At 64.2% G+C, this 57,671-nt stretch carries 48 protein-coding genes and 1 tRNA gene (2 of these 49 only partly in view); 17 read left to right on the top strand and 32 right to left on the bottom strand.

Annotated elements, in window-relative coordinates; translation table 11 throughout:
* The 7 genes from addA to ahcY all read right to left on the bottom strand — a co-directional run.
* On the bottom strand, window positions 1-873 hold the beginning of the coding sequence (gene addA / locus GGQ88_RS11830; protein WP_183613466.1) for a double-strand break repair helicase AddA. Its footprint begins 2,598 nt before the window's first position; the window shows 873 of its 3,471 coding nt (coding positions 1-873); its start codon is at window positions 871-873; its stop codon lies beyond the left edge, outside the window.
* The gene (addB, locus tag GGQ88_RS11825) at window positions 870-3,857 is read right to left on the bottom strand and encodes a double-strand break repair protein AddB (RefSeq protein WP_183613464.1); all 2,988 of its coding nucleotides are present in this window, start codon (window positions 3,855-3,857) and stop codon (window positions 870-872) included. Before addB ends, addA begins: the two co-directional genes overlap by 4 nt.
* 1 nt (window position 3,858) lies before the next feature.
* Window positions 3,859-4,581: a nucleotidyltransferase family protein gene (locus tag GGQ88_RS11820; RefSeq protein WP_183613462.1), complete on the bottom strand. Its 723-nt coding sequence runs from the start codon at window positions 4,579-4,581 to the stop codon at window positions 3,859-3,861.
* Window positions 4,578-5,561, bottom strand: a complete 984-nt coding sequence (locus GGQ88_RS11815; protein ID WP_183613460.1) for an aminoglycoside phosphotransferase family protein — start codon at window positions 5,559-5,561, stop codon at window positions 4,578-4,580. The genes GGQ88_RS11820 and GGQ88_RS11815 overlap by 4 nt, the downstream gene beginning before the upstream one ends.
* On the bottom strand, window positions 5,552-6,001 hold the full coding sequence (gene tsaE, locus GGQ88_RS11810) for a tRNA (adenosine(37)-N6)-threonylcarbamoyltransferase complex ATPase subunit type 1 TsaE (RefSeq protein WP_425490442.1): 450 nt from the start codon (window positions 5,999-6,001) through the stop codon (window positions 5,552-5,554). Before tsaE ends, GGQ88_RS11815 begins: the two co-directional genes overlap by 10 nt.
* Entirely contained in the window at window positions 5,998-8,346 is a 2,349-nt protein-coding gene (locus GGQ88_RS11805) for a sensor histidine kinase (RefSeq protein ID WP_183613456.1), read from the bottom strand. The genes tsaE and GGQ88_RS11805 overlap by 4 nt, the downstream gene beginning before the upstream one ends.
* Window positions 8,347-8,559: 213 nt before the next feature.
* Entirely contained in the window at window positions 8,560-9,969 is a 1,410-nt protein-coding gene (gene ahcY, locus GGQ88_RS11800; RefSeq protein WP_183613454.1) for an adenosylhomocysteinase, read from the bottom strand.
* A 220-nt stretch (window positions 9,970-10,189) separates the two neighbouring features.
* Between ahcY and GGQ88_RS11795 the strand changes: the two genes are divergently transcribed.
* Window positions 10,190-10,669: a peroxiredoxin gene (locus GGQ88_RS11795; RefSeq protein ID WP_183613452.1), complete on the top strand. Its 480-nt coding sequence runs from the start codon at window positions 10,190-10,192 to the stop codon at window positions 10,667-10,669.
* 95 nt (window positions 10,670-10,764) lie between these two features.
* Here the strand turns inward: GGQ88_RS11795 and GGQ88_RS11790 are convergent, their stop codons facing one another.
* The 3 genes from GGQ88_RS11790 to GGQ88_RS21655 form a co-directional block, all read right to left on the bottom strand.
* On the bottom strand, window positions 10,765-11,505 hold the full coding sequence (locus tag GGQ88_RS11790) for a TorF family putative porin (protein WP_183613450.1): 741 nt from the start codon (window positions 11,503-11,505) through the stop codon (window positions 10,765-10,767).
* 77 nt (window positions 11,506-11,582) lie between these two features.
* Window positions 11,583-12,197, bottom strand: coding sequence for a GTP cyclohydrolase I FolE (gene folE, locus GGQ88_RS11785; RefSeq protein ID WP_183613448.1), 615 nt, complete (start codon window positions 12,195-12,197; stop codon window positions 11,583-11,585).
* A 9-nt stretch (window positions 12,198-12,206) separates the two neighbouring features.
* On the bottom strand, window positions 12,207-13,721 hold the full coding sequence (locus GGQ88_RS21655; protein WP_183613446.1) for a phospholipase D-like domain-containing protein: 1,515 nt from the start codon (window positions 13,719-13,721) through the stop codon (window positions 12,207-12,209).
* A 265-nt stretch (window positions 13,722-13,986) separates the two neighbouring features.
* Here GGQ88_RS21655 and GGQ88_RS21560 point away from each other — a divergent pair, with 265 nt between their 5' ends.
* On the top strand, window positions 13,987-14,118 hold the full coding sequence (locus GGQ88_RS21560) for a hypothetical protein (protein WP_281372471.1): 132 nt from the start codon (window positions 13,987-13,989) through the stop codon (window positions 14,116-14,118).
* Window positions 14,119-14,236: 118 nt separating this feature from the next.
* Here the strand turns inward: GGQ88_RS21560 and GGQ88_RS11775 are convergent, their stop codons facing one another.
* The 5 genes from GGQ88_RS11775 to grxC all read right to left on the bottom strand — a co-directional run bounded on the left by GGQ88_RS11775 (window position 14,237) and on the right by grxC (window position 16,492).
* Window positions 14,237-14,548: an FtsB family cell division protein gene (locus GGQ88_RS11775; RefSeq protein ID WP_183613445.1), complete on the bottom strand. Its 312-nt coding sequence runs from the start codon at window positions 14,546-14,548 to the stop codon at window positions 14,237-14,239.
* Window positions 14,549-14,750: 202 nt separating this feature from the next.
* Window positions 14,751-14,827: transfer RNA gene (locus GGQ88_RS11770), tRNA-Arg, on the bottom strand.
* A gap of 53 nt (window positions 14,828-14,880) precedes the next feature.
* Window positions 14,881-15,387, bottom strand: coding sequence for a DUF1178 family protein (locus GGQ88_RS11765; protein WP_183613443.1), 507 nt, complete (start codon window positions 15,385-15,387; stop codon window positions 14,881-14,883).
* Window positions 15,384-16,181 carry a carbon-nitrogen hydrolase family protein gene (locus tag GGQ88_RS11760; protein ID WP_221214651.1) on the bottom strand — a complete coding sequence of 266 codons (798 nt, stop codon included), beginning with the start codon at window positions 16,179-16,181 and terminating at the stop codon, window positions 15,384-15,386. The genes GGQ88_RS11765 and GGQ88_RS11760 overlap by 4 nt, the downstream gene beginning before the upstream one ends.
* A gap of 44 nt (window positions 16,182-16,225) precedes the next feature.
* Window positions 16,226-16,492 carry a glutaredoxin 3 gene (gene grxC / locus GGQ88_RS11755; protein WP_183613439.1) on the bottom strand — a complete coding sequence of 89 codons (267 nt, stop codon included), beginning with the start codon at window positions 16,490-16,492 and terminating at the stop codon, window positions 16,226-16,228.
* Between the two features lie 171 nt (window positions 16,493-16,663).
* Between grxC and GGQ88_RS11750 the strand changes: the two genes are divergently transcribed.
* Window positions 16,664-17,125 carry an Hsp20 family protein gene (locus tag GGQ88_RS11750; protein WP_183613437.1) on the top strand — a complete coding sequence of 154 codons (462 nt, stop codon included), beginning with the start codon at window positions 16,664-16,666 and terminating at the stop codon, window positions 17,123-17,125.
* A gap of 243 nt (window positions 17,126-17,368) precedes the next feature.
* A complete protein-coding gene (locus GGQ88_RS11745; protein ID WP_183613743.1) occupies window positions 17,369-18,988 on the top strand; it encodes an ABC-F family ATP-binding cassette domain-containing protein in 1,620 nt (539 codons plus the stop codon).
* On the opposite strand, the gene GGQ88_RS11740 is transcribed toward GGQ88_RS11745, so the two are convergent.
* The 4 genes from GGQ88_RS11740 to tpiA all read right to left on the bottom strand — a co-directional run bounded on the left by GGQ88_RS11740 (window position 18,939) and on the right by tpiA (window position 22,749).
* Window positions 18,939-19,628 (bottom strand): Crp/Fnr family transcriptional regulator, encoded by a 690-nt coding sequence (locus GGQ88_RS11740; protein ID WP_183613435.1) that lies wholly within the window; start codon window positions 19,626-19,628, stop codon window positions 18,939-18,941. The genes GGQ88_RS11745 and GGQ88_RS11740 overlap by 50 nt on opposite strands.
* Window positions 19,629-19,720: 92 nt before the next feature.
* Entirely contained in the window at window positions 19,721-21,349 is a 1,629-nt protein-coding gene (gene pyrG / locus GGQ88_RS11735) for a CTP synthase (RefSeq protein WP_183613433.1), read from the bottom strand.
* 153 nt (window positions 21,350-21,502) lie between these two features.
* On the bottom strand, window positions 21,503-21,898 hold the full coding sequence (gene secG / locus GGQ88_RS11730; RefSeq protein WP_183613431.1) for a preprotein translocase subunit SecG: 396 nt from the start codon (window positions 21,896-21,898) through the stop codon (window positions 21,503-21,505).
* 80 nt (window positions 21,899-21,978) lie between these two features.
* Window positions 21,979-22,749: a triose-phosphate isomerase gene (tpiA, locus tag GGQ88_RS11725; protein ID WP_183613429.1), complete on the bottom strand. Its 771-nt coding sequence runs from the start codon at window positions 22,747-22,749 to the stop codon at window positions 21,979-21,981.
* A 271-nt stretch (window positions 22,750-23,020) separates the two neighbouring features.
* Here tpiA and GGQ88_RS11720 point away from each other — a divergent pair, with 271 nt between their 5' ends.
* The 5 genes from GGQ88_RS11720 (at window position 23,021) to trpC (ending at window position 29,414) form a co-directional block, all read left to right on the top strand.
* Entirely contained in the window at window positions 23,021-24,970 is a 1,950-nt protein-coding gene (locus GGQ88_RS11720) for a peptidylprolyl isomerase (RefSeq protein ID WP_183613427.1), read from the top strand.
* A 4-nt stretch (window positions 24,971-24,974) separates the two neighbouring features.
* Window positions 24,975-26,513 (top strand): anthranilate synthase component I family protein, encoded by a 1,539-nt coding sequence (locus GGQ88_RS11715; protein WP_246385880.1) that lies wholly within the window; start codon window positions 24,975-24,977, stop codon window positions 26,511-26,513.
* Window positions 26,510-27,097: an anthranilate synthase component II gene (locus GGQ88_RS11710; RefSeq protein WP_183613425.1), complete on the top strand. Its 588-nt coding sequence runs from the start codon at window positions 26,510-26,512 to the stop codon at window positions 27,095-27,097. The genes GGQ88_RS11715 and GGQ88_RS11710 overlap by 4 nt, the downstream gene beginning before the upstream one ends.
* Window positions 27,094-28,086, top strand: coding sequence for an anthranilate phosphoribosyltransferase (gene trpD / locus GGQ88_RS11705; RefSeq protein WP_183613423.1), 993 nt, complete (start codon window positions 27,094-27,096; stop codon window positions 28,084-28,086). Before GGQ88_RS11710 ends, trpD begins: the two co-directional genes overlap by 4 nt.
* 527 nt (window positions 28,087-28,613) lie before the next feature.
* Window positions 28,614-29,414: an indole-3-glycerol phosphate synthase TrpC gene (gene trpC / locus GGQ88_RS11700; RefSeq protein ID WP_183613421.1), complete on the top strand. Its 801-nt coding sequence runs from the start codon at window positions 28,614-28,616 to the stop codon at window positions 29,412-29,414.
* Between the two features lie 30 nt (window positions 29,415-29,444).
* Here trpC and GGQ88_RS11695 read toward each other — a convergent pair whose 3' ends face one another.
* Both GGQ88_RS11695 and GGQ88_RS11690 read right to left on the bottom strand, forming a co-directional pair.
* Window positions 29,445-30,848, bottom strand: coding sequence for a GmrSD restriction endonuclease domain-containing protein (locus GGQ88_RS11695; RefSeq protein ID WP_183613419.1), 1,404 nt, complete (start codon window positions 30,846-30,848; stop codon window positions 29,445-29,447).
* 296 nt (window positions 30,849-31,144) lie between these two features.
* Window positions 31,145-31,870, bottom strand: coding sequence for an NYN domain-containing protein (locus tag GGQ88_RS11690; protein ID WP_183613417.1), 726 nt, complete (start codon window positions 31,868-31,870; stop codon window positions 31,145-31,147).
* A gap of 366 nt (window positions 31,871-32,236) precedes the next feature.
* Here GGQ88_RS11690 and moaC point away from each other — a divergent pair, with 366 nt between their 5' ends.
* From moaC to lexA, 3 genes are read left to right on the top strand one after another with little or no spacing between them, the layout of a single operon-like run.
* The gene (moaC, locus tag GGQ88_RS11685) at window positions 32,237-32,713 is read left to right on the top strand and encodes a cyclic pyranopterin monophosphate synthase MoaC (RefSeq protein WP_183613415.1); all 477 of its coding nucleotides are present in this window, start codon (window positions 32,237-32,239) and stop codon (window positions 32,711-32,713) included.
* Window positions 32,710-33,915 (top strand): molybdopterin-binding protein, encoded by a 1,206-nt coding sequence (locus GGQ88_RS11680; RefSeq protein WP_183613413.1) that lies wholly within the window; start codon window positions 32,710-32,712, stop codon window positions 33,913-33,915. The genes moaC and GGQ88_RS11680 overlap by 4 nt, the downstream gene beginning before the upstream one ends.
* Before the next feature lie 58 nt (window positions 33,916-33,973).
* Window positions 33,974-34,672: a transcriptional repressor LexA gene (gene lexA, locus GGQ88_RS11675; protein WP_183613411.1), complete on the top strand. Its 699-nt coding sequence runs from the start codon at window positions 33,974-33,976 to the stop codon at window positions 34,670-34,672.
* Here the strand turns inward: lexA and GGQ88_RS11670 are convergent.
* Complete coding sequence (locus GGQ88_RS11670; RefSeq protein ID WP_183613410.1) at window positions 34,666-36,993, bottom strand: ComEC/Rec2 family competence protein; 2,328 nt, start codon at window positions 36,991-36,993, stop codon at window positions 34,666-34,668. The two genes, lexA and GGQ88_RS11670, sit on opposite strands and share 7 nt — an antisense overlap.
* Before the next feature lie 29 nt (window positions 36,994-37,022).
* Here GGQ88_RS11670 and gltX point away from each other — a divergent pair, with 29 nt between their 5' ends.
* Window positions 37,023-38,492, top strand: a complete 1,470-nt coding sequence (gene gltX, locus GGQ88_RS11665) for a glutamate--tRNA ligase (protein ID WP_183613409.1) — start codon at window positions 37,023-37,025, stop codon at window positions 38,490-38,492.
* A gap of 53 nt (window positions 38,493-38,545) precedes the next feature.
* On the top strand, window positions 38,546-39,832 hold the full coding sequence (locus GGQ88_RS11660) for a citrate synthase (protein WP_183613408.1): 1,287 nt from the start codon (window positions 38,546-38,548) through the stop codon (window positions 39,830-39,832).
* Between the two features lie 54 nt (window positions 39,833-39,886).
* Here the strand turns inward: GGQ88_RS11660 and GGQ88_RS11655 are convergent, their stop codons facing one another.
* The 4 genes from GGQ88_RS11655 to GGQ88_RS11640 form a co-directional block, all read right to left on the bottom strand.
* Entirely contained in the window at window positions 39,887-41,230 is a 1,344-nt protein-coding gene (locus GGQ88_RS11655; RefSeq protein ID WP_183613407.1) for a sensor histidine kinase, read from the bottom strand.
* Window positions 41,231-41,263: 33 nt separating this feature from the next.
* On the bottom strand, window positions 41,264-42,232 hold the full coding sequence (locus GGQ88_RS11650; protein ID WP_183613406.1) for a hypothetical protein: 969 nt from the start codon (window positions 42,230-42,232) through the stop codon (window positions 41,264-41,266).
* 9 nt (window positions 42,233-42,241) lie between these two features.
* Window positions 42,242-43,516, bottom strand: coding sequence for a glycosyltransferase family protein (locus GGQ88_RS11645; RefSeq protein ID WP_183613405.1), 1,275 nt, complete (start codon window positions 43,514-43,516; stop codon window positions 42,242-42,244).
* A gap of 67 nt (window positions 43,517-43,583) precedes the next feature.
* On the bottom strand, window positions 43,584-43,889 hold the full coding sequence (locus GGQ88_RS11640; protein ID WP_183613403.1) for an Hpt domain-containing protein: 306 nt from the start codon (window positions 43,887-43,889) through the stop codon (window positions 43,584-43,586).
* 102 nt (window positions 43,890-43,991) lie between these two features.
* On the opposite strand from GGQ88_RS11640, the gene GGQ88_RS11635 reads away from it, so the two are divergent.
* The gene (locus GGQ88_RS11635) at window positions 43,992-46,520 is read left to right on the top strand and encodes a coiled-coil domain-containing protein (RefSeq protein WP_183613401.1); all 2,529 of its coding nucleotides are present in this window, start codon (window positions 43,992-43,994) and stop codon (window positions 46,518-46,520) included.
* Here the strand turns inward: GGQ88_RS11635 and GGQ88_RS11630 are convergent.
* The 3 genes from GGQ88_RS11630 to GGQ88_RS11620 are packed head-to-tail and all read right to left on the bottom strand — an operon-like array spanning window position 46,517 to window position 52,636.
* Window positions 46,517-49,930 carry an error-prone DNA polymerase gene (locus tag GGQ88_RS11630; RefSeq protein WP_183613399.1) on the bottom strand — a complete coding sequence of 1,138 codons (3,414 nt, stop codon included), beginning with the start codon at window positions 49,928-49,930 and terminating at the stop codon, window positions 46,517-46,519. The two genes, GGQ88_RS11635 and GGQ88_RS11630, sit on opposite strands and share 4 nt — an antisense overlap.
* Before the next feature lie 10 nt (window positions 49,931-49,940).
* Window positions 49,941-51,374 (bottom strand): UdgX family uracil-DNA binding protein, encoded by a 1,434-nt coding sequence (locus GGQ88_RS11625; RefSeq protein WP_183613397.1) that lies wholly within the window; start codon window positions 51,372-51,374, stop codon window positions 49,941-49,943.
* Window positions 51,371-52,636: a putative DNA modification/repair radical SAM protein gene (locus GGQ88_RS11620; RefSeq protein ID WP_221214639.1), complete on the bottom strand. Its 1,266-nt coding sequence runs from the start codon at window positions 52,634-52,636 to the stop codon at window positions 51,371-51,373. Before GGQ88_RS11620 ends, GGQ88_RS11625 begins: the two co-directional genes overlap by 4 nt.
* Before the next feature lie 118 nt (window positions 52,637-52,754).
* On the opposite strand from GGQ88_RS11620, the gene GGQ88_RS11615 reads away from it, so the two are divergent.
* Entirely contained in the window at window positions 52,755-53,651 is an 897-nt protein-coding gene (locus GGQ88_RS11615) for an alpha/beta fold hydrolase (protein ID WP_183613395.1), read from the top strand.
* Here the strand turns inward: GGQ88_RS11615 and GGQ88_RS11610 are convergent, their stop codons facing one another.
* A complete protein-coding gene (locus tag GGQ88_RS11610; RefSeq protein ID WP_246385878.1) occupies window positions 53,652-55,229 on the bottom strand; it encodes a DNA polymerase Y family protein in 1,578 nt (525 codons plus the stop codon). It lies immediately after the preceding gene.
* A complete protein-coding gene (locus GGQ88_RS11605; protein WP_246385876.1) occupies window positions 55,138-55,902 on the bottom strand; it encodes a hypothetical protein in 765 nt (254 codons plus the stop codon). Before GGQ88_RS11605 ends, GGQ88_RS11610 begins: the two co-directional genes overlap by 92 nt.
* A 173-nt stretch (window positions 55,903-56,075) precedes the next feature.
* On the opposite strand from GGQ88_RS11605, the gene GGQ88_RS11600 reads away from it, so the two are divergent.
* Window positions 56,076-56,558 (top strand): pyridoxamine 5'-phosphate oxidase family protein, encoded by a 483-nt coding sequence (locus tag GGQ88_RS11600; protein WP_183613391.1) that lies wholly within the window; start codon window positions 56,076-56,078, stop codon window positions 56,556-56,558.
* A gap of 74 nt (window positions 56,559-56,632) precedes the next feature.
* On the opposite strand, the gene GGQ88_RS11595 is transcribed toward GGQ88_RS11600, so the two are convergent.
* On the bottom strand, window positions 56,633-57,671 hold the 3' portion of the coding sequence (locus GGQ88_RS11595; protein WP_183613389.1) for an amino acid permease. It continues 485 nt past the right edge of the window; 1,039 of the gene's 1,524 nt are visible here — the last part of the coding sequence; the start codon falls outside the window, past its right edge; its stop codon occupies window positions 56,633-56,635.

Genomic DNA, 57,671 nt, shown 5'->3' with positions numbered 1-57,671 from the left:
CTTGGCCAGCAATTCGATGTCGCGCGCACGGTCCGCAGGCGAGGCGTCGAGCCACTGCGCCACCGGCCCCGCCATCTTCGCGCCGTTGGCCGTGCCCCAATCCAGCTGCACCTCAAGGCACGACCGCAGCGCCGCAGCGTCAAAAACGCCATCGTCACAGATCGCCGCCAGACCCGCCGCGCAGTCATCGTCGCCCAGTCCAAGCACCCGCGCGATGCGCGGCATCAGCGGCGGGGTCCAAGCTCCCGTCCCCCACCACAGCTCACGCGCCCCGGCGCTGCGCAGCAAGAATGCCTCGACCTGATCCTCGCTCATCCGCAACGACAACGCGGCCAAGGCCTCCAGCAGCGCCTCATCACAGTGCTGCTCGGCCTCGACCAGCATATCGGCCAGCACCTGCCGCACCAGCAGCGCGCGGTCGCGATCCTCCATCGCCCGCGTACCCGGACGAAGCCCCGCCTCCACCGGGAACGACGCCAGCAACCACTGGCAGAACGCATGGATCGTCTCGATCCGCAAGCCACCGCCCGCACAATCGAGCACCGCGGCAAACCGGCTGCGCGCGCGCGCCACCGTCGGCGGATCGAACGGCGCGCCGATCGCCATCAGATCACGCGCAAGCCGCGCGTCGTCCATCCGCACCCAGCTTGCCAGCACTTCGTTGACGCGCGTCGCCATTTCGGCCGCGCCTGCCTTGGTAAACGTCAGGCACAGCAACTGCTCGGGCTCGACCCCGTCCTGCAGCAACAGTCGCAAGACCCGCGCCGATAGCACTTGCGTCTTGCCCGTGCCCGCCGACGCCGAAAGCCACACCGTGCGCAGCGGATCGACCGCGTGCGCCTGATTGTCCTTGAGCGGATAGACCTTGCTCACGCCATGTCCCCGTCGCCCGATCCGGCGCGGTCACGCCCCTGCCACTCATCCAGACGCATCAACTGGTCATAGTCCGAATAGCCCGGCAAGTCGGGGTTGAGCCTTGCGGTGAACGGCTCGCTCCCCAGCAACCATTGCGCAATCGCCTCGCGCAGGAACTGCTCGGTCGCGGGCAGGAACTCTTCGGGCAACAAAGCCGCCCGGTTCGACTTGTCCTTCACTGGAGACTTCAGATAACCGAACCCGCGATCCTTGTTCCGCCCCAGCGACCAGTACTCGAAACGCGCAGGCTCCCCCGCCACCCCCGCGATCCCGCCGCGCTTCGCCAGCAGCCCGATCAGTCCGAGCTGCAACGCGAAACCCTGCTCGACCATCTTGGCCGAGGGCGGCATCCCGGTCTTGTAGTCGACGATCGCCAGCGTACCGTCCGCCAGCTTGTCGATCCGGTCGGCGCGCCCGTGAATGCGGATGCCATCCACCACGATCTCGCCCTTCTGCTCGACCGACAGCACCGTGCGACCTTCACCTGCAAGCCGGTCGGTCTCTGCCTCGATCCACAGCAGCGCGTCGATCAGGCGCGGTCGCCACATCGTCCGCATGAACGGATGCGCGCTCATCTCGTCGAACATCCGCTCGGCAATCGGCACGAGTTCGCCCGGAGCCCCGCCCGCCTCGTGCCAGGCCTTCAGCACATCGTGCACCGCCGTCCCGCGCCACGCGGGCGTCGGGTTGGCATCGATCGGATCGAGCGTTCGCAACCGCAGGATCGCCGAGGCATAGAACTGGTACGGATCGCCGCGCAGCCGGTCGAGCGCCGTCACCGCAATCGGCACCTTGCGCTGTTCGGCCGAAGGCATCGGCTTGGGCTGCGGATAGGGCTCGGCAGGCGCAGCATCGGCAATCGCCTGCGCCAGCTCCACCGCGCGTTCCTCGGTGCGCAACTGCTCGGCCAGCATCGCCTGAATGCGCAGGATAAACCGCGACGGGATCGCCGGACCACTCGCATCGCGCCGCGCGTGGCTCAGCACCACCTCGGGCGCGCCCAGCGCTGCGGCCAGATCGTGTGCTGCAAGGCCAATGCGGAAGTCCGCCCCCGGAATGCCCAGCGCGCGCAGGATCGGCGGCGCGAGCAATGGGTCGGGCGCGGGATTTCCGGGCCACGTTCCTTCGGTCAACCCACCACAGATCACCAGATCCGCGCGGCTCATCCGCGCTTCGAGCAGACCGTAGATCGCCAGACGCGGATGCCCGCCCCACGGCGGACGCACCGCGATTTCCTCCATCGCGTCACGCAACAATGCTGGCAGCTCGGCGCAATCGACCATCGACGGAGCCCCACCCGCAGCCTCGCGCCACCGCTCGACGAACTGCGCCAGACTGCGCCCGTCCGCCTGCGCCCACAGCCCGGTCCCGCACAGCGCCTCGCCAGCCTCGGCCAGCGCGACCAGCGCCATGTCGAGCGGCACCGCGCCTTCCAGCGACACCAGCGGGAACATCAGATCCTCGACGCTCGACCACCACTCGGTCAGCCCCGGAAACGCCTTCTCGCGCTTCTCCACCGCCTGCCGGATCGCGGGCAAGCCCGGCCCCGGCCTCGGCCCGCGCAGCACGAGGTCAAGCTGGCGCACCCGCTCCAGCCAAGCCGGACGCTCCTCGCCAGCGCGCACCAGCGGATGCCCCAGCAGCGCAAGCAGCGGCACCGGCGCAATCCGGTCGGCCACCGCCTCGGCCAGTTGCAGCAAAACCCGCCCCGCCGCCGTCTGCGGCAACGGACGCCCCGCCGTATCATCGGCCACGATGTTCCAGCGCCCCAGATGCGCCACAACCCGCGCGGCTAGGCTGCGGTCGGGCGTTATCACCGCCACGCGCCGCTCGGGCACTTCGATCGCCTCGCGCACCAGCACCGCGATGGCTTGCGCCTCTTCCTCCGGGTTCGCTGACTCCATCACCCGCACGCCTGAAAGCCGCCGGTCCTTCGCCTCGAGCGAAACCCACACCGCGCTCGCTTCGGGCGGCAGGAACAGGTTCGAGATCGCACGACTGCGCTCGGGCGGCGCGGGCGACAGGCCCGAACGGTGCCAAGGCTCCACTTCCCCGCGCGCGATCCCCATGCGGTTGAGCAGCAGCTTCAGATGATACTGCGGATGCGTCACCACATCACCGCGCTCGAACACGCCGCCCTCGGCGCTTCCGGCGCTGCCCAGCGCGTCCCACACATCGTCGCCGAGCGCCAGATCGAGATCGGGCAGGATCACCCCGCCATCGGGAAGCTCCGAAACCACGCGCAGCAACCGCGCGATCGCAGGCGAGGCAGACGTCACCCCCGCCGCAATCACCGGATGCGCAGGTGGCCGCTCGCGCCAGCCCTGCGCCGCATGCGCGAGCAACCGGTTCCGCCGCTCAGGCGCGTCCAACCGGCCCAGTTCGGCCAGTTCCGCCTGCCACCGCGCAAACACCCGCGCAAACAGCGCGGTGTTCGCCCGCCAATGCTCCGAAAGCTCGACCGCGACCCCGACCACCGCCTCGTCGAGCATGTCCTCGACCGCAACACCCTCGACCAGCAGCCGGTCGATCCCCTGCGCAATCCCGCGCGCCTGCCGCAACAGCGATGCCTCGCCCGGCGCCTCAACCCCCAGCTCATCGCGCAGCAATTGCGCCAACCGCAGCAAGCGCCACACCGGATCAACTGCCTCCGGGATATCCACCCCCGCGCCGATCGGATCGAGCAGCGGACCCAGCGTCTCGTCCAGATCGAGATCGCCGATCACCACCATGCGCGGCAACAGCAGACCCGCGCCGCTCGCGCGGACGAAAGCCTCGGTCACGATCCGCACCGCACGCTGGCTCGGCAGCAACAGCGTCAGCTTGGCCAGTCCAAAGCGTTCGTCGCGGTATCGCGGGATCAGCCCCGCCGCCAGCGCGTCGGCAAACCCGCGGTGGGCGGCGATCGACCATACGCGCGGGCGGGATGATGCCTCGCCCATGTCAGTCCTGCCGCAGCGCGGCCTCGGTCGGTGCGATCATCCCCGGTTCGCCCACCTCGTACCACAGGCCAAGGTGCGAAATCCCATACAACCGCCCCTCGGCGATGGCGCGGTCCCACAGCACGGTGGTCGAGAACGGCCCCTCGGGCGCATCCCTCAGCAGCCGGTGCGATACGATCTGGATGCCGCTGTAGATGAACGGCGCGATCCGCCCCGTCCGCCGCCGCGAAATGCGCCCCAGCGGGTCCATGTGGAAATCGCCCTTACCGCGAAAGTTGAACGCGCGCGCGTGCGGCACCAGCAGCAGCAGCGCGTCCATTCGCTCGGCATCCCACGCGTCCGATAGATGCTCGAACACGTTGCGCGGCCCGTCGAGCCACACGTTGTCGCTGTTCAGCGCAAAGAACGGATCGCTCCCGATCAGCGGCAAGGCCTTGACCATCCCGCCCCCGGTCTCGAGCAACTGCCCGCGCTCGTCCGAGATCAGCACCTGCGGCACCACGCGGCGCTCGACATACGCTTCCATCGCATCGGCCAGGTAATGCACGTTGACCACCGCCCGCGCGATGCCCGCTTCTTGCAGTTTGTCGAGGCAGTGGTCGATCAGCGGCTTGCCGCCCACGCGCACCAGCGGCTTGGGACGCGTCGCGGTCAGCGGCCGCATCCGCTTGCCCAGCCCTGCCGAGAGGATCATCGCCACGTCGCTCGCCAGCGGTTTGCTCATGCCTCGAATTTGCCGCCAAGGCTTGCACGAACGTCAGCCGGAATGTTCACGGCAAACCATTCCGCCACCGGCGCCAACGCGGGATGTGCCAGATCCCGCTCCATCAGCGCCCACACCCGGGGTATGTAATCGAGATAGCGCGGCTTGCCGTCGCGCTTCCACAGCCGCACAAAAATGCCCACGATCTTGGCGTTGCGCTGCGCCCCCAACCGCGCATAGTCCGCGCGGAAATCCTCACCCTCGCCCGACCGCTCGATATAATGATCGAGCATCTTGGCTTCCAGTTCGGGCGATACATCGCGCCGCGCATCCTGCAGCAGGGAAACCAGATCGTAGGCCGCATGCCCCACCAGCGCGTCCTGAAAATCGAGCAACCCCTGCTTGTCCAGCCCACCCACCAGCATCACGTTTTCGGCATGATAGTCGCGCAACACGGTCACCCCGGGCCGCTGCCGCGACAGCAAGGGCGCAAGCGCCTGATCCCACGCCGTCGTCCACGCCCGCCCATCGACGTAGAGTCCGCGCGCCGGCACGAACCAGTCGACGAACAGCTTGGCCTCGCGCTGGTATTCGGCGAGGGTATAGCTTGTGAACGGCCCCGGCGGCAGACGCCTCAACTGCAACAGCGCGTCGATGGCGTTACGGTAGATCTCTTCCTCGTCCTGCGGCCAGGCATCCAGATACTCGCGCATCCGCACGTCACCGAAGTCTTCGAGCAGCACGAACCCGTCTTCGGCCTGTTCTGCCAGGATGATCGGCGCGCGCAGCCCATTCGATTCGAGCCACTTGGCCGAACGGATAAACGGCTGCGGGTCCTCGTTCGGCGGCGGCGCATGCATCAGCATTGCCGTGCCGTTGGATCGACGAATACGGAAGTAGCGCCGGAACGAGGCGTCGCCGGGCAAAGGCTCGATCGTCGCGCCAACCCAGCCAGCCTGGTTGAGAAACGCTTCTGCGCCCGAAGGGATGGTCAGGTCCATGAGCCTCGCTCTAGCCAAGCAGACCCTGCCGATACAATGGCCCGCCGCCCGTTTTCGGTGGATTCAAGACTGATCGACAGACATCCGGGCTCATGCGCGAACCCGCCCGCGTTCTCGGGCCACTCCGCCAGCAGCGCCGCGCCGTCGCGATAGTCGTCGAGCCCGATCTCGTCGGCCTCGGCCGGATCGTTCAAACGATAGAAATCGGCGTGGACCAGCGGCAGCCGCACCAGCGGCGGATCGTAGACCTCGATGATCGCAAAGCTCGGGCTCGGCACTTCGCCCTCATGCCCCAGGCCTGCGATGATCGCGCGCGCCAGCGTCGTCTTGCCCGCGCCCAACCCGCCTGACAGCGCGACGACATCGCCAGCGCGCAAGTCCGCCGCAATCCGTCCCGCCAGAGCCCGCGACGCGTCCATATCCGGCAGTTCGACAATCACGGCAGCACGACGATCGCACTCGTGCCCAGCCCCGGCTCGGACATCAGTTCCAGCGTCCCGCCATGCGCCTCGATCACTTGCCGCACCAATGGCAGCCCCAGCCCCTGCCGCCGCTCGACCGACTTGCCATCTGCGCTGACCTTCAGTCCCTCCAGCGCGCGAACCAGTATCGCCGGTTCCATCCCGCGCCCGTTGTCAGACACCACGACCTGCAGCTTCGCACCCCGCTTGCGACTGGCTTCAACCAGAATGCGCCCGCCCTCGGGCGTCGCCGCAATCGCATTGTCCACCAGTTGCCCGAATGCGCGCTGCAGCCTGCGCGCGTCACCGATTACTGAACCTGCCGATCTGTCGCCGCGCAAGTCCAGCGTCAGCCTCGCCGCCGACAACCGTTCCGCCCGCTCCTGCACGACCTGCGTCAGCAGCGGGAACACCTCGACCTTTTCCTGCTTCAGAGGCAGCGTCCCCGCTTCGCTCTGTGAAAGATCCAGCACGTTCTCGATCTGCTCGCCCAAGCGCTCGACCGATGACAGGATCGCGGCGACATAATCGTTCTGCTGCTCGGTCAAGGCACCCGCCAGACCGCTCTGCAACAGCTCTGCAAACCCGCCGATCGATGTCAGCGGCGTCCTGAATTCATAGCTCATGTTGGCAATGAACCGCGTCTTCACTGCGTCCGCTTCGACCAGTGCGGCGTTGCGCTCGCGCAGGGCCTGCTCGGCTTTCTGCGAATCCGTGATGTCGAGCACGGTCAGCATCCCGTTGCCATCGGGCAGCGGCACGCCCGCCAGCGCGAGATGCCGACCGTCGGCGAGCATCAGCCGCCCGCTACGCTGCTTGCGCTCCAGCGTCGCGCCCTGAATGACCTGCGCGATCGTGCCCACTTGCGCGGGCCGCTTCAACTGCGGCGCGATCTGGTTCAACAGCACATCGGCGCGCGGATGCGTGGCAAGGAATTCCTCATCCAGCCCCCAATCGGCTGCAAACCGCCGGTTCCACAGCTGCAACTTCGCATCGGGCGCAAACACCGCGAGCGATTCGAACAGGTTGTCGAACGTCGCCGTCCGCGTGCGCAACAGCGTGTCGCGCGTTGCCGAAAGCTGGAGTTGCTCGGTGCGATCCTCGAAGATCATCAGCAGCCCGCCATCGGGCATCGGCTGGCCGACCACACGCAAGTGCGTGCCATCCGAAAGGTGCCACGATTCCTCTTTGGGCTCGCGCGCCAGGAACCAGCTCTGCCGCTCGCGCCGCCATTCGGGAAAATCGCGCACTTCCGGCAGACGCCCCGCATCGCGCAACCGGTCGATCACCCGGTCGAACGGCGGCGTGTCCACCACCCAGGCCTGCGGGACAGAGAATATCCGCAGGAACGGCTGGTTGGCGAAGACCAGGTTGCGCTTGTCATCGAACTGCGCGATCCCTGCTGAGAGCGTGTCGAGCATCTCGCGCTGCGCTTCGCGGAACCGGCGGAACTGGCGGATCAGCTCCTCCATTTCCTCGATATCGACCGCATATCCGGCAACGCCCTCGTCGCCCAATGGCAGGTCGGTCACCCGCAACGCTCGCCGCTGCCCCTTGATCGTGGCGAGCAGCGACCGCTCGATCGGCACCATCCGCGAAGCCGCCTGCCGCGCGACTTGCGCCGCCGACAAGCGGTCGACCGGCTCGATCAGCTCGATCCCTTCGGCGATCACCACATCGGCACTGGCCGCGCCGACCGCCTTGACATAGGCACTGTTGACCAGCCGCAGCTTGAAATCCGGTCCGCGGAACCACATCGGCAGCGGTGCGGCCTCGATCAGACCCGAAAGCCCGGCGAAATCGGCCTTGGCGGCGCTCGTCTCGGTGCGCAGCTTGACCAGTTCGGCCTCGCTTTCGGAAAAGTCGAAGAACCACACCAGCGCCGCGCCACCGGGCGATACCTGGGGGTCTGCCAGATGCCCGTGCGCCGCGATACTGCGCGTGCCCCCGCGCGGCATCAGTGCCAAACGGAACGGTGCCCCGGTTTTCTGCGCCCGTCGCACCGCATCCATCAGCCGCGAAAGCTCGACCTCATCGAGCCCATGCTCACCGGCATCCAGTTCGGACAGGTAGCCCGGCATCGCGTCCAGACCGAGCCATCCCGCCAGCCGCGATGGCCCCTCGATCCGCCCGTCGGCGCGTACCAGCAAAGGCAGCGCCGGCGCTTCGTCGATCATCCGCGCCAGTCGCCGCGCCTGCCGCTGAACCGCCTCGCCTCGCCGCGCCCGACGCCGCGCCTCAAGCACGAACCACCCCGCGCCTACCGTCCACACGGCAAGCAGCAGGCCGATCGACACCAACACGGTCTGGTTGAGCAACGGCATTGCCTCATCGCTACGGTTTGCCCGGACGAATTACAATGCCGCGCATTAGTTACCCCGCCCAAACAACGAAGCCCCCGCAAATTGCGAGGGCTTCGTGTATTCAAAGTCATCTACCCGCTCCCCCGCGAAGGCGGGGGCCTCAGGCCGAATAAAACTGCTGTCGAGCAATGCGGCCCGAGGTCCCCGCCTTCGCAGGGACTCGGATCACACCGCTCAATAGCGGTAGTGATCCGGCTTGAACGGGCCTTGCTCGGGCACACCGATATAGTCGGCCTGCTTCTTCGAAAGCGTCGTCAGCTTCACACCCAGCTTCTCGAGATGCAGCGCGGCGACCTTTTCATCGAGGTGCTTGGGCAGTACATAGACGTCGTTCTTGTACTGGCCCGGGTTGGTGAACAGTTCGATCTGCGCCAGCGTCTGATTGGTGAAGCTCGCCGACATCACGAAGCTCGGGTGACCCGTCGCGCAGCCCAGGTTGACCAGGCGGCCCTTGGCAAGAATGATGATCTGCTTGCCGTCGGGGAACTCGACCAGATCGGTGCCCGGCTTCACTTCGGTCCAGTTGTAGTTGTCGAGAGCGGAAATCTGGATCTCGCTGTCGAAGTGACCGATGTTGCTGACGATCGCCATCGGCTTCATCGCCTTCATGTGCTCGGCGGTGATCACGTCTTCGTTGCCGGTCGCGGTCACGAAGATGTCGCAGCGCGTGACGGCCTCTTCCATCGTGACGACTTCATAGCCTTCCATCGCCGCCTGCAGCGCGCAGATCGGATCGACTTCGGTCACCATGACGCGTGCGCCACCCTGACGAAGCGAGGCAGCCGAACCCTTGCCGACGTCGCCGAACCCGGCAACGCAGGCAACCTTGCCCGCCAGCATCACGTCGGTGGCGCGACGGATCGCGTCGACCAGCGATTCCTTGCAACCGTAGAGGTTGTCGAACTTCGACTTGGTCACGCTGTCGTTCACGTTGATCGCGGGGAAAGGCAGCTTGCCCTCCTTGGCGATCTGGTAAAGGCGGTGAACGCCCGTGGTGGTCTCTTCCGAAACGCCCTTGATCGCCTTGACCGACGCGGTCAGGTAACCCGGCTTCTTCTTGAGGAACGCGTTCAGCGCGCGAACGAATTCGATTTCTTCGGCGTTCGAAGGCTCGAACAGCTTTTCGCCCGCTTCGACGCGCGCGCCCCACAGCGCGAACATCGTGGCATCGCCGCCATCGTCGAGGATCATGTTGGCGGTGATGTCGTCACCCCAGTCGAAGATCGAACCGACATAATCCCAGTAATCGGCCAGGCTCTCGCCCTTGATCGCGAATACCGGGATACCGGCAGCAGCGATTGCGGCGGCGGCATGGTCCTGCGTCGAAAAGATGTTGCAGGTTGCCCAACGCACGTCTGCGCCAAGCGCGGTCAGCGTCTCGATCAACACGGCGGTCTGGATCGTCATGTGCAGCGATCCGGTGATCCGCGCGCCCTTGAGCGGCTGCGATGCGCCGAATTCGCTGCGCAGCGCCATCAGACCCGGCATTTCGGTTTCAGCGATGCGGATTTCGGCGCGGCCGAATTCGGCAAGGCCGATATCGGCGATCACATAGTCGTTCTTGGCGTCAAGCACGCTGGCCACAAGGCTTCTCCTGATAAATCTCGTGCGCACCGCAGCGCGCTATCGCCGCCCCATAGCGTGACCCGTTCACTCGTGCAAACATAATATAAAGACTTCTTTATATCGCACCTACGCATCGTCACGTCTGATGCCCCGTTGCGTCGTGGCACAGGCCTCCTATATCCCGTGAGCAAGCCGGTTCCGGCAGTCCGGACCGGATACTCACGAAAGGATTTTGGGGATGACAATCGCTGTTGGTGATACACTGCCCGACGTAAAGATCGTCAAGGCCACGGCCGAAGGCAACGAAGCGGTTCAATCGACCGACTTCTTCAAGGGCAAGAAAGTCGCCCTGTTCTCGGTCCCCGGTGCCTTCACGCCGACCTGCTCGGCCAAGCACCTTCCGGGCTATGTCGAAAAGGCCGCCGACCTCAAGGCCAAGGGCATCGACGAAATCGCCTGCACCGCGGTCAACGATCCGTTCGTGATGAAGGCCTGGGGCGCTGCCACCGGCTCGCCCGACGTCACCATGCTCGCAGACGGCAACGGCGACCTCGCCGAAGCGCTCGGCCTGACCATGGACGGTTCGGGCTTTGGCCTGGGCAAGCGCGGCCAGCGCTTCTCGATGGTCGTCAACGATGGCGTTGTCGAGCAGCTGTTCGTCGAAGCCCCGGGCGACTTCAAGGTCTCCTCGGCCGAGCACATGCTCGAGAATATCTGATTGTTAGCCGGTTACTGGCGCCCCCGCGAAAGCGGGGGCCTCAGGCCGGATAGCTCCCGATACCCTCGCCGTCGCGGGGGATCAGCGCAAATATCCTAAAAAGACAGCCGGACCCGCCCCAGCACCCGGTCGCCCGCGTGCTTCAGATCGGCGAACCGCGAAGTCGCCACTTGCGACGTGTCCACATCGGTCCCCGCATAATCGACCCCGATCGTGAAGGGGAACTGGTTGTATTCCAACCCCACCCGCCAGTCGGCATAGTCGCCCGCAGGCCGCAACCGCGCCGACCGCGCATCCTTGGTATCGCCGGTAGTATACCCGACAGAAGCCGCGACGGTCACCGGAAACGCCGGAATTCCAAAGTTCGCCGATCCGCGCAAATACAGGTTATCTCCGCCGATCGAAGCCTGGCTCGGCGCATAGAACGCATCCGCCTTCACCTGCAGCGGTCCGATCGAATAGCGCGCGCCCAGCCCCAGCTCGCCGTAATTCATGTTCCGGTCAGCGCCACCGAACACGTGCCCGATGGCTTCGCTCCGCACGGTAAACCCGCTGAGGTCCCAGTCCTTGCCCAGCGCGATGTCACCCACGACATCGGCGTCGGCATGACGATCCGACTTGCGCAACATCGCCACCCGCGCCGCCACGTCGAACCCGCCAAACCCGGCCGAGGCGTCAACCGACGCAGACACCTCGCCATCGCTCCAGCTCAACCCGCGCCGAACCTCGTCGGTCGTCGCCTCGACGCCGAAATCCACCGACTGCGCGTGCACCGCCGAACACGCCAGCGACGTCACCAGCCCGGCAACGCCGATGCGCAAAACTCTGCAGCTCATTTCAAGTCCCCGACCACTATACGCTGCACGCCTAGCCGCATCGCCCGATAGCGCGACCGCTTTGCGACAGCCGGTGCTCAATAGCCCATCAGGCTGAGCACTTCCTTGCGGCTGCGCTCGTCGTCGAGGAACGTGCCGATCATCCGGCTCGTCACCATGCCTACGCCCGGCGTGCGAACGCCTCGGGCGGTCATGCAGGCATGGCTCGCCTCGATCACCACCGCCACGCCGTGTGGCCGCAGATTGTCCCAGATGCACTTTGCGACTTCCGCCGTAAGCCGCTCCTGGATCTGCAACCGCCGCGCAAATCCATGCAGCACGCGCGCCAGCTTGGATATCCCCACCACCTTGTCGCGCGGCAGATAGGCGATCGCCGCCTTGCCGATGATCGGTGCCATGTGATGCTCGCAGTGCGACTGGAACGGGATGTCCTTGAGCAGCACGATTTCGTCGTATCCGCCCACTTCCTCGAACTGCCGCTCGAGGTGGCTTGCCGGGTCTTCGCCATAGCCCAGGCAATATTCCTTCCACGCCCGCGCCACGCGCTTGGGCGTATCGAGCAGGCCTTCGCGCGCCGGATCGTCGCCAGCCCAGCGGATCAACGTACGGATCGCCTCCTGCACGTCCTGCGGCACCGGAACCTTGCCGCGTGCCACATCGTCGTCTTCGTCAGGCCCAACTACGCTCATCACTTACCCTTACTATCCCATCGGCCGTCGCAGGATGCGGCTGGTGAACAGCCCCTTGCGATAGAATGACAGCATTTCCTCCGGACGCTCTGGATCAAGAACCTCGTTATCAGCAATCGCTTTTTCCGCATCGCTCAATTCGTGCATCTCGATGGGCTTCAACCGCTTGCCCTGCTGCGGGGCCGCCGCGATCATCGCCGCCATCCCGCCATGTTCGTCGAGCAGTTCGGTCACGCGGTCAATAGAGATGCCGCAATGCTCGGCCAGCAGCGATATGCGCAACCGACGGATGGCATCGCCACAGTGATCATTTCCCTCTCGCGCGCAGTCGATGAATACGTCGCATTCGCTGTCCAGCCCCATCGATCGATTGTTGAGATTGGCCGACCCGATGCGCAGGATCTCGTCATCGACGATGGTCAGCTTGGAATGCACGTAAATCGGCGTCCCGCCCTTGGTATAGGGGTGCCACACCGAAAACCGCTGTTTGTGATCGACTTCGCGGATCGCATTGACCAGCCTGATCCGCGCGCCGTCCATCGCGGCCTGCTCCAGCCATCCGTCCGAACTGCATGGATTGATCAGCACCACCTCGGGCGGATCGGCTTCTTCCATCCGCGCCGCGATCGCCTCGGCGATCTTGCGCGAGGCGAAGTACTGGTTCTCGAAATAGATGAATGTCTTCGCCCGTGCGATATGTTCGATGAACAGCGCCTCGATCTCCCGGATCTCGCAGGCATCGCCATATTGCGACCGCGTCCGCGCAATACCGATCTCGACATCGTGGAACTCCGCCTCGATCCTCGCAGGCCACGGGGCACTGTCCTGCGGCGTGCATGGTTCCATTGGCGTGCCCCCGGCCTGAACCCAGCGCGCGCGGCCATAGTCGCCCAGCACGCGCGCGGCTTCACCCTCCATCAGCATGGTGCAGTCATGCCAGGGTCCGTACGTCTTCCCGCTCGGTCGCCGCCGCCGCTTGTCATCGTCGAGGTGCTCGCGCGTGTCCCAGCGGTCGCCTGCCATGTCGATTCCGCCGCACACCGCCAGGCAATCGTCGATTACCGCGATCTTCTGGTGATGGCTGCACCCCAGCGGGTGAGCGCTATCCAGCTTGAACACGATCCGCGGGTGCCTCCACCAGCGCACCAGGTCGAGCATCATCGACCCCCGGAACACCGCCTTGAGCGCGCCGAAGTTCCACTTCAGCACTCGCACCTCGAGCGTCTTGCGCCGGTTCGCCAGCCATACCACGAAGGCACCCAGCCTCGCCGGAGACACCCGCTTGCGCGGCAGGTTCCACCACCGCCGCCCGCCGCCCAGCGCGATGCGCGTGTCGAAGTCCCACCCGATCAGCATGATCCGCTGGTGCGCCCGCATCATCGCTTCACGCATCAGCGAGAAGTAGTCGGCGACATCGATCACCGCATGCGCACGCGATGCCTTCACATAGCGCCATACCGACGGAGATTCGCTGTCCTCGATCGAACAGTCGTCAGCAACTTGGCTCTGCGGACCGCCCTGCTTCACCGGAATAGTACTTTACCCATAGACCCGCTCCCCTCGAACGATACAATGCATGCAGTCATTGGTTTTCTTTTTAACTCAGAAAGTTATATCCCAGCGCTATTCACTTTACCGGCCCCGCAAAGCCTTGCATCCCGCAATCGGCATGCAGCTGCTCGACACTCTCGTATCATCGCTACGCTCCGGATTGCGGGCGGTTCCCCCGGTGCGCTCGGCAATACAATCGTTGCGTATTATGGCGAGCCCCGAACGCCGTGCGGTCCGCAGCATGCTCCGCCGCCACGCGGGCCAGGTTCTGCAACCCTACCCGATGACTTCGGTCGATCGCTATCCCGGTGGAGGGCTGTCGATCTGCAACGGACATTACAGATTCGCCGGTACTGCCTCGGCAGGCGACTAAGAGGCCCGCTCGCTCACCTTCACGCGCGACGATCCGCTGACCCTGCTCTACGGTGCGGACGATCAGCGGTTAACCGGAACTACCAACGCCGATGTGATCTTTCGCAAAATCGCGTAGATCAGTGCGCGATCTGAATGACCAGTTCGTCGGGGTGCGTCACATTCAGATTGCTGCGCAACAGCTCGCCCACCAGATCCGGATCGGCGTGACGGGGATCGAGCAGCGCCACGCGGTTCTTCAGCTGGTTGCGCTCGGCCGATAGCATCGCGATCTCATGCTCGCGCTGCTCCAGCAGACGCGCATTCTCGCCCCAGGCCAGCAGACCGCTCGGTCCGGCCACGCCGATAGCCCCCAGCAGCAGCAAGACGACAAGCGCCAGCGACTGGGTCAGACTGTCTTTCGGAAGCAGGGCAACACGGCGGTTCGGCATAACGTCACTGAATCATAATTTACCTGCCGATTCAAGCGACAATCGGAAACAGCCTCAGGTTTGTGGAATTGGTGCACCCGTTCGAACCAATTGTCAGACTCACGGTGCGCCGGTTCGAACGAAGTGAGAATGGTGCACCCGTTCGAACAAAGTTCGAACCAATCGTCGGACTCAGGGTGCGCCAGTTCGAACGAAGTGAGAATGGTGCACCCGACGGGATTCGAACCCATGGCCCCCAGATTAGGAATCTGGTGCTCTATCCTGCTGAGCTACGGGTGCCCGTGCTCCCTTTAGGCAGCGGCGCCGCCGGTGGCAACGCGGTTTAGCAAGCGTCAGTGGGTTTCCTCTGGCGGCACCACCGGGCACAGCACCGGCGCAACCTGGATGCCTTCCTCGATCAGGTCGCGCGCCTCTTTGAGACTCGCCCGACCGTGGATCGCCGCATTGTCCTTCTCGCCATAGTGCATCGCCCGCACATCGTCGGCGAACTTGTCTCCGACCCATGTCGAGGTCTTGATCGCTTCGGCCTGCACCGCCGCGACCGCCTTGAACATCTCCACCACTTCGGGCGGCATGCGGTTGGCAACGGCCTGCGGTGCCGCTGCCTGCGGTGCTGCGGCTTTGGGAACCACTTCCCCACCCGTCGCAGCCGGAGCCACGATCTGGTTACCCTTGCGGCCGATATTGGGTGCCATTACCGCCTTGGCGACCTCGGCCGATCCGCAAGTCGGACACGCCATCAGCCCGCGCTCGCGTTGGTCCTCGAAGTCCTGCGACGACCCGAACCACCCCTCGAAACGATGCCCAAGCGGCTCGCATTGCAGGTCAAACACGATCATGCCGCCGACTTAGGGATTTCGCGCTTGTTGGCAAGACTGGGCAGTTGCGCCCGCACATCGCGCGTGCGGGCAGGATCGATCATCGCGAACCCGACACCTGCCGCCTCAGCCATGTCGAGCACTACATCACCCCAAGGGTCGATCACCAGCGAATGCCCATAGGTTTCGCGCCCGTCCTCGTGCCGTCCGGTCTGAGCCGCCGCGATCACCCACGCGCTCGCCTCGACCGCCCGCGCGCGTTGCATCAGATGCCAGTGCGCCTTGCCGGTGGGCACGGTGAACGCGGCGGGAACGCGGATTACGTCGCTGCGCCGCCGCCCGAGTTCCTCGAACAGCGCCGGAAACCGGATGTCATAGCAGATCGCCAGCCCGAGCAGCCCGAGCGGCGTATCGACGGTCACCACTTGCTCTCCCGGCGCGTACGCCGCCGATTCACGCCAACTCTCGCCGCTCGCCAGATCGACGTCGAACATGTGGATCTTGTCGTAGCGCGCCGCGATGGCACCGTCGGCGTCGATCACGAAACCGCGATTTGCCCAGCGCCCGTCCTCGCGCAGGATCGCCAGTGAGCCCAGATCGATCCACAGCTTCAGGTCCCGCGCCGCCGCACGCGCGGCAGCCAGCACAGGATTGTCCGCCTCGCTTACGATATTGGGCGTAGCCCGGTTGCGGTTGCGATCGAGCAATCCGCACATCTCGGGCGTGAACAGCATCGCCGCACCACCGTCCACCGCTTCTCGCGCCGCCGCGACGATCGCGTCGGCGTTGGCATGCGGGTCGATCCCGCTGGTCATCTGGAACAGCGCAACCTTCACCGGCTCGCGTGCACCGTCAGCGCTCACAGGCCGAGCATCGGATCCAGCTTGCCCTGCGAATTCAGCGCTGCAAGGTCATCCGATCCGCCAACCGCCACGCCGCCGATGAAAATCTGCGGCACGGTTGCCGCTCCGGGCGCGCGCTCGACCATCTCGGCACGCTTGGGTCCGCCCATCGTGATGTCATACTCTTCGAACGAGACGCCTTTGCTCTCCAGCAGCTGCTTCGCGCGCGAGCAGTAGGGGCAGCCCCACTTGGTATAGATTTCGACCTTGGGCGTATTCGACATGGAGAACCTCGTTCCGGGGGTCTTGAAATGCAGTTTTCGCTAACACACATGGGTCTGCGTGTCATGCGCCGCAACTGCGGGTGTGCCACGAATTAACCGCTGGACGAAGCGCCGGGTTCCCGGGCTTCACGAAGGCAAAGTGCAGATTGCTCAAGCATTGAGGATATTGCCATGAACCGTCTTGATTTTACGCCCTATCGCCGCACCACCGTGGGTTTCGATCGCCTGTTCGACCTGCTCGAACGCCAGGCCCGCGCCAATGGTGGCGACAATTACCCCCCCTTCAACATCGAACGCCGTGGCCAGGATGCCTACCGCATCACGCTTGCCGTAGCCGGCTTCAAGCCCGATGAGATCGACATCACCGCGCAGCAGAACCTGCTGACGGTCAAGGGCAGCCGCCCTGATGCCGACGAGCGCGAGTTCCTCCACGTCGGGATCGCCAACCGCGGCTTCGAACGCCGCTTCGAACTGGCCGACTATGTCCGCGTCGAAGCCGCAGATCTCGCCGATGGCCTGCTGACCATCGACCTCGTGCGCGAAGTGCCCGAAGCGATGAAGCCCAAGAAGGTGCTCATCGGCGCCCAGAACCCGCTCAAGGTCATCGAAGGCGACAACACCGCCGCCGCCTGATCCGGGTTCGGGATTGATTACAAAGGGCGGGCCGCAAGGCTCGCCCTTTTTTGATGGAACGCGCCCACCCCCGACCCCTCCCGCCAGCGGGAGGGGTCAGGGGTGGGCCTGCAACTTAGCAGCCACTTGCCATCACACGATCGGAACCATAAACTAAGACGGTAAAAACGAGGACAACCAACGTCATGGACCACGCACCGATTGCAAAGCCGCTCCGCCTTGCCGTCACGAAAGCTGCGTCCCATGCCTGCCTCGATAACAGTTTCCCATCTTGCCTGGTCCACGCCTGACGGGCGTCCCGTCCTTAGCGGACTAGACCTTTCCTTCATCCCTGAACGCATCGGCATCGTCGGCCGCAACGGTACCGGCAAAACGACGCTGCTGCGGCTGATCGCGGGTGAAATCTTACCGCGGTCGGGCAAGATCACCCGCAACGCCACGCTCGCCACCCTGCGCCAGATAGCCGCGCGGAATCCCGGCGAGACCCTGGGCGAAGCGCTCGACCTTGCTGAGCCGCTCGCGATCCTGCGCCGCGCCGACGCCGGTACGGCCAGCGACGAAGATCTCGCGAAGGCCGACTGGACGCTCGAAGCACGCCTTGAAGCTGCGCTCGCTTCTGCAGGGCTTGAGGCAACCGCAAACACGCCGGTCGCTACGCTGTCAGGCGGCCAGCAGACCCGCGCAGGCCTTGCCGCAGCGATCCTCGCCGACCCCGATTTCCTGTTGCTCGATGAACCGACCAACAACCTCGACGCCGCTGGCCGCGCAGCCCTCCATGCTTTTCTTGCCACCTGGCGCAAAGGCGCGCTCGTCGTCAGCCATGACCGCGCTCTGCTCGAGACGATGGACGCCATCGTCGAACTCTCGACGCTGGGCGCAACCCGCTACGGCGGCCCCTATAGCCACTACCGCGAGGTGAAAGCGCGCGAACTCGCCGCCGCGGAACACCAGCGCGACCACGCCGAACAGGCACTGGACAATGTCCGTGACGCCGCGCAACTGAGCCGCGAACGCAAAGCTCGCCGGGATGGTGCAGGCACGCGCAGGGCGGCCAAAGGCGACATGCCGCGCATTCTCATCGGCGCAAGGAAGCAGCGCGCAGAGAACACCTCAGGCCACAACGCGCGCCTCGCCAACCGGCTGCAGACAGAAGCAGAAGCAGAACTCACACAGGCCCGTGCCCGCCTCGAAGTCATCGAACCGCTCAAGGTCGAACTGGCTCCCACTGGCCTGACCCCGTCACGCACCGTGCTGGAACTGGTGGACCTGACCGCCGGGCACGCCCCCTCCGGCCCCATAATCCGCAACTTTGACCTAACTCTCATCGGTCCGGAGCGCATCGCGATCACCGGCCCCAACGGCGCCGGCAAATCAACCTTGCTCCACACGATCACGGGCACGCTCAAGCCGATATCCGGCATTGTCCGGGCGCATGTCCCGCTTGCCCTGCTCGATCAGCACGCCAGCTTGCTCGACCCCACGCGGACAATCGCTGAAAACCTGCGCAAGCTGAAACCGGAACTCGATGAAAACGCCGCGCGCGCCGCTCTGGCCCGCTTCCGTTTCCGTGGCGTTGCCGCCGATCAACCGGTTGGAACACTCAGCGGCGGCCAGCTTATCCGCGCCGCGCTCGCCTGCGTGCTCGCGGGCACACCGCCTCCACTGCTATTGCTCGACGAGCCAACCAACCACCTCGATATCGAAGCCATTGAGGCGATCGAAGCAGGCCTTTCCGCCTACGACGGCGCGCTGCTCGTCATCAGCCACGACAGCGCGTTCCTGGAGGCACTCGGCGTGACCCGCACCGTCAAACTCACCACGCCTCGGCCACGTCCACCAGCGCCTGCCGGTCGAGAATCGTAACCCGCCCGCTGTTCAGCGCGACGATGCCGTTATCGACCCACGCCGAGAGCTGGCGGTTGATCTGCTCACGCGACATGCCCGCGAAATTGCCCAGCTCGCTCTGGCTCAGCGCGATCTTGAGCTGGTTGCCCGCATTGGTCCCACCGCCCATCATCAGCCGCAGCAGGAACCGCGCGAGCCGTGGACCTGACGTATAGGCGCGATCCGCCTCGATCACCGCGTTGTTCTGGCGCAACCTGCGCGCCATCGCCTTGAGCAGGCGCAACGACAGGCCCTTGTGCTTCTCGATGATGTCGGCAAACGCCGCGCGCGTCAGGACCAGAGCCTCGACCGGCTCGATCGCCTCGACCGACGCGGTCCGGTCCCCGCCATCGAGAAACGCGATCTCGCCCAGCACGTGGCCGGGTTCGGCATAGTCGAGGATGATCTCGCGCCCGTTGGCTGCCACCATGCTGACCCGCGCCAGGCCCTTGAGCACGATGAACAGGGTGTTCCCCTCCTCACCCTGCGCCATGAGTTCCTGGCCCGGCTTGAACGCACGGCTCTGCCCGCGCGCGATGATGTCCGAAAGCTCGGCCTGCTCGCAATCCGCAAACAGGCTCTGCGCCGTCAGTGCTTCAGCCAGCTTGGCCGCGTCCATCGTGTCCCCCGAAACCCCTTCCGCGCACAAGCCAGTACGCGGCGCCCAAGTAATCAGGGAAACGGGCGGATGACCAGCCCCTTTAACGCGAATTAAACCAGTCGCGCCTGGCTGACCGCTGCAGCAATAAAGCCCTTGAACAATGGATGCGGTTCAAACGGACGGCTTTTGAGTTCAGGATGAAACTGCACCCCGATGAACCACGGGTGGTCCGGCCGCTCGACTATTTCGGGCAACAGCCCATCGGGCGACATACCCGAGAACACCAGCCCGCCCTTTTCCAGCCGCTCCTTATACGCCACGTTCACTTCGTACCGGTGCCGGTGCCGCTCGCTGATCTGCGTCGCGCCATAGACGTTGGCCACATGGCTGTTCCCCGCCAGCTTGGCCTCATAGGCGCCAAGCCGCATCGTCCCGCCCAGATCGCCGCCTTCGGAGCGCTGCTGGAGACCCTCGGCGGTCATCCACTCGGTGATGATGCCAACCACCGGCTCGTCGGTCGGCCCGAACTCGGTCGAGGACGCGCCTTCGATCCCGGCAGTATTTCGTGCCGCTTCGACGCAGGCCATCTGCATGCCGAGGCATATCCCGAAGAACGGCACATTGCGCTCGCGCGCGAATCGGACCGATGCGATTTTGCCTTCGGTCCCGCGCTCACCGAAGCCGCCCGGCACCAGAATGCCGTGCATCGGCTCAAGCTGCGCTGCAATCTCGGCATCGTCCTGCTCGAACAGTTCGGCGTCGAGCCACTTGATCCGCACCTTGACGCGGTTGGCCATGCCGCCATGCGCCAGCGCCTCGTTCAACGACTTGTACGCGTCCTGCAGCCCGACATACTTGCCGACCACGCCGATCGTCACTTCACCTTCAGGGTTCTGGAAGCGGTCGACGATATCGTCCCACACGGCCAGGTCCGGCTCGGGCGCGGTCAGACCGAAGTGGCGCAGCACCTCGTTGTCCAGCCCCTCGGCATGATACTGCAGCGGCACCGCATAGATGCTCGTCGCGTCCAGCGCCGGGATCACCGCCGATTTGCGCACGTTGCAGAACTGCGCGATCTTGGCGCGTTCGGTCTCGGGCAGCGGCTTTTCGCAGCGGCACAGCAGAATGTCGGGCTGGATACCAAGGCCCGTCAACTCGCGCACCGAATGCTGCGTCGGCTTGGTCTTCAACTCACCCGCCGCCGCGATGTAGGGCACCAGCGTCACATGGACGAAGCAGGTGTCGTCGCGCATCTCGTTGTGCAACTGGCGTAGCGCCTCGATGAACGGCAGGCCTTCGATGTCGCCCACCGTCCCGCCGATCTCGCACAGCACGAAGTCGAGGTCCTCGGTCTCGGCCTGCGCAAATTCCTTGATCGCGTCGGTTACGTGCGGGATCACCTGCACGGTCGCACCAAGGTAATCGCCACGGCGCTCCTTGATGATGATGTCGCGATAGATCCGGCCCGATGTGATGTTGTCGGCCTGCCGCGCCGAAACCCCGGTAAACCGCTCGTAATGCCCCAGATCGAGGTCGGTCTCGGCCCCGTCGTCGGTCACATAGACTTCGCCATGCTGGTACGGGCTCATCGTGCCCGGATCGACGTTGAGATAGGGATCGAACTTGCGGATCCGCACGCGATATCCGCGTGCCTGCAGCAGCGCCGCAAGGCTCGCCGCCATCAGACCCTTGCCCAGCGAGGAGACCACGCCGCCGGTGATAAAAATGTACCGCGCCATGGGAGTCGGGCCTTACCGTCAGAAGTTGGACAAGCGCAAGCGGTTGCGGATGGTATCTATCCCGCAATCCACAGGCATGGATCGAAAACAACACGAAAGCCCCCTCGCGACCCTTGAAGGAAGCGAGGCGGCATCACCGCATTGCGTATGGTATTACTGGCCGGTCGAGCCGCCCAGCGGATCGTTGGCGGGCGCAGGCTGCGCTGCCGGAGCCGCCGCCGGAGCAGCAGGCGCACCTTGCGCCGGAGCCAACGGATCGACTGCAGGCGGATTGACCGGCGCTGCCCGCTCAAGCGAAGTGTCGATCGTCCGGCTAGAAGTCGCACCCACGGCCAACGCCGCCAGCGCGATGCTCAGCACCACGAACAACGTTGCCAGAACCGTCGTCGCGCGCGTCATGAAATCTGCCGCGCCACGTGCCGACATGAACCCGGCCGGGCTACCGCCCACGCCCAGGCCGCCGCCTTCGGACTTCTGCATCAGGATCGTGATCACCAGCAGGCTGGCAACGATCGCCTGGACGACGGTCAGGAAAATGAAGAACGACATGAGTTTCTACCCTTGGCGCAAAGCAGGCGCTGGAATTTCCGGCCATGTAGTCACGACCGGCAATTCGCGCAAGCGCAAGCTCAGGCTTCCCCAGTGCCTGCAGCCGCGATGATCGGCAGGAAAGCGTCCGATGTCAGGCTAGCCCCGCCCACCAGCGCGCCGCTCACGCCCGGTGCAGCCAGCAACTCGCTGGCGTTGCCCGCGTTCACCGAACCGCCATAGAGAATGCGCACCTTGTCGGCCGCATCGCCATAAATGCCCGTCAGGCGCTCGCTGATCGCCGCATGCATCGCGACGACATCCTCGACCGCCGCCACGCGGCCCGTGCCGATCGCCCAGACCGGCTCGTAAGCCACCGCGATCTTGCCCGCTGCCGCCGCTTCATTGGCAACCTCGCCCACCGGCAGCGAACCGTCGATCTGCGAGGAAACGATCGCCACGGCATCGCCAGCGTCACGCTGGTCGAGCGTTTCGCCGACACAGACGATAATGGTCAGCCCAGCGGCCAGCGCGGCCTCGGCCTTGCTGCGCACCAGTTCATCGCTCTCGCCATGATCCTTGCGGCGTTCGCTGTGCCCCAGAATGACGAAGTCCGCCCCGGCGTCGATCAGCATCGCACCCGAAACATCGCCGGTGTGCGCACCCTTGGCCTGCGCATGACAATCCTGCCCGCCCACGCCCATCGCCGTGATCGCCTCGCGCAGCGCGCCGATCAGCGTGAACGGCGGAGCCAGTGCAACCTGCACGTCGGGATACCGACCGGCAGCCCGGTCGATCGCGCGAGCCTCTGCCAACATGGCACGGCTCCCGTTCATCTTCCAGTTGCCAACGATGTAAGGACGATGCGGCATATCGAGCCAATTCCCCTGAAAATTTCTTGGCCGAACGCTGCTCTAGGCGGCGCTCGGTGCTTGAGTCGCCCGGCGGCTATCAAACCTGCGCTGATTCTGCAAAACACCTGATCGCATAACGGGTAGAAACGATCGGTGACCGGGCGCACGCCGGGTGCCGCACCTGCGCGGAACCTTCCCATTGCGAGAAGGCCCAATGCCTCCTAAGGCGTCTGCGAATGTCCAACCAGGCTCGCGCGCGAACCCACTTGTACGAGACGAACACCCGCAAATGCTCGGTTTCTTCCGCTCCGCTCTCAAGTCCCGCGTCGGCATCGCCATCGCGCTTCTCTTCCTCGGACTGATCGCACTGGCCTTTGCCAGCGCCGACATTACCGGCAGCGGCTTCGGCGGTGTTGCCGGGGGTGATCGCGCAGCCAAAGTCGGCTCGGCCCGCATCGGTACGGCCGAACTCGCCAAGTCCCTGACCAGCGCGTTCGAACAGCAGCGCCAGAAATCGCCCGGCCTCACGATGAAGCAATTCCTCGACGGCGGCGGCATGGACGGCGTGCTCAATGACATGATCGACCGGCTTGCCATTGCCGAATGGGGCAAGAAGCACGGCCTCGCCGTCAGCGATCGACTCGTCGACAGCGAGATCGTCAAGATCCCGGCATTCCAGGGCCCCGACGGCAAGTTCAGCCAGTCCGCCTACGAACAGCTGCTCGCCCAGCGCGGGTTGACCGACAAGGAAGTGCGGCAGGATCTGGCGCAGGGGCTGATGGCCCGCCAGTTGCTCCTGCCCGCCGCCTTCGGCTCGCAGATGGCACCAGAAGCCGTCGTCCGCTACGCCGCGCTGCTCACCGAACAGCGCACCGGCACGATCCTCTCGGTACCCTCGCTCGCCTTCGCGCCAGCATCCGCGCCCGATGCCGCCATGCTCACCGCGTTCTATAACGCGCACAAGTTGCGTTACATGCAGCCCGAACGGCGCACGATCCGCTATGCGCTGGTCAATGAAGCCAGCCTCAAGAACATCCCCGCGCCGACCGACACCGAAATCGCCAACCGCTACAAGCTCAACTCCGCGGTATACGCCGCCAGCGAACAGCGCACCGTCACGCAGGTCATCTTGCCGACCCAGGCCGCAGCCAATGCGCTCGCCGCCGAAGCCGGCAAGACCGGCGCGCTCGACACCGCCGCCCGCGCCAAGGGCCTCGTCCCCAGCACGCTGGCCGATCAGACCGCCAGCACCCTTTCAGGCCAAACCTCGAAGGCCGTCGCTGACGCCGCCTTTGCCGCAGCCTCGGGCACGCTTGCAGCTCCGGCCAAATCCGGCCTCGGCTGGCACGTCATCAAGGTCGACGCGGTCAAGCGCAACCCCGGCAAGACACTCGATCAGGCCAAGCCCGAGATCGTCGCCGCGCTGACTCTCGAAAAGCGCCGCGCCGCGTTGTCCGATCTTGCCGCCAAGGTCGAGGAGCAGGTCGATAACGGCACCGGCCTTGCCGACATCGCAAAGTCGCTCGGCCTGACCGTCGCCAGTACCCCGCCGCTCCTCGCCAACGGCACCGTCTTCGGCAAGGCCGACGAGAAAGTGCTCGATACCGTGGGGCCACTCGTCCAGGCCGCGTTCGCGATGGAACGCGAAGGCGAACCCCAGCTTGCCGAACTCAAAGCGGGCGAGGTCTTCGCCATCTACGACGTCGGCCAGCTCACCGCCGCCACCCCCGCCCCGCTCGATCGGATCAAGGACGGCGTCACCCGCGACTGGGCGCTCGATCAAGGCTCGGTTCGCGCCAAGGCTGCCGCCGACAAGATCCTCGCCGCGCTTGCCAAGGGCACGCCGGTTGCCGAAGCGATCAAGCTTGCGGGCGTCGCCCTCCCCGCCCCACAGCCGATCGCGATGAACCGCCAGCAACTCTCGGCCATGCAGCAGCAGCAGGGCCAGGTGCCGCCGCCGCTCGCGCTGCTGTTCGCCATGGCCGAAGGCACCAACAAGCGCCTCGAAGGCCCCGACAAGGCAGGCTGGTACGTCGTCTCGCTCAAGGACATCGTTCCCGGAGACGTCAAGCGCGCCGATCCGATCTTCGCCCAGGCCTCGCGCGAATTCGGCACCGTCGTCGGTGGCGAATATGCCGAAAGCCTGCGCCGCGCGATCCGCGACGAAGTCGGCGTCGAACGCAACGCAGCCGGGATCAAGGCCGTCCGCAACCAGCTGACCGGCGTCAGCGCCCAGTAAACCGATGGCCACGCTCGTTGAGACCGCCTCCACCGCGCTGCCCGAAAACCACGGCCCCGCGCTCGCCCAGCTCACCGCCGGACAACCGGCGCTGATCTGGCGCAAGCTGATCGTCGACACCGAAACCCCGGTCGGTGCCGCGCTCAAGCTGATGGAATCCGGACGCGGCGATTTCCTGCTCGAATCCGTGCAGGGCGGCGAAGTGCGCGGGCGCTACAGCCTGCTCGGCCTCGATCCCGACCTCGTGTTCCGCGCCACCGGCACCACGGCCGAAATCAACCGCATCTGGCGGCACGACAAGGCCGCCTTCGCGCCGCTCCCTTCCGACGCGCTGACCGAACTGCGCAGCCTCGTCGCCGCTTGCCGGATCGACGTGCCCGCAGCCCTGCCGCCCGCGCTCGCCTGCCTCGTCGGCTATTTCGGCTACGAGACCATCGGCTTGGTCGAAAAGCTCCCCCGCGCTCCGCAAAGCGACCTCGTCCTGCCCGACATGCTGTTCACCCGCCCGACCGTGGTGCTGGTGTTCGACCGCCTGTCCGACGAACTTTTCGCTATCGCCCCGGTCTGGGCCGAAGGTGGCGCGCCCGCCCACCTGCTCGAAGCCGCCGCCGAACGCATCGACACCGCGCTGCGCAAGCTGTCCGACGCGGTCCCTGCCGAGGCGCGCCTCTCACAGGCCGTGGACGTCACCCCGCAGCCAGTCATGCCCGCTGAAAACTACGCCGGCATGGTCAACGCCGCCAAGGACTATATCGAGGCGGGCGACATCTTCCAGGTCGTCCTCGCCCAACGCTTCACCGCGCCCTTCCCGCTCCCACCGATCGCGCTCTACCGCTCGCTGCGCCGCATCAACCCCTCGCCGTTCCTCTATTTCCTCGACCTCCCCGGCTTCGCACTGATCGGCTCGAGCCCGGAAATCCTCGTCCGCATCCGCGATGGCGAAGTCACCATCCGCCCGATCGCAGGCACCCGCCCACGCGGCAAAAGCCCTGAGGAAGACCGCGCCAACGAACTCAGCCTGCTCGATGATCCCAAGGAGCGCGCCGAACACCTGATGCTGCTCGACCTCGGCCGCAACGACGTCGGCCGCGTCGCGCAGGCAGGCACGGTCAAGGTCACCGAGAGCTACACTGTCGAACGCTACAGCCACGTCATGCACATCGTCTCGAACGTCGTCGGCCAGCTCGACACCACCCGCGCCGACAACGTAGACGCCCTGTTCGCAGGCTTCCCCGCAGGCACCGTCAGCGGCGCGCCAAAGGTGCGCGCCTGCGAGATCATCGCCGAACTCGAACCCGAAACCCGCGGCGCCTACGCCGGCGGCGTCGGCTACTTCGCCCCCGACGGCTCGGTCGACAGCTGCATCGTCCTGCGCACCGGCATCCTCAAGGACGGCACCCTCCACGTCCAGGCAGGCGCAGGCATCGTCGCCGATTCCAACCCCGAATACGAACACCGCGAATGCCAGGCCAAATCGGGCGCGCTGTTCGCCGCCGCGCGCGAGGCCGTCCGCGTCGCCACCGAACCGAAGTTTGGCCAATGATCCTCGTCATCGACAACTACGACAGCTTCACCTGGAACCTCGTCCACTACCTGATGGAGATGGGCGCCGAGGTCGAGGTCGTGCGCAACGATGCGCTCACCGCCGCGCAGGCCATCGCAACCGGCGCGCAAGGCTTCCTGCTCTCGCCCGGCCCCTGCACGCCGAACGAGGCTGGCATCAGCCTCGATCTCGTCGGAGCCGCCGCCGACGCGCAACTCCCGCTCCTCGGCGTCTGCCTTGGCCACCAGTCGATCGGCCAGTACTTCGGCGGCAAAGTCGTGCGCGGCGGGCTGATGCACGGCAAGACCAGCCCGGTCACGCATGACGGTACCGGCGTCTTCGCAGGCCTGCCCAGCCCGTTCATCGCCACGCGCTATCACTCGCTGATCGTGACCGACATCCCCGCCTGCCTCGAAGTCAACGCGCAGTCCGATGACACGCACGTCATGGGCTTCCGCCACACCTCGCTGCCCATCCACGGCGTCCAGTTCCACCCGGAGAGCATCGCCACCGAGCACGGCCACGCGATGATCGGCAACTTCCTGACGCTCTGCGGCATCAAGACGAACCCCATCCCCGCATGAGCAGCCTGCCCGACGTCACCCACCCGCTCGAAGAAGCCGAAGCCGAACAGGCCTTCGCCGCCATCCTCGATGCCAACGTCCCCGATGACGCCATCGCCCGGTTCCTCATCGCGCTGTCCGACCGGGGCGAAACCGCCTCCGAAATCGCCGGAGCCGCGCGCGCCATGCGCGCCCGCATGATCCCGATCAGCGCGCCTGCCAACGCCATCGACGTCTGCGGCACCGGCGGCGACGGCCACCACACGCTCAACGTCTCCACCGCCGTCAGCCTCGTCGTCGCGGCTTGCGGCGTTCCCGTGGCCAAGCACGGCAACCGCGCCGCCAGCTCCAAGGCGGGCGCTGCCGACACATTGGAAGCCCTCGGCCTCAACCTTGATCGCGCTCCGCAAACCGCCGAGGAAACCCTTGCCGACCTCGGCATCTGCTTCCTCTTCGCCGCGCGCCACCACCCCGCGATGGGCCACATCATGCCCATCCGCAAAGCCGTCGGCCGCCGCACCATCTTCAACCTGATGGGACCATTGGCCAACCCCGCAGGCGTCCGCCGCCAACTCGTCGGTATAGCCCGCCCCGCCTACGTGCCGATCTACGCCCAGGCCCTGCAGAGCCTGGGCACCGACCATAGCATCGTCATCTCGGGCGACGAAGGCCTCGACGAACTGAGCCTGGCCGGCGGCAACGAACTCGCCGAAGTCAAGGGCGACCAACTGCTCATGCGCCGCGCGCACCCCGCCGACGCAGGCCTGCCCACTGCCCCGATCGACGCCATCCGCGGCGGTGACCCCGCCCACAACGCCGCCGCCTTGCGCGCGCTGCTCCAGGGCGAACCCGGCCCCTACCGCAACGCCGTCCTGTTCAACGCCGCCGCCGCCCTGATCGTCGCCGGCGAAGCGCAGGACTGGCACGAAGGCGTCGAAGAAGCCGCCGAAGCCCTCGACAAAGGCCTCGCCAACACGCTCCTCGACTGCTGGATCGCCGCGCTGAAATAGCCGGGCCTGCCCACCCCCAAACCCTCCCGCAGGCGGGAGGGGATAACGAATGCTGCGTAACCAAAAGCCCTCCCGCCTGCGGGAGGGCCGCGAGACTTGCGCTTCTGAAAGAAGCGCTAGCCGCAGCGGGGTGGGCCTCAACGCCAGACCAACTCGATCACCCACCCAAATCAATCCCACACAACAATCCCGCTCATCCTGAGCCTGTCGAAGGACACGCGCCAGCCCACCCCGCACCTCGTCGCCCCGGACCTGATCCGGGGTCCCGCTTCTGGTCATCGCGCACAGACGCGGAAAAGAAGCCGATTTCGCGCAGAGTCCGCAGAGATCGCCGAGGAAAGAAAGGAAGCTGGTTCGCACAAAGCCGCAAAGCGAAGCAAGGCGCCAGGAATTCGCGCCTTCCCCGCCCCCTTCACTCAAGCCTTCTCTGCGATCTCTGCGATCTCTGCGCGAACAATCCCCTTGTTCCCCCCGCCCCAAAACCCCACTCGACTAAATTGGTCACAGCGGGCAAAAGCCGCCCCACAATGACCGACATGCTCACCAAGATCTGCGACACCAAGCGCACCGAAGTCGCCGCCCGCAAGGCCGCCACCTCCACCGCAGACCTCGCCGCCCGCGCGAGCGAACAAACACCCCCGCGCGGCTTCGAAGCCGCCCTGCGCGCCAAGGCCGCAACCTCCTTCGCGCTCATCGCCGAGATCAAGAAGGCCAGCCCCTCCAAAGGCCTGATCCGCCCCGATTTCGCGCCCGCCGCCCACGCCGCCGCCTATCAGGCTGGAGGTGCCGCGTGCCTCTCGGTGCTCACCGACGCGCCCTACTTCCAGGGCCATGAGGATTACCTGATCGAAGCCCGCGCCGCCTGCACCCTGCCGGTCATCCGCAAAGACTTCATGATCGACCCGTGGCAGTGCCTCGAAGCCCGCGCGATCGGCGCCGACGCCATCCTGATCATCGCCGCGTGCCTCTCGGACCAACAAATGGCCGAAATCGAAGCCGCCGCCCACGAACACGGCATGGACGCCCTCGTCGAAGTCCACAACGAAGACGAAATGGAGCGCGCCGCCCGCCTCAAATCCCGCCTGATCGGCATAAACAACCGCGACCTCAAACGCTTCGCCACCGACCTCGCCACGACAGAACGCCTAGCCCCGCTAGCCCCCGAAGGCACCTTGCTGGTGGCGGAGAGCGGCATCAATGGCCATGCGGACTTGGTGCGGTTGTCGAAGTGCGGCGCGCGGACGTTCCTGGTGGGCGAGGCGCTGATGCGTCAGGCGGACGTCGAGGCGGCTACGCGAGGGTTGCTGGTGGGTGGCGCGTTGCCGTGAACAGATATTTTTATTCGATTTCTGCAATACTCAGTTGTCGGACTTTGCGCGATTGCAATAACGGTGCGCGATCTGTGCATTGGAATTAGAGGTCGATCCGCCTTTCGAATAGGGATGCTTATGATCTACAGCAGCGTCGTCGATTGACTCGATCCGTTGGGAACAAATTGCGCACGTATTGGATTTATCAAATAATTCTTGTTTTTCGGCGTACGAGAAAAGCCTTTTTTCAGAAAACGGCACGTCAATTATTCGATTTAGTTCATTTCCCCAAATTTCGAATCTCGAGCGCACTCGACCAATGTCCCCTGTACCCAAGGTAATGGCATCAATAAATATCGGATCCTCGACGCATAATTTAATCATCGCATCTCGGATTGCATCTTTGCTTTCAATGACCTGCCGCTTTTCAAGCCTTGCGAACCAAAACATAACGCAGTCGTAAAGCGCTTTGTTAACTGTTCGCTCCCAACCGCCATTGGGGTTCCGAACTGTTCCCCCAGAAAAACGTCTGAATGCGTTTTCGCCAAAAACAGTAAACGCTAACTCGCTCGCGTTCGTAAAGTTTGACTTGAAAGATAATGCTCTTTCTTCAGATAGAAATCTGTTATCTCTCATGTGCGCGTTTAAGAATGCTTTCATTTTATGATTATAATTCAAATGTGTTTTATCATTAAATGCAAGAAAACGCAGCACCAGCTCAACATCCTGCATGCGCTTTGCTTCCGCGCTCAAGCCCAACGCTTTTCGAAATACATCAAGATTTGAAAGGGAGTTAATTAAATCATTATAAGGACCGCGATATATGCAGTTTCTAATTTCTTGATCAGCCAAAGCAACGGACCCAGTGTTTAGGCGCTCAAATATTTCAAATTTTACATCAGGATGCGACTCTTTCGAAATCTTTATGACCTGAAGGCCATAACGATCCATTGTTTTCTTCAGGTTATCAGGAAGTTGGGAATACCCTTTCCCTTCCAAGTCCTTAAGTATTTTCATCTTTCCTAGGCGGAATGGTCGCTTTTTGACTTCATATCCAGCCTTGCTGCGCTCTAGATCACTAGCTGTGGGCGGGAAAAACCCCTCAATGAATGAAAAGCACGACGTCAGCCTTTGCTGACCATCAATAACAACCTCACGACCATCATCTTCCTCGGCGGTGTATATAAGGGGAATTGGCACATGAAGTAGTATAGACTCTATAAGTTTAGTCGCCCTATTTCTATCCCATACATATCCACGCTGAAATGACGGACGTGGGTCTAATTCTTTGTCAACAGCATACGAGCGATACAAATCCAGAATTCTGCGTGTGCCATGAGAGAAATTCACCGGGGTAAAGGTAGCTTTCGGTAGATCAAAAGATCCATCATCCTCATCATCGCTCTCGGTTAGAAGTTCTTCCGCCTCAATCTCGGTTTCTTCGTCAGACATATTTATCTCGAATGTTAATCAACGGAAAGCTTGAGAGTGCGGTGCTTCTACAAAATAGGCAAGATAAATTCTCCCTGCTCATGACTTACAACAGGCGGTTCCGCTAAACTTCCGGACGCCAACGCCCATACACGCCAACTAACTCAGTGCGACTTTGCGCGAACAAACACTTCGTCACCCCGGGCTTGACCCGGGGCAAGGTTGCCTTCTGCGCCCCCGGCGAATAAAAAGCCTCATCCTGGGTCAAGCCCGGGACGACGAGAAGGCTTGGGATGGTGGATTCCGCAATCGCCCGCTCAAGCCGCCACGTCACCCCCAACAACCCGCACACTCCGCCGCCCGGTATCATCCGCGCGCAACTCGAACCCCTCGGCCCGGCTCAGCACCTGCCCCCAGTTCGCGCCGCCAAAATCCTTCGCGCGCAAGCCACGCTTGCCCAACACGCAGCCCAGCGTTTGCAATTCCGACCAACCCTGCTTCGCGCCGAGGCGCGCAATCTCGGCCCGGATCGCCGCCCAGTCGGTGCCGGGCTCCGCGCCCGCTGCCGTCGCGACAGGCGCGGCGCGCACCACCGGCGCGGCGACCTGATCCTTCACCTCGAAGAACTTCGCGCAGGACTGGCGGTACTTCTTGTCGGTCTGCGCCTTGCCGAAGCCATAGACGTCGATGCCCTCGCGCCGCAGGTACAGTGTCAGTGCCATGAAATCGCGGTCGCTCGATACGATGCACACCGCGTCGCAGCGTCCGCGCAGGGCGAGGTCCATTGCGTCCACCACCAGCGCGATGTCGGCCGCGTTCTTGCCGCAGCTCGCAGGCGTCACCTGCCGCGCCTCCATCACATTCTCGCGCAGGAATTCGACCCAAGGCTTCGCCACCGCCGCGCTGAAATCGGCATAGGCATGTTGGATCACCGGCTGCCCCAACTTAACCACATGAGGCAGCACCTGACGCAGATATTCGGGCTTCATGTTCTCGGCATCGACCAGCAGCGCAAGCCGCCGGGGAGGTAAAACGTCGCTCATCCCCCGAACCTGCCACCCAACCCTGACAGAACCGTAAACGTCCTCCCCGAGCGGCGAGAGGGACCGAGGCGAAGCGTGTTGGAAAGGCCATTCCTACGAGCGAAAAAGCGCGACCAACATGTCCAAATCCGAGCAATTCACGCAAACTGTGCGTCCGCATCACGCAATGCACACCGACTTTCCGCTGATACCCCGCCAATACCCCCCTACTTCCCCCCTAGTACCCCGTTTGCTCGCGCTAATCGCTCTGGCCACAAAACGGCCGATCTGCCACACCGCGATCATGCCCCGCGATGCCCACAAACCGTTGGACCCATCCGCCGACCCGGCGTCGCAAACCCCTGTTGCTCAAGGATTTCTTGGAAGATGAGCGGACTCACACACATCGACTCTGCCGGCAATGCGCGCATGGTCGATGTCGGCGGAAAGGCCGAAACCCAGCGCGTCGCCATCGCCAAAGGGGCGATCCGCATGACCGCCGCGACATTGACCGCGATCCGTGATGGCAACGCGCCCAAGGGCGACGTTCTGGGCGCCGCGCGCCTCGCCGGAATCATGGCGGCCAAGAAGACGGGCGAGCTTATTCCGCTTTGCCACCCGCTTGCGCTCGATGCGGTGAACGTCGATTTCGCTTTCGTTGCCAATGGCTTGGAATGCACCGCCACGGCCTCATTGACCGGCCGCACCGGGGTCGAGATGGAGGCGCTGACCGCCGTCTCTGTCGCGCTGCTGACGGTCTATGACATGGCCAAGGCGCTCGACAAGGGCATGGTCATCGAGGACATTCGCCTGATCGAGAAACGTGGCGGAAAATCAGGTACTTGGCAGGCCAGCGAGGCGTGAGAACCCCGCCGCTCCCCCTCGCCGAAGCGCAAGGCCGCCTCCTCGCGCTCGCCCCGCAACTTACCATTGAGCACCGCGCGGTCAGCGAATGCCTTGGGCATTATCTCGCTGAATCAGTGACTTCGCGCCGCACCCAGCCTGCCGCCCCGCTCTCCGCGATGGACGGCTACGCCCTGCGCAGCGACAGCCTCCCCGGCCCCTGGCAGGTCATCGGCGAGAGCGCCGCCGGTCACCCCTACGCCGGAACAATCGAACGAAATCAGTCAGCTAGGATCAGCACCGGCGCGATCATCCCCCAAGGCGCGAACATGGTTCTGCTCCAGGAAGACACCACCCGCGAAGGCGACACCCTCCGCCTCACCGGCACCCCGCCCTCCCCAACGGACCGCCACATCCGCCCCGCCGGCATGGATTTTGTGGGCGATTCCATACTCTTGGAGGCAGGCACCAAGATCGGCCCAGCCCAGATCGCGCTCGCCATCGCCGGCGGTCACAGCCACCTCCCCGTCCGCCGCCCGCTGCGCCTCACCGTGATCGACAGCGGCGATGAACTTGTCCTTCCCGGTCAAGCGCTTAATGCCCATCAACTCCCCGCCAGCAACGGCCCGATGATCTGCGCCATGGCCGCCGCGCTGCCCCTCGCGATCACCCACACCGGCCCCATCGCCGACAACCTCACCGACCTCGCCGCCGCCCTCGAAGCCGCGCACGATGCCGACCTCATCGTCACCAGCGGCGGCGCGTCGGTCGGCGATCACGATCTGGTGCGGCCCGCGCTCGAAGCCGTGGGCGCGTCGATCGACTTCTGGCGGGTCGGAATAAAGCCCGGAAAACCGATACTTGTGGCAAAGCGCGGGAGCCAGATCATCCTCGGCCTGCCCGGCAATCCCGCCTCAGCCTACGTCACCGCCTACCTGTTCATGCTCCCGCTGTTGCGCGCCAGCCTCGGCGCGGCGCAGCCCCTCCCGCGCACCATCCCCGCTCGCCTCGCCGAACCGTTGGCCAAGGGCGGGAGCCGCATGGAATTCCTGCGCGCTCAATGGGATGGCACCACCGTCACACTCGACCCGCTACAGGATTCGGGCGCGCTCTCCCCCCTGTCACGCGCCAACGCGCTGGTCGTCCGCGAAGCAGGTGCAGACGCAAAGCCCGCAGGAATGGATGTTCCGGTTTACCTGCTCGAAAATGGCGGAATTGCTTGACGAGTCGTAACAGGTTGCTTATCCGTTCCGCATTCGTTCACCCCGCGGAGGTCCGCCCATGTTGACGCGCAAGCAACACGAACTGCTCACCTTCATCCAGGTTCGCCTTGAGGAATCGGGGATTTCTCCTTCGTTCGAGGAGATGAAGGAGGCTCTCGACCTCAAGTCCAAGTCGGGCGTTCACCGTCTGATTTCGGCGCTGGAAGAACGCGGTTTCATCCGCCGCCTCGCCAACCGTGCCCGCGCTTTGGAAGTGCTGCGCCAGCCCGATAGCGCGGTCAGCAAGTCCGCCCCTGTGCGTGACGCGGCGAACGCCAACACCGCGCTCACCCCGCTACGCGCCGTGTCGAAGCCCACGCAGGCGCCAGCCAACGACGTGATCGAACTGCCGCTCCACGGCAAAATTGCGGCGGGTATGCCGATCGAGGCGCTGGAAACCGGCGCTACACTGCCCGTTCCCGCCGCTCTGCTTGGCGCGGGTGAGCACTACGCGCTTGAAGTTTCAGGCGATTCGATGGTCGATGCCGGCATCTTTGACGGCGATTACGCGCTCGTCCGCAAGACCGATTCCGCCCGCGATGGTGAAATCGTCGTGGCGCTCGTCCGCGGTGAAGAAGCGACGCTCAAGTACCTCCACCGCGAAAAGGGCATGATCCGCCTCGACCCTGCCAACGCGGCTTACGAAGCCCAATTCTATCGCCCGGATGAAGTCATGGTGCAGGGCAAGCTCGCTGGGCTATTGCGCCGCTATCATTGAGTGCCACCTGGCGGTGATCCGGCAAGGCTGGGTGGCCGCAAGGTGGGAGGCACTTGTCCTGCCCGCGGTTCACCGCTACGCTTAGCATCGGGCATTGCGCCCGAAGGTTGGGAACGCGGCTTGTAGGGTTCGGGCCAGCGGTACCAGCCCTGATGTCCTTGTGTTTCGGCGACGGTCCTGACCCTGCCGGTTTTGAGATATACGGTAATGCCGCCCGTGCCGGCAAGCAGCGTGCGGTCCGCCTTCAGCATACGTGGGTGGCACGCGTATGTCAGCCTGCGGTCGGCAATGACGAGGTCGGCGCGTTCGCAGGCGGCTGCCAGATCCATGTCATCGATATATGCGCGGGTCTTCGCAATCAGGATGATGAACCGTCGCCCACTGCGTGTCACCGCCAACGAGCAGAAATCCTCGGAACAGTGTGCGCCGGGCCAGTCGTCAAGCGTACGCAGATCGCCTTCCATTCCGGCGATTTCGAGCAGATTGTCGCGCATGTAGTCCCCGCGGCCTTCGCGCAGGACCAGCAAGTCCGCACCGCCCCCGGTAATTCCGACATGGTGCCCATCGCCAGTAATCAGCACGTCGGGCGTGGGTGCTAGCACCATGGCTCCGGCCGCAATCCCTGCGGGGATGATGCCCCACAGCCTCACGCGGCCGGTCCACAGCGCGAGCCACAGCATCCCCGCGAGGAACAGGCCAAAGCTCCAGCGATCGCCCGGCGGAAGCATCGTGACCGCGCCCGGGCGCGCGGCGACGAAGTGCGCGATCCACAGCAGCAGTTCGAGCGACTTGCCCACCAGCCACCATGCAGCGCCGCCTATCCCGGCAAGGTCGAGCAACAGCGCGAGCCCGATCAACGGCATCGTCACAAGCGTCGTCAGCGGAATGGCGATAACGTTGGCGAGCGATCCATAGACACCCGCGCGGTGAAAGTGGAACAGCGCGATCGGCATTAGCGCCAGTTCGATCACGATACCGGTTGCCAGCAACAGTATCAGATCGCGCAGCCAGCGCATCGGGCGCCCATAGTGCTCGGACGACATGAACGCCTTGACCGGCGCGGCTGAGTGGAACGCGATGATCGCGATCACGGCCGCAAAGCTCATCTGGAAGCTTGGCCCGACCACGGCTTCGGGCCAGAACAGCATGACCAACAATCCGCCCACCGCTACCAGACGCATGGACAAGGGGTCGCGCCCGAGCGCCAGCGCACCCAGCACCAGCAGCGCGCCGATGCACGAGCGCACTGTCGGCACCTCCGAGCCGGTGAGCAGCGTATAGGCAACGCCCGCCAGAGCCCCGGCCATGGCTCCGGCAAGCGGCACGCGAACCCGCAGAGCGATCCATGGGATCAGTGCCAGCAATCGCGCAATAGCCCAATACACCGCGCCGACCAGCGCGCTCACGTGAAGCCCGCTGATCGACAGCAAATGCGTGAGCCCCGCATCGCGCATCGCGTCTTCGTCAGATACCGCGATTGCGCCGCGATCCCCGCTCGCCAGCGCCGCCGCGATGTTGCCGGGTGACCCTTCCAGCATCGACCGGACATGCAGCGCCAGATCTGATTGCATGCCGCGCAGCGTCGTCCCGCGCTTCGATAATCGCACCACCTCGACCCGGGTCAGCACCGAACCCGTTGCCGCAAGGCCGCCGAACCAAGCGGTGCGGGCGAAATCATAGCCCCCCGGCAACATCGGCGAGGCAGGCGGCATCAGCCTTGCCCGCAAGCGAACCTGCGCGCCCTGCACCACACCCGCTGCATCCTTGTCCTGCGGCAGATTGACCCTGACCAGTACCGGGTCGTCGAATCCCTCGACAGGCGCGCGCAGGACGAGGCGGGCGCGGGCCTTAGCGGGCTCCTCGCGCCGCTCGATAACCTCGCCGTGCAGCCAGATCACCCGAGGGCCTGAAATGCCCGGTTGGCCGACAAGCGCCGACTTCGACCAGACCGTGACCAGACCCGCGCAGGTCATCACGGTAAGGCCCATCACGGCCAGGCGCAGCATGCTCCAGCGGAACTGGTCCAGCGTAACAACGGCGGCAATGGCCAAACCACCGCACGCCAGCAGCAACGCAATCCAGTCATTTGCGCGAGGCAGAACCACCCATCCAGCGATCCCCGAACCGAACGCAACGACCAGCCACAACCCGCGCTCGAACGGATGCGCGTGGAGGAACGCTTCGCAGCGGTCCAGCAGGTTGCCAAGCATGCTGGACAATCGCGTGCGGATGTCCCAATGCCGCCCGCGTCCAACCGGGATACCGGTCGGATCGGCGGCGGGAAAATCTGCTGCAGGTCCGTCTGCTGCCGGGGACGCCATGAATTTACAAGGGAAGGAAAGCGCGGCCAATGGCAAGCGCCACTGACACCGTTTCTGCAGGATCGCCCGCCAAGGGCAGCGTGGTCACGCGCTTTGCGCCCTCGCCCACCGGTTATCTGCACATCGGCGGCGCGCGCACCGCGCTGTTCAACTGGCTCTATGCTCGTCACCATGGCGGCAAGTACCTGTTACGGATCGAGGATACCGACCGCGCCCGGTCAACCGACGCGGCGATCGCGGCGATCTTCGACGGGCTCGACTGGCTTGGCCTTGGCGGTGACGAAGCGCCGGTTTTCCAGTTCGCCCGGTCGGAGCGCCACGCCCATGTCGCGCACCAGATGCTCGAGGCGGGGCACGCCTATCGCTGCTACCTGACGCAGGAGGAGCTCGCCGCCCGGCGCGAGGCTGCTCAGGCAGAGCGTCGCCCGTTCCGCATCGACAGCGAATGGCGCGATGCCACCGCCGAACAATGGCCAGCAGACCTCACATACGTCGTGCGGATGAAGTCCCCGCGCGAAGGCGAGACGGTCATCGCCGACGAAGTCCAGGGCTCGATCACGGTCCAGAACAGCGAACTCGATGATTTCATCATCCTGCGCTCGGACGGCACACCGACCTACATGCTCGCGGTCGTCGTCGACGATCACGACATGGGCGTGACTCACGTCATTCGCGGCGACGATCACATCAACAACGCGTTCCGGCAGCTGGTCATTATCCGCGCGATGCAGGCGATCGAGGGCGGCTGGCCCGACCCCGTCTACGCCCACATTCCGCTGATCCATGGCGCGGACGGAGCCAAGCTGTCGAAGCGCCACGGTGCGCTCGGCGTCGATGCCTATCGCGACGAGCTCGGCCTGCTGCCCGAAGCGGTGTTCAATTACCTGCTTAAGCTCGGCTGGGGCCATGGCGACGAGGAAATCATCAGCCGGGACCAAGCGGTTGCATGGTTCGACATCGGCGACGTCAACAAGGGTGCCTCACGCTTCGACATCAAGAAGCTGCTCAACCTCAACGGGCACTATATCCGCGAGGCCGACGATGCGCGGCTTGCCCGACTGGTTGCGCCATCGCTTGCCAAGCTGGCACCGGCTTTCACGCCCGATTCCGGTATGGACCTGCTGACACGCGCCATGCCGGTGCTCAAGGTCCGGGCAGCCGATCTCAATGAACTCGCCCACGGCGCGGTGTTCCTGTTTGCACAGCGACCATTGCTGATGGTCGACAAGGCAGCAGCGATCCTGAACGACGATGCAAAGGAGATTCTGCGCCAGGTCCTCACCGTTCTCGACGCTGAAAACGGCTGGACAACCGAAGGACTGGAGGCCACGGTAAAACAAATGGCCGAGGGGTTCGGGATTGGGCTGGGCAAGATTGCCCAACCGTTACGCGCAAGCTTGACGGGGCAGGCTACCTCACCAGGAATTTTCGACGTATTGGCGTTGCTCGGCAAGGATGAGTCGCTTGCGCGGATTCGCGATCAGGCGGCCAAGTCTTAAGCAGAACCTTGCTTGGGCAGAACTGCAGATGAACCGAAACAGGAGGGCTAAGCGTGAGCGATAACCAGGCTTCTTTGATCGCTGGCGGCAAGACGATAGACATGCCCGTCAATAGCGGCACCATCGGTCCCGATGTGATCGACATCCGCAAACTCTATGCGCAGACCGGGATGTTCACCTACGATCCCGGCTTCACGTCGACCGCAAGCTGCGATTCCGCCATCACCTATATCGATGGCGACGAAGGCGTGCTGCTCCATCGCGGCTATCCGATCGGTCAACTGGCCGAACATTCGTCGTTCATGGAAGTCAGCTACCTGCTGCTCAACAGCGAACTGCCGAGCGAGCAGGAACTGGCCGATTTCAGCCGTACGATCACCCGTCACACCATGCTGCACGAACAGCTCGCCACGTTCTATCGCGGTTTCCGCCGTGATGCGCACCCGATGGCGATCATGTGCGGCGTCGTCGGTGCGCTCTCGGCATTCTACCATGACAGCACCGACATTGCCGATCCAGTGCATCGCAAGATCAGTTCGCACCGCCTGATCGCCAAGATGCCGACGATCGCGGCGATGGCCTACAAATATTCGGTCGGCCAGCCCTTCGTCTATCCCGACAACAAGCTGTCCTATACCGGCAACTTCCTCAAGATGACCTTCGGCGTTCCGGCCGAGGAATACGAGGTGGTGCCCGCCGTCGAAAAGGCGATGGACCGCATCTTCACGCTCCACGCCGATCACGAGCAGAATGCATCGACCTCAACCGTCCGTCTGGCAGGCTCCTCGGGCGCAAATCCGTTTGCATGCATCGCGGCTGGGATCGCCTGCCTGTGGGGTCCCGCGCATGGCGGCGCGAACGAAGCCGCGCTCAACATGCTCAAGGAAATCGGTACGCCCGACAAGATTCAGCACTACATCGATCGCGCAAAGGACAAGAACGATCCTTTCCGCCTGATGGGCTTCGGTCACCGCGTCTACAAGAACTACGATCCGCGCGCGACGGTCATGCAGACGACCGTCCGTGAAGTGTTTGCCGCGCTTAACGTGCAGGACCCGCTGTTCGAAACCGCGCTGCGCCTTGAAGAGATCGCGCTGAGCGATCCCTACTTTGCGGAAAAGAAGCTGTTCCCGAACGTCGATTTCTATTCGGGCATCATCCTTTCGGCGATCGGCTTCCCGACGACAATGTTCACCGTGCTGTTCGCCCTTGCTCGCACCGTCGGGTGGGTCGCGCAGTGGAACGAGATGATCAGCGATCCAGGCCAGAAGATCGGCCGTCCGCGCCAGCTCTACACCGGCCCCACCTCGCGCGACTACGTTCCCATCGAATCGCGCTGATCCGCAGCCGACAATTGACGGCGGTGGCGAATATTCGCCGCCGCCGTTGTCATTTCAGGTGGCTGCGTTCGGCAATGTCAACACGAACCGCGCGCCACCCGACGCTGCAGTTTCGACTGTCAGATCCCCGCCCATCGCGCGGGCGAGCTTGCGCGAAATAAACAGGCCAAGGCCGCTGCCGCCATCGCCGCTACGGCCGAGCCGCTCGAATTTGTCGAATATCCGCGCCGCTTGCTCGGGGGCGATGCCCTCACCCTCGTCCGCCACAGCAACCCATGCACTGCCGTCGGCACTGCCCACCTCGATCGCGACGGTCGTGTTGCCGGGGGTGTAGCGCAGCGCATTGCCGATCACGTTGAGCAGGATCTGCAGGACGCGGCGGAACTCGCCGGTCGCAGGGGCCTGCGTGCTATCGTCGGGCGTGGTGATGGCAACCCCGCGCTCGTGCGCACGCACGGCAAGAATGCCCGCGGCGCGACGGGCGCAGTCGGCAAGGTCGATACGGTCCGGCGCGGTCTGGAAGCCATCATCCTCGACCGTTTCAAGGTCGGCAAGGTCTTCCACCAAACCCAGCAAGTGTCGTCCGGCTTCGGCGATGTCGCCGGCATAAGCCACATATTGCGGCGCGAGCGGCCCCGCCAGACGGGTCCGGATCGTCTCGGCATTGGCGACGATACGATTGATCGGCTGGCGCAGCGCCGGTGCCAGATTGCGACCGAGCAGCCCTCGGAACTTGGGGTTCGGCGCGATCGCTGCCGGGGCTTCCACCCGAGCTTCCAGAACCGTGTCGGACGAAAGCAGCAGTTCGAAACCGCCCGCCCGGAGCGGCAGAAGCCTGGCCCGCCAGTTGCGCGGCGATCCGGGAATGGCCAACTCTGCATCGTCGAGCAGCCGCCAGTGCAGAGGCTGACGATGCGTGCTGCCGCGCAGACGGACCAGGTCCGTCCAGAACCGCCCAAAACCCTGACGCAGCGCACTTCCGAATTCGCCGAGGTCGGGCGCATCGACAGTTCCGGAAATAACCCGCTGCTCGGCGTCGAGCACCACATGCGCTTCGGCAAGCTGGCGCAACAGCGCTTCGGAAACGCCGCTACCCTCGGCCTTCCAGGCTTGGGCGGCGAGCGTCCACTCGGTAATTTCCAGCCGCGTGCCGTCGGCGTCGGGGATAGCGAAAGCGCGAAACGAAATGGGCTGGCTTTCGTCCTGTATCGACAACCGGCTACTCAGTGCCACGCCCGTCACGCGCGCTTTGCGTACCAGCGCGAGCAGAGCCGGTATCGCGATGGTGCCCGGATAACCGCCACCGATGCGGACCTGAAGCGCAGCCAGCGTCTCGTCCGCGTCGACCAGTCGGTCTTCGCTGTCGCAGCGCGCGCGGATTGGCCCTGCCGCGGTCATCCTCGCCCGTTCTGATGGCCAGCGCGCATCATCTCACAACCGGCTTTCGGCCTGCGACTCTGCCAGCATCGCGGCCGCGTAGTCGGGATGAAGCAGTTCAAGACCTTCGGGCAGCGCGACTTCGGGGTGAAGCGCGACGAAGACATCGACGAGACCTTCCCGGTCGAGCCCGGCGGCGGATAAAGCCAGAGCAAGGCGCGCCATCTGGCTTTCGGTCGTGCACATCACTGCCGTTTCCCGGCGGAGCCCCGCACCCATGGCCAGCGCCGTCAGAAACAGCGCGACGCCCGAGTTCTGCAACGACAGCGTTGCCGAAGCCTTCGCCCCGGCAGCGCTGATCGCGTATGCCAGCAGATCGAGCCTCGAAGCGGCATCCGCACGGGCCTTGCTTAGTACCCGCTCGGCAATTTCGGCGGCGGCGACGCCGGACGGGTCCTCGGACACGTAACCGCGCATCGTACGCAACACGATGCGATGCAGCTCAACCGGAAGTTCGATGAGCGGTATTTGCATGCGCCGGATCGACTGGCCGAACCGGGCCTGTGCCGCCAGCAGGTTCATTCCGCGTGCGGCAAGGTCGGGATCTGCAGATGCGATCAGATCCTGCAGAAGCGGAGTCAGCACAGGACTTATGCCCAGTCTGCCCTCCACCTTTTCAGCGAGCTGCCACTCGATCGCCAGCATGTGCAGGTGATCGAGCAGGTCCTCGGCGCCGGACAGCATCTCGACAAGGCCGGGGCCAGCTTCACGCGCCCACGCTGCGGCGTCGGCATGGCCCGCCGCTTCGCCCAGCGCCTGCACCAGTTGCCGCGCCAGATCGGCGAGCATCCCGCGGACCCGCGCGATGACCTCGTCGCTGAAGATCGAGCTGTCGTCGTTGCGCAGCAGGTGGCGCAGGATCGGGCCCATGTGAATCAGCGCCTGATCCGCATGGAACAGGTCGTCGCGCAGCAACGCCTCGATTGCGCCGGATGGGGTGCCGGTAGGTGCGGTCAATGCCATGCGGAACTCTTAGGGCCGACTGGTTAACTGCGGGTTAGGCGGGCCTGCTTCATTTGATTCGGAAGCGCCTTGTCGCCTGCTCAACTGCAACGTCACCAGACATGCCCCCACCAGAGTGACGACTGCCGCGCCGATCGTCAGGTCGAAGGGCAAGGCGGCGCTTGCCAAAGCCAGAGCGATACCGACGAGGAGCCGGTCTTCGAGCCAGTGCGCCCAGCGTCGTCGCGGCAACGCGAGCGGCAGCAGGCGGGCAGCGAGCACCAGCAGCAGCGGCGCGAAGGCGCTCGCACCCCACGGAACCGTCCCGCCCGAGGGCAGGTCGCTGCGCCACGCCGCAAGCACCACGAACCCGGCATCGATCAGGACGTGGAATGCCTCGACACTGCGCCGCGCCACGCCCGACGCCAGCAGCGAATCACGCTCGATCCGCCCGAGCAGCGCCGCGATCCGCTCGATCAGCCAGGCGAGGCCGAGTAATGCGAAGCCCGCCGCGAAGTATCCCGACCAACCCAGACCTCCGCCCAGCAGGCCGACGACACCTGCCGCAAGCCCCAGCACGGCCGGACGGGTTCCGGCATGAAGCAACGCAGGCCCTGCACGCCGGACGATGGCAATCGCGATCTGTTCTCCGGGCGATCCCACGCCGACTTCTGCAATATCGGTATGCAATCGCAGCCAGCTGCGCTCGGCCACATGCGCCTCATCCTCACTGCGCACGATGCGCCAGCGGCCATCGTCGAGCAGGCTTGTCGTTACGCTGCGCTGCATGACGCGCGCCTGGGTCGCAAGCCGGAGCATTGCCGACTGGACATTCCACTCAGGCGGCAGGTCAGCCAGGCCCGACGCGACGCGCCCCGGAAACCGCATGGCTGCGGCGCACGCGCTGTTGATGTCGATACGCTCATACCCCAGCGCAAGCGCGGTCTCGACGGGCAGCGTCAGCACAACCGGCCCCGGCTCGAGCAGGTCGCGCACCGCATCAGGCATCGCCAGCAGCCCGTCGCCGAGTACGAACACGTCATCTTCGGGCTGCAGCAGCGGCACCAGCGATCGCGCCGTCGCCACCACATGAAACTGCGCGGCCGACTGCTCGACGACATGCTGGAGCGCGACCAGTTCGCCGCTGATCCCCTCAGCCATGACGATGATGCGCTTGCAGCCCAGTGACAGCGCAAGGCCGATCTGGTGACGCAGGATCGATCGACCGCCGATGGGCAAGTATCCGCGCAGGGCTCCTGGCCCCTCACCTGCAACTTCGATTAACGATAGTACTGCGACCCGCAAGCGCTGCGCCTCCTGCGGATCATCGTAGAGGTTGGGGCCGACGCTGCCAAGCAGGCCGCGCGCAATGTCAGGGATTAAGCGTAAGGTCCGTCAGCATCTGGTGCAGCCGTCGCATTACTGCGGGATCGCCGGGCACCGTTTCGAGCGCCTCTTCGGCCAGTTCGAGGAGGCTGTCGGCGTGGAAGCTGGCGGCAAGTCCTTTCAGGCGCATCGCCGCTACCTGCCAATTGCCATCGCAACGCGAGCGCCCCAACAGGTCGATCTGCCGCTCGGCGCTTTCGATAAACGCCGCTCGCAATTCGCGCACCAGCTCCGGGTCATGCCCGGCAGCAGCAGCGAGATTCGCGTCGAGAGAACCACCTTCATAGGCCATCCGGGCACGCTAGAAGGCAAAGCGTTAAGGCGGGGTTTATACCTGCGGCCAAACCGTGATAAGCTAACGCAAACAAGCGGGGGTCATGAGCGGATGAACGGGATGAGCGGGGGAACGAGAATAGTTCCGATCGACGGTGCCGAACCGGGCGCAGACCCTGTCAGCCACGGTCTTGGGGCCGACCATCTCAGGCACGATGAGCCGTCGCACGACTACTGGTTGGACGAAGCTGTGGTATCGCCGCCCGATCGCAGCTGGATTGCGCCCGCCCTCGCCGTCGTCGCCATCCTTGGCTGGAGCGTGTTCTTCTCCGTCGTCGTCATCGCTCCGGTGGCTGACGGTGCGCAGCCGCAGCAATGGGCTTGGTGGATCTCGCAATGGGCGCCCCCCGCGTTGTTGGTGCTCGTCGGTCTGCTCGTCGTCATGCGCACCAGCAAGCGTGAGGGCGCGCGCTTTGCCGACGTGTCGAAGAGCCTCGCAAACGAATCCGCGCTTCTCGAAAAGCGCTTGATCAGCGTTAACACCGAACTGTCGCTGGCACGCGATTTCATCGCGGCACAGGGCCGCGACCTCGAATCGCTCGGCCGCATCGCGGTCGATCGCCTTTCCGGTAGCGCGGCACGGCTCGACGATCTGGTTTCGCAGAACCGCCAGCGCGTTGACCTGATCGCCGACGTTTCCACCAGCGCGCTGGAAAACATGGATAAGCTGCGCAGCCAACTTCCGGTCATTGCCAACGCCGCCAAAGACGTCACGAACAACATCGGCAACGCAGGTCGGACCGCGCATCTCCAGCTTGAGGAGATGGTCTCGGGCTTTCAGCGGCTCAACGAGTTCGGCCTGGCAAGCGAACGCCAGGTCGTGTCCTATCAGGATCGCGTCAGCGCCGCCCTTGCGCAGTTTTCGCAAGCCGGGGAAAACCTCGCCCTGCTTGCCGAAGGTCGGTTCGAAGCCCTCGCCACCAGCAGTGGCCAGCATGCCGATGCCGCGGCACAGGCCGAGCAGGCTGCACTCGCCGCGTGGCAAGAGCGTACCGACGCCCACACCGTTGCGCTGCGTTCGACGCTCGATCAGCTTGGCACCGATCACGATACGCTGCTGTCTGATGCCGCCGGCCGCCTTGCCAGCTTCGAAGACGCAGCCAGGTCGCTCACCGCATTGCTCGATGACCAGGCGCGGACGCTCGACGAGCAGCTTGCAAGGCGTCGCGCTTCGGCCGAGGCAGCCGCAGCGCAGCAACGCGAAGCTCTCGACCGGAGGCTGGGCGAGATCGATGAGGCGATTGCCAATCGGCGCACCGCGATGGAACGCACGGCTGCAGAGGCTGCCGAAACGCTGTCCGCCAAACTTGCCGATTTCGATCACGCGATCGAGGCGCAGCGCCGCACGCAAGCAGCCGAGGCCGAGGAACTGACTCGCACATGTGAGGTAATCGGTAACAAGATCAACGCATTCTCGGATATTCTTCGCAATTCGGGCGAGCAAGGCACGCAAACGGCGGCGACCGTCGACAAGGCGATGGCCGATCTCAACAACCGGCTTGGCGAAATGCGCCACGCGCTATCAGGCACCGACCTCCAGATCGGCGAACTCACCGATTCGGCCGTCCGACTACTCGAACTGATCCAGGCCGGCAGCGATCATACCCGGACCCAGATTCCCGAAGCCCTGCGCAGCACCGAAGCAGGCCTCAAGGGGCTGGAAGACCGCGTCTTTACCTTGCGCGATACCTTGCGCGAAGCGGGCGACGGCGGGCGCATCCTATCCGAGACGGTCGGTTCCGCCCGAGGCGAGATATCGACCACGCTCAAGGACTTGGCAAAGGCACAGAAGACCCTGCTCGAACAAGTTGCGGAACGTGAGCGGCAAGTGGGCGCGCTACGTGAAATCCTTGGCCAGGCACGGGAGGACAGCGAAGGGCTGACCCGCGAAATCGAACAGCGCCTGTCAGGTGCCGTCGCCAGCTTGACAGACGCGGCAGGCAAGGTCGGCGAGGACCTGCGCACCAGCACCGCAGGCGAGATCGAAGCGCTGGCCGCGCGTCTCGGCGATGAAAGCAGCGTCGCGATCACCCGCGTCTTGCAGGGCCGGGCCGCCGAACTGGTCGGACGGCTCGAGGAAGCGATCGACGCTGCCGCTTCGGCAAGCCGCGAGACTGCGGTTCAGATGCGCGACCAGCTGACCAAGGTCGATGAACTGGCCGGCAACCTCGAAGCACGCGTAACGCGGGCGCGCGAACGGGCCGAAGAGCACGTCGACAACGACTTCGCCCGCCGCGCTGCACTGATCACCGAATCACTCAACTCCTCGGCCATCGACATCGCCAAGGCGCTGTCGTCGGACGTGTCTGAAACCGCGTGGGCATCCTATCTGCGCGGCGATCGCGGCATTTTCACCCGCCGCGCCGTCTCGCTCCTCGAGACTGCCGAAGCGCGTGCCGTGCAGGCGCATTACGAGGCCGAAAGCGAATTCCGCGAGCATGTTAACCGCTACATCCACGACTTCGAAACGATGCTCCGCCAACTGCTGTCGACGCGTGACGGTAACGCGCTGGGCGTAACGTTGCTCTCGTCCGACATGGGCAAGCTCTACGTCGCGCTGGCGCAGGGGATCGAGCGGCTGCGCGCCTAATGAAAGTCGCGTGATTTCGGGATGATCCGCACGTCGCGCGGGTGACCGCGTGCGCCTGGACCACGGCTGGCGAGCGGGCGGTTGCACTCGTCGGCCCTGGCAATCGGCGGCACCATGCAATCCGAATCCGACAGCGCATCGAGGCTGGCGCTGGCGTCGGTCAGATGCGTGGCGATTACATGGATCACCTCGTCGTCGTACTCGACGCGGCCGCGCACTTCCATCAGCCGCGATCCCATGATCACCTTGCGCTGCTTTTCCATCAGGTCGGGCCAGATCACCAGATTGACCACGCCGGTCTCGTCTTCCAGCGTTATAAAGCACACGCCTTTGGCGCTGCCGGGGCGCTGGCGCACCAGCACCACGCCCGCCACTTGCACCATGGCGCGGAATTTGTGGCCCCGCAGGTCCGCCGCACGCACGAACCCGCGATCGCCCAGGTCGGCACGCAGGAAAGCCAGCGGATGCGCCTTCAACGACAGCCGGTGCGTCTGGTAATCGGCCACGACTTCCTCGGACAACGGCATCACCGGCAGCACCGCCCTGACCCGCTCCTCGCCTTCGGACCGCGCCGTAGCAAAAGCAAACAGCGGCAGTTCCTTGGCAGCAACCAGACTTCGCGCATCCCACAGCGCCTGCCTGCGCGACAGGTCGAGCGAGCCCATCGCATCGGCCGCAGCCAGACGCTCGATCAGCGCCGGCGACAGAGCTGCCTGATCCTTGAGCGATGCCACGTCGCGAAATTCGCCATGTTCGGCGCGCGCCGCGATCAGCATCGCCGCAGCGTGCTCGGGGAAGCCGTCGATCTGCCTCAGGCCGAGGCGAAGTGCCCGGCCTTGCTGCTCCAGCGTGCAATCCCATTCCGAGCGGTTCACATCGACCGGCAGCACGACGACGCCATGCTGGGCGGCATCGCGCACGATCTGCGCCGGAGCATAGAACCCCATCGGCTGCGAATTGAGCAATCCACATGCGAACGCCGCCGGGTAATGGCATTTCAGCCACGACGAGACATAAACCAGATGCGCGAAGCTGGCGGCATGGCTCTCGGGAAAGCCGTATTCGCCGAAGCCCTTGATCTGGTTGAAGCAGCGTTCGGCGAAATCGGGGGCGTAACCGCGCTCGATCATGCGGCCGACCATCATGTCCTGCAGTTCGTGGACCATCCCGCGCGACCGGAACGTCGCCATCGCCTTGCGCAGGCGGTTGGCCTCCAGCGGTGAGAACTTGGCCGCATCGAGCGCGATCTTCATCGCCTGCTCCTGGAAAATCGGCACCCCCAGCGTCCGCGCAAGGATCGAAGAAAGCTCGTCCGGAGGGCCATGCTCCGGCCCGGGTGCGGGAATTTCGACCTTCTCCTCGCCACGCCGCCGCTTGAGATAGGGATGAACCATGTCGCCCTGAATCGGGCCGGGCCGCACGATCGCGACTTCGATCACGAGATCGTAGAACTGGCGCGGACGCAAGCGCGGGAGCATGTTCATCTGCGCGCGGCTTTCCACCTGGAACACGCCCAGGGAGTCACCCTTGCACAGCATGTCGTAAACCGCAGGATCCTCGCGCGGGATGCTCGCCAGCGTCAGTTCGCGGCCATGATGTTCGCCCAGCAGGTCGAGGCACTTGCGGATGCAGGTCAGCATGCCGAGCGCCAGCACATCGACTTTCAGAATGCCCAGCGCGTCGATGTCGTCCTTGTCCCATTCGATAAAGCTGCGCTCGGGCATCGCCCCATTGCCGATCGGCACGGTCTCGGTCAGCGGCCCCTGCGTCAGGATGAAGCCGCCGACGTGCTGCGACAGGTGGCGCGGCATGCCGATCATCTGTTCGGCAAGTTTCACCACACGCCGCAGATGGGGGTCGCTGCCGTCAAGACCGCTTTCCGCCACGTTGCGCTCAGCGACTTCATGGCCCCAGCTACCCCACACAGTGCGCGCCAGTGCGCCGGTGACGTCCTCGGACAGGCCCATCGCCTTGCCGACCTCGCGGATCGCCATGCGCGGGCGGTAGTGGATGACTGTGGCACACAGCCCCGCGCGCTGGCGACCATACCGCCGATAGATGTACTGGATCACCTCCTCGCGTCGCTCATGCTCGAAATCGACATCGATGTCGGGCGGCTCCTTGCGCTCTTCCGAAATGAACCGGTCGAACAGCAAAGCGTGCTTGGCAGGATCGACCGACGTAATCCCAAGGCAGAAGCAGACCGCCGAATTGGCCGCCGACCCGCGTCCCTGACACAGGATCGGTGGGTCGCAATTTCGCGCAAAATCAACGATATCCTTGATGGTCAGGAAGTAGGTTGCCAAGTTCAGCTTACCGATCAAAGCCAGTTCGCGGCGCAGCGTGTCGGCGACTGCTTCAGGCACTCCTTCGGGGTAACGCTCATCTGCACCGTGCCACGTCTGGACTTCGAGCCAGACTTGCGGCTCATGACCTTCGGGACAGATCTCCTCGGGATATTCGTAACGCAGTTCCGCAAGGTTGAAGCGACAAGCATCAGCAACCGCACGCGCGGCGACGATCGCCTGCGGCCAGCGCTGGAACAGACGGACCATCTCGTCGGGCGATTTCAGATGGCGCTCGGAGTTGGGTTCGAGCAAATGGCCCGCCGCCGCAACCGTCGTCTTGTGGCGGATTGCCGTCATTACGTCCTGAAGTGGGCGACGTTCGGCAACGCTGTAAAGGACGTCGTTGGTGGCAAGCAGCGATAACCCGTGCGCCAGCGCCAGCGCATTCAGCCGCTCGATCCGCGCAATGTCGTCGCCTGTGTAAAGATAGCTGGCAGCCAGATACCCTAACGTCGGCAGCTTGTGGACAAGGTGCGGGATAACCTGTGGGAAAGGCAGGGTTTGTCCGTGGATAACCGGCGTCGAAACCGCTTCTGCAGTCTTGGGAAAAGCTATTATGTTACTTGCAACATCGAACGTAACCATCTGATCCAGATTGCTTGGCGGAATCAGGATCAGCTGAATGCCCTCGGCATGGGTCGCAAGCAGTGCCAGGTCGATCTCGCATATGCCTTTGGCCTGCCACTCACCATCGAGCCGCGTCATCCGCCCTGCCGATATCAGACGGCAAAGCCGACCATAAGCGGCGCGATCGACGGGATAGGCAAGGAACGCCAGACCTTCGACCGTTTCGATCCGGCACCCGATCACGGGCCGCAGGCGCGCAGCCTCCGCTTCGGTATGGAGCCGCACGATCCCTGCCAGCGTATTCGCATCGGCCAAGCCGATTGCGTCATAACCCAGGCGGCTCGCCTCGTTGACGAGATCGACGGCGTCGGACGCCCCCCTCAGGAACGAAAAGCAGCTCACCAGTCCCAGTTCGACGAAGGCCGCGCGTGCTGGGCCGTCACCATCCACAGGGTCGACGTGGCGACGATCAGGAGTAAGTGCTGGTTCCGGCATGACGCATCGCTCAGCGCGTAAGCTCGGACAGGCGCGCAGCTACCTTGCGCAAGTCGTTGGCGAATTTCTTTTCTTCATCGGCACGGCCTTGATCCTGAAGCCGCAGAAGATAGCTCGGGTGCGTCGTCAGCCACAGTTCGCTGCCATCGTCCAATACATGTGGCACCCCCCGCTCCTTCTGGACGCTGACGGTCCTGCCGAGCAGGCTGCGCGCCGCGCTCGCCCCCAGTGCCAATACCAGGCGCGGGCGGATCAGCGCGCGCTCCCCATCGATCCACCACCGGCAGATGTCGATCTCCTTGGCGGTCGGATTCTGGTGCAGGCGGCGCTTGCCGCGCGGCACGAATTTGAAGTGCTTGACCGCGTTGGTGACGTAGGATTGCTCTTCCGAAATCCCGGCATCCTCAAGATGCGCGCGCAGCAACTTGCCCGCCGGTCCGACGAACGGCCTTCCTTGCATTTCCTCCTGATCGCCCGGCTGCTCGCCCACGATCATCAGCGCGGCGGATTCCGGCCCCTCCCCCATCACCGCCTGAGTTCCATTGCACCCGATCTCACAGCGCCTGCACGACTGAATAGCTTCGGCAATCTGCCCGAGCGTGGTCGGTTTCTCGCCAAAATCCTGCGCGCCTGCGTCGACCATACGCGCTTCACGTGCTTGTGCCCCGGCGATCAGCTCGGGGATGAGCGCCGTTTCCGGCATGTTCTTCCAGTACTTGCGCGGCATCTCCTTCAACATCGCGCCGATTTTCAGCCGCGCCGGATTGAAGGTCGATGCATAATACTTGCGCCACAAATCCTCGACAGGATCGCCCGACGGGGCATCCTCACGGATCGCAGGCGGGCCTTCCTGCAACGTCTTTGCGTCCCAGTGCATGCTGCCGCGGGGGGTCAGGATCGACCAGCGCATGGTGTTGAAACGACGCACGAAAAAGGCCGCGTTGGCGCGCAGGATGTGATGTTCCGGCTCGAACCAGGCGACATACCGCTCACCGTCTGCTTCCTCGATCAACCGAAAGCGAACGAACGCGCGCATCTTGTGAATGTCGCGCCGCACCTGCCGGGCAAGCTCATCGATCCGGCGTACGTCGGAGTCCGCCTTGTCATCCATCAACCGGGGTTGCGCTTGCAACCGCCAGAGCAGGCGGTAGAGCAACGGAAACCGTGATGAATCAGTATGAAGTATAGCGCTCTGGGCAAGTTGCAGGAAGTCGCGCGACGCCCTTGGCTGGGGGGCATCGGCAGGCGGTGCGGGCAAGCGCCGATCACCGTTCGCGAACAGATCCGCACTCTGGTCAGCAGGTGAATCCCAGACAATCCGGTCCGGCGGAATATCGGCCCGGACGAGACGCCGCGCAACATCGCGCCACCCCTCGAAATCATCGGGAGCGGCGAGCGACACCTGAAAGGCCTCGGCTATGCGCATGTCGCGAAAAGGCGTCATGACGCGAACAGTTCCAGTTGCTCCGATCTTTTGGGTGCGATCAGCGCCTGCAGATCGGCGCGGTCGGTCAGCAACAACGGTCGCCAGTCCTCCGCGATGATGAACGGGCGAACCTTGGCGACCGACACGGTCAGCTTGCCGACATCGGCCAGATGCAACCGGCGCTGGCGCCTTGCCGCGATCAGTGCATTAACCGCGCGCACGCCCAACCCCGGCACGCGCAACAACCGCTCACGCGGGGCGCGGTTGACGTCCACCGGGAAATCACCCCGGAACTGCAGTGCCCATGCCAGCTTGGGATCGATGTCGAGCGGGAGCATCCCATCCGCGCCTGCTGCCTGCTGCACCTCGTGCGGGGCATAGCCATAGAACCGCATCAGCCAGTCTGACTGATAGAGCCGGTGTTCGCGCATCAGTGGCGGGCGCTTCAGCGGCAGCACCGCACTGGCATCGGGGATCGGGCTGAATGCAGAGTAATAGACCCGGCGCAGGCCGAAGCTGCCGTATAGGGTGCTCGCGCGGCCGACGATATCGCTGTCGGTCGCAGCATCGGCTCCGACGATCATCTGCGTGGATTGGCCGGCAGGCGCGAATTTCGGAGCATTGCGGAAGCGCTTGCGTGCGTCCTTGGCTTCGACGATCGAATCCTTGAGCGAGGTCATCGCGCCTTCGATCTGCGTGGCGGATTTATCAGGGGCCAACCGCGTCAGGCCTGCGACGGTGGGTAGTTCGACGTTGATCGAGACGCGATCGGCATAAAGTCCGGCCCGCGCAACCAGTTCAGGATCAGCTTCAGGGATCGTCTTGAGATGGATATATCCACGAAAATCGTGTTCTTCTCGCAGGATACGAGCGACTTCTATCAACTGCTCCATTGTGTTGCTGGAGCTTTTGACGATCCCTGACGACAGGAACAGCCCCTCGATATAGTTGCGGCGATAGAACGACAGCGTCAGGTCCACCACTTCCTGCGGCGTGAAGCGGGCGCGGCGGGTGTTCGAACTCTTGCGGTTGATACAGTAGTGGCAATCGAACACGCAGTGGTTGGTCAGCAGGATCTTGAGCAGCGAGATGCAGCGCCCATCCGGCGCATAGGCATGACAGATGCCCATCCCCTCGGTCGAGCCGATACCCTTGCCCCCTGCGCTGCTGCGCTTGGTCGTGCCTGACGATGCGCAGGAAGCATCGTACTTGGCGGCATCGGCCAGAATTTCGAGACGTTCGAGAATCGTCTTGGGGGCGATGATAGCGGTTTGCGACATTTGTTCCTTATATGTTCCCATCGAGCGATGCGCCAGCCTGAACCTGTGGGCAGGCGGGCAATGGAACGTGAAACGCGACGGACGGTTTAACGCATGTAGTTGAATTCAGGAGAATCCCATGCCGATGATCGAAACCCGTGACGGAACGCGCCTTTATGCCAAAAGCTGGGGCGATGGCCCGCCGGTCGTGCTGATCCACGGCTGGCCGCTTTCGGGCGATAGCTGGGACCCGGTGAGCCACGCGCTGGCCGAGGCAGGCTTCCGCGCGATCGCCTATGACCGTCGCGGTTTCGGCCGTTCGGATCAACCCTCGGGCGGGTATGACTACGACACTTTCGCCGACGATCTGGCTGACGTCATGGCAGCAATGGGTGCGAGTGAAAACACGGCCCTGGTCGGTTTTTCGATGGGCGGCGGCGAGATCGCCCGCTACCTTTCGCGCCATGGCGGCCAAGGCGTTTCGCGTGTCGCGCTGGTATCTTCAGTCGTGCCCTACATGCTCCAGACCGACGACAACCCCGATGGCGTGCCGCAGGCGACGTTCGAGGACATGACCGAGGGCATGCTGACAGATCGGGCGAAGTTCTTCACCAGCTTCTTCAAGGATTTCTACGGCGTGGGGCTGCTGTCGCAACCGGTCAGCGACGAAGTGCTGCATCTGTCGTGGGTTACTGCAATGCAGGCGGGTCTGCGTCCGACGCTGCTGTCGGCGCAAGCTTTTGCGACGACCGACTTCCGTCCCGACCTCGCATCGTTCCGTGTGCCGACGCTGATCATCCATGGAACATCGGACAAGACCGTGCCGATCGACGCGACCGGGCGGGCCATCGCGCGCGCGGTGCCCCATGCCACGCTGCTGGAGTACGATGGCGAGCCGCACGGGGTGTTCGCAACCCAGACCGACCGCCTGACGCGCGATCTGATCGACTTCGTGTCCGGTCGCGAGGCCGATGAAGTCTCGCAGGAAGTGATCGACACGTTGACGGCGCAAACCATGGTCGCCCCGACCTTCTGATCAAGCGAAGAGCCCCTGAATGAACCATTCGGGGGCTCCGCCGCGCCCGTCGCCAATCACGCCGTGGCGATAGATCCAATAGCGGCGGCCAAGATTGTCTTCGATCCGGTAGTAGTCGCGCAGGCGCACGGTCGAGCGTTCACGCCACCATTCGGGCGCAATCCGCTCCGGCCCTTCGGCACGCGCGATTTCATGAACTTCGCCACGCCAGCGGAAACGGCGCGGCAGGCCATCGGGCGTCTCGTAAATGACTGACACGATTTCAGCCTTATCAAATATTTTCAACGGTCTGTGATGGAAAGCCAATTCCTCTTGTGAAGATGGGAGGGGATTGAGCGGCGGGCTCCAGCGTTGCGCGCGTTCGGGCAAGTGGCTGGCGTAGGGCACCGGGCGACGGATAGCGTCGGAGCCAAGCCGGACAGTCAGCCGATCGATGCAGGCGGCAAGGCTGGTGCCGTGGCGTTCCGCAGCGTCATCGAGATCGGCTTGCTCCAGCACCAGCGGCTCGGTCCACGGCGCGCGCAACCTTACCAGTTCGATGCCGAAGCCCGCATCGAGATCGTCGAGCCGGGAGGCGAACAAACGACAGACGTGCGCAGGATCGCGCGTCGCGGCGGCCATTTCGAGGCGGCGGATCAACACATCGCCATCGACCTTCCACATGCCCAGTTCCAGCCTGCGCGCGCCCTGCGCCAGCCCTTCGAGCAGCCGCGCCATGTCGCCTGCAAGATCGGTTACGACCTGATCGAGCAGAGTGCGGTGGCGGATTGGCTCCATCAGGCGGCGCTGCACCATGGGCGCGGGCACGCCGATCACCGGCAGCAACGGTTCGGGCAGGCGCCCGAGCAACTGGTCGAGACGCAGGAGCGGATTGGCCGCAGCCGAGCGGCGGTTGCGGAAGCGCCGTGCCAGTGCATCGCGCGGCTGGTCGTGAAGATCGCCAAGGCGCTTGAGGCCAAGCCGACGCAACAGCACGATCACCTCGCCATCAAGGCGCAGCGCGGCGGCCGGAAGATCGCCGAGGGCTATCATCGGATCTTCCCCTGATGCGATGATCGCGGCATTGGGGCCGAAATGCGCCAGCGCCCACGCTGCGCCTGCAGTGGGTGCAAGCGATACGCGAGCGGCAAGGCCGCGTCTGGCGAAGGCACCGGCGGCATCGGCGAGCAGTGCGTGCTCCCCACCGAACAGGTGAGCGACCCCAGTGGTATCGACCAGCAAGCCGTCTGGCGGATCGAGCGCGCTCCATGGCCCCCAACGTTGCGCCCACAGTGCCAGATTTTCGAGAAACGCAAAGTCGCCCGCCGGATCGGCCGGACGTACGGCAAGCGTCGGGCATAATGTGCGCGCGTCGGTCAGGCGCATGGAGGGGGCAGCGCCTGCCGCGACTGCGGCATGGTTGGCGGCGGCGATGCGGGGACCGTGCGCAGTATCCTCGATCAGCACGAAAGGTTCGGCATCCTGCCCTTGTCCAGGCGCGCAGCCTTCAGCCAGTCGCCAGCGATCGATCGCCAGCCCGGTGAACCAGACCGCCATGATCCGGCGTGGCGGGTTCGGCAATAAGGGCGGGACCGTCATCGCGCAAAATCCATTGTCCGGGTTGAAAAGTGTGGGCGCGGAACAGATCGGCTTTCCAGGTGGCAGCGCCGGGAGCGTGAGAATTCCATCGTGAGGCTGGTGAAGGTGCCCCCTCGACCCGCCAGCGCATTCGTGCCGCGCCCAGATCGTGTCGCGCATCGAGCCGCACCAACCACAGCGGTACACCGTGCTTTTCTGCCGCCAGTCCCAGCCTGCGTGAGGCGGTGAAATCGAGCGAACGGGGGTTTCCCGCGATCTCTCCGATCACGAACGCAAGGTCACGACAGCGCAAGCCCTCCTCCAGCGCGAACAGCGCGTCCTCGGGCGAGGCGGCAGCGACATGGATCAGGCGATGACGCACTTGCGCGGGCAAGCCCGGCAGATAGGGCGTGCCCGACAGACGCAGCGCCGCCTTGTCCTGCACCCACAGGAACGGTCGCTGATCGGGCGTATCGACCGCAGGATCGGGCGATTTCATGCGCAAGGCATCGCGCGCCAAGGCAAGCGCCAGCCCGGCTCCTGCAGCATCGCAACCGCTCGCAAACATCTCTGCATGGCGGCAACCTGTAGAAATGCCCGGACGCCAGCGAGGTGTGCGCTCACTCGCGCCGATGCCTCGTACAAGGCCGGGGGCAAGGCTAACGAAGTCAGGAGAAGCACTGGTTTCAGTCATACGAATCGCGTCCTTTGTTCTTATTATGTTCTAAGCGAAGAAACGCGCAATCCACATCCTGTTCCCTTTCTGTGCAGAACCTGGACGATTGGGCTGAGGGCCAGGCTGGAGGGAACCTCCCCTGCCCCGACCCGTTCATTGGCAAACACCGAGCACGAAAGGCAAAACTCGCGATGAAATACGATCAGGGTAACCCCGAGGAACTGAAAGAAAAATTCTGGAAGGCCATGTCGGCATCGCCTTATGTGATGCTGCAGCTCGATGCTGATCCGGATACGGCCGCGCCGATGACCGCGCAGCTCGACAAGGATGCGAACAGCGCGATCTGGTTCTTCACCAGCCGCGATAACCGCTTTGCCGAGATGGGTGGAGCGACCGCCACGTTCGCATCCAAGGGCCACGATGTCTTTGCGCGCTTCCACGGCGTGCTGGTCGAGGAAACAAGCCGTGAGAGGCTTGACGAGCATTGGAACAACTTCGTCGCGGCATGGTTTCCGGGCGGCAAGGATGCTCCCAACCTGCTGTTCCTGCGCATGGACCTGGGCGATGCCTCTATCTGGTCGAGCGAAATGGGCGTTCTGGGCACCGCCAAGATGGCGTTGGGCATGGACGTGACCGACGACGTCAAGGGCGGCTACGCCGACACCAAGCTCTGATCGCGTTATCCAGCCAAAAGAAAAGGGCCGCTCCTATGGGGCGGCCCTTTTCGTATGTGTCGTGTGTAAGCCGATCAGTCGATCGGTGGCACCGAGGTCGGCGGCGCATCTGCGTCCGTCTCGTGAACCTCATCGACAGTCCCGCGACCGACATGGCTGCGGCTGCGGCTGTAGGCGTAATAGACCACAAGCCCGATCACAGCCCAGGCCACGAACAGCATCTGGCTTTTCTCATCCAGCTTGTAGAACAGGTACAGACACCCGAAGAATGCCAACGGCGAGGTCACATAGATCGCCGGAGTGCGGAACGGACGATGCCGACCGGGCTCCCTGCGACGGATCACCAACACCGCGATGGAAACCGCCGCAAACGCGAACAGCGTCCCGGAGTTGGAGATGTTGGCCAGCAGACCAACCGGGAAGAACGCAGCGAACAGGGCTACAAAGATACCCGTAATGATCGTGATCACGTGCGGGGTGTTGTAGCGCGGATGGATCTTGGAGAACGCTGCAGGCAGCAGGCCGTCACGGCTCATCACGAAGAAGATGCGGGTCTGGCCGAACATCATCATCAGAATGACCGATGGCAAGGCAAGTCCTGCAGCAAGACCGATGAGGTTGCCCACTTGTGGCCAGCCGATTTCACGCAGCGTCCAGGCCAAGGCTTCCTTCGAGCAGACTACTGCCTGATCACCGATCGCCATGCACTGGGCTGCCAGTTCGCGGCTGCCCGGCTCCATGCCAAGACCGCTGGCATCCATGATCGGCTTGGCGCCAACCGAGCCGATCACACCAGCGGCCACCAGAAGGTAGAACACCGTACAGATCGCAAGGCTGCCGATCAGGCCGATAGGCATGTTTCGTTGCGGATTTTTCGTTTCCTCGGCGGCTGTCGACACTGCGTCGAAGCCGACATAGGCAAAGAAGATCGAGGCTGCTGCTGCGCCAATGCCACCAAAGCCGAGCGGAGCGAACGGCTCGAAGTTTTCCATCTTCATCACCGGCAGAGCCAGGACGCAGAACAGCGTAAGCGCTGCAACCTTGATCGCCACGAGCACCGCGTTGACCGAAGCGCTCTCCTTGGTGCCGATCACCAGAAGCCAGGTGACCAAG

The organism is Novosphingobium hassiacum (genome assembly GCF_014196055.1).
Classification (GTDB): Bacteria; Pseudomonadota; Alphaproteobacteria; order Sphingomonadales; family Sphingomonadaceae; genus Novosphingobium; species Novosphingobium hassiacum.
Note: the sequence above shows the minus strand (reverse complement) of the source record. Positions and strands in the feature narration are given on the sequence as shown.

Coding starts and splice junctions, on each gene's coding strand:
- addB (WP_183613464.1), bottom strand. CDS start 3,857: ATGGGCGAGGCATCATCCCGCCCGCGCGTATGGTCGATCGCCGCCCAC.
- GGQ88_RS11820 (WP_183613462.1), bottom strand. CDS start 4,581: ATGAGCAAACCGCTGGCGAGCGACGTGGCGATGATCCTCTCGGCAGGG.
- GGQ88_RS11815 (WP_183613460.1), bottom strand. CDS start 5,561: ATGGACCTGACCATCCCTTCGGGCGCAGAAGCGTTTCTCAACCAGGCT.
- GGQ88_RS11805 (WP_183613456.1), bottom strand. CDS start 8,346: ATGCCGTTGCTCAACCAGACCGTGTTGGTGTCGATCGGCCTGCTGCTT.
- GGQ88_RS11795 (WP_183613452.1), top strand. CDS start 10,190: ATGACAATCGCTGTTGGTGATACACTGCCCGACGTAAAGATCGTCAAG.
- GGQ88_RS11790 (WP_183613450.1), bottom strand. CDS start 11,505: ATGAGCTGCAGAGTTTTGCGCATCGGCGTTGCCGGGCTGGTGACGTCG.
- GGQ88_RS21560 (WP_281372471.1), top strand. CDS start 13,987: ATGCTCCGCCGCCACGCGGGCCAGGTTCTGCAACCCTACCCGATGACT.
- GGQ88_RS11775 (WP_183613445.1), bottom strand. CDS start 14,548: ATGCCGAACCGCCGTGTTGCCCTGCTTCCGAAAGACAGTCTGACCCAG.
- GGQ88_RS11765 (WP_183613443.1), bottom strand. CDS start 15,387: ATGATCGTGTTTGACCTGCAATGCGAGCCGCTTGGGCATCGTTTCGAG.
- GGQ88_RS11760 (WP_221214651.1), bottom strand. CDS start 16,181: ATGACCAGCGGGATCGACCCGCATGCCAACGCCGACGCGATCGTCGCG.
- grxC (WP_183613439.1), bottom strand. CDS start 16,492: ATGTCGAATACGCCCAAGGTCGAAATCTATACCAAGTGGGGCTGCCCC.
- GGQ88_RS11750 (WP_183613437.1), top strand. CDS start 16,664: ATGAACCGTCTTGATTTTACGCCCTATCGCCGCACCACCGTGGGTTTC.
- GGQ88_RS11745 (WP_183613743.1), top strand. CDS start 17,369: ATGCCTGCCTCGATAACAGTTTCCCATCTTGCCTGGTCCACGCCTGAC.
- GGQ88_RS11740 (WP_183613435.1), bottom strand. CDS start 19,628: ATGGACGCGGCCAAGCTGGCTGAAGCACTGACGGCGCAGAGCCTGTTT.
- pyrG (WP_183613433.1), bottom strand. CDS start 21,349: ATGGCGCGGTACATTTTTATCACCGGCGGCGTGGTCTCCTCGCTGGGC.
- secG (WP_183613431.1), bottom strand. CDS start 21,898: ATGTCGTTCTTCATTTTCCTGACCGTCGTCCAGGCGATCGTTGCCAGC.
- tpiA (WP_183613429.1), bottom strand. CDS start 22,749: ATGCCGCATCGTCCTTACATCGTTGGCAACTGGAAGATGAACGGGAGC.
- GGQ88_RS11720 (WP_183613427.1), top strand. CDS start 23,021: ATGCTCGGTTTCTTCCGCTCCGCTCTCAAGTCCCGCGTCGGCATCGCC.
- GGQ88_RS11715 (WP_246385880.1), top strand. CDS start 24,975: ATGGCCACGCTCGTTGAGACCGCCTCCACCGCGCTGCCCGAAAACCAC.
- GGQ88_RS11710 (WP_183613425.1), top strand. CDS start 26,510: ATGATCCTCGTCATCGACAACTACGACAGCTTCACCTGGAACCTCGTC.
- trpD (WP_183613423.1), top strand. CDS start 27,094: ATGAGCAGCCTGCCCGACGTCACCCACCCGCTCGAAGAAGCCGAAGCC.
- trpC (WP_183613421.1), top strand. CDS start 28,614: ATGACCGACATGCTCACCAAGATCTGCGACACCAAGCGCACCGAAGTC.
- GGQ88_RS11695 (WP_183613419.1), bottom strand. CDS start 30,848: ATGTCTGACGAAGAAACCGAGATTGAGGCGGAAGAACTTCTAACCGAG.
- GGQ88_RS11690 (WP_183613417.1), bottom strand. CDS start 31,870: ATGAGCGACGTTTTACCTCCCCGGCGGCTTGCGCTGCTGGTCGATGCC.
- moaC (WP_183613415.1), top strand. CDS start 32,237: ATGAGCGGACTCACACACATCGACTCTGCCGGCAATGCGCGCATGGTC.
- lexA (WP_183613411.1), top strand. CDS start 33,974: ATGTTGACGCGCAAGCAACACGAACTGCTCACCTTCATCCAGGTTCGC.
- GGQ88_RS11670 (WP_183613410.1), bottom strand. CDS start 36,993: ATGGCGTCCCCGGCAGCAGACGGACCTGCAGCAGATTTTCCCGCCGCC.
- gltX (WP_183613409.1), top strand. CDS start 37,023: ATGGCAAGCGCCACTGACACCGTTTCTGCAGGATCGCCCGCCAAGGGC.
- GGQ88_RS11655 (WP_183613407.1), bottom strand. CDS start 41,230: ATGACCGCGGCAGGGCCAATCCGCGCGCGCTGCGACAGCGAAGACCGA.
- GGQ88_RS11650 (WP_183613406.1), bottom strand. CDS start 42,232: ATGGCATTGACCGCACCTACCGGCACCCCATCCGGCGCAATCGAGGCG.
- GGQ88_RS11640 (WP_183613403.1), bottom strand. CDS start 43,889: ATGGCCTATGAAGGTGGTTCTCTCGACGCGAATCTCGCTGCTGCTGCC.
- GGQ88_RS11635 (WP_183613401.1), top strand. CDS start 43,992: ATGAGCGGGGGAACGAGAATAGTTCCGATCGACGGTGCCGAACCGGGC.
- GGQ88_RS11630 (WP_183613399.1), bottom strand. CDS start 49,930: ATGCCGGAACCAGCACTTACTCCTGATCGTCGCCACGTCGACCCTGTG.
- GGQ88_RS11625 (WP_183613397.1), bottom strand. CDS start 51,374: ATGACGCCTTTTCGCGACATGCGCATAGCCGAGGCCTTTCAGGTGTCG.
- GGQ88_RS11620 (WP_221214639.1), bottom strand. CDS start 52,636: ATGTCGCAAACCGCTATCATCGCCCCCAAGACGATTCTCGAACGTCTC.
- GGQ88_RS11615 (WP_183613395.1), top strand. CDS start 52,755: ATGCCGATGATCGAAACCCGTGACGGAACGCGCCTTTATGCCAAAAGC.
- GGQ88_RS11610 (WP_246385878.1), bottom strand. CDS start 55,229: ATGACGGTCCCGCCCTTATTGCCGAACCCGCCACGCCGGATCATGGCG.
- GGQ88_RS11605 (WP_246385876.1), bottom strand. CDS start 55,902: ATGACTGAAACCAGTGCTTCTCCTGACTTCGTTAGCCTTGCCCCCGGC.
- GGQ88_RS11600 (WP_183613391.1), top strand. CDS start 56,076: ATGAAATACGATCAGGGTAACCCCGAGGAACTGAAAGAAAAATTCTGG.